This window comes from Paenibacillus doosanensis (genome assembly GCF_025060755.1).
Taxonomy (GTDB): domain Bacteria; phylum Bacillota; class Bacilli; order Paenibacillales; family NBRC-103111; genus Paenibacillus_S; species Paenibacillus_S doosanensis.
In genome coordinates, this window is the sequence record NZ_JANYUY010000039.1 from 1 (window position 1) to 57671 (window position 57671).

Annotated in this window: 61 protein-coding genes, 1 tRNA gene, 1 pseudogene and 1 riboswitch (1 of these 64 running past the window's edge); of the genes and pseudogenes, 15 read left to right on the forward strand and 48 right to left on the reverse strand. The window is 49.7% G+C overall.

From position 1 onward, the window contains the following. Positions 1-376, reverse strand: a 376-nt coding sequence (locus N0M98_RS23155) for a stalk domain-containing protein (protein ID WP_259619317.1), incomplete at its 3' end; no start/stop codon positions are given. A gap of 60 nt (positions 377-436) precedes the next feature. On the opposite strand from N0M98_RS23155, the gene N0M98_RS23160 reads away from it, so the two are divergent. Next, complete coding sequence (locus N0M98_RS23160) at positions 437-991, forward strand: WG repeat-containing protein (protein ID WP_259619318.1); 555 nt, start codon at positions 437-439, stop codon at positions 989-991. A gap of 237 nt (positions 992-1228) precedes the next feature. Here the strand turns inward: N0M98_RS23160 and thiC are convergent, their stop codons facing one another. Then, a complete protein-coding gene (gene thiC, locus N0M98_RS23165) occupies positions 1229-3025 on the reverse strand; it encodes a phosphomethylpyrimidine synthase ThiC (protein ID WP_259619319.1) in 1797 nt (598 codons plus the stop codon). 323 nt (positions 3026-3348) lie between these two features. Then, positions 3349-3462, reverse strand: a riboswitch (TPP riboswitch). Between the two features lie 184 nt (positions 3463-3646). Here thiC and N0M98_RS23170 point away from each other — a divergent pair. Then, a complete protein-coding gene (locus tag N0M98_RS23170; RefSeq protein ID WP_259619320.1) occupies positions 3647-3943 on the forward strand; it encodes a WG repeat-containing protein in 297 nt (98 codons plus the stop codon). Between the two features lie 567 nt (positions 3944-4510). Here N0M98_RS23170 and N0M98_RS23175 read toward each other — a convergent pair. Both N0M98_RS23175 and N0M98_RS23180 read right to left on the reverse strand, forming a co-directional pair. Next, positions 4511-5788 carry an IS110 family RNA-guided transposase gene (locus N0M98_RS23175; RefSeq protein ID WP_259619321.1) on the reverse strand — a complete coding sequence of 426 codons (1278 nt, stop codon included), beginning with the start codon at positions 5786-5788 and terminating at the stop codon, positions 4511-4513. Between the two features lie 497 nt (positions 5789-6285). Further along, positions 6286-6549, reverse strand: coding sequence for a hypothetical protein (locus tag N0M98_RS23180; protein WP_259619322.1), 264 nt, complete (start codon positions 6547-6549; stop codon positions 6286-6288). Position 6550: 1 nt separating this feature from the next. Here N0M98_RS23180 and N0M98_RS23185 point away from each other — a divergent pair, with 1 nt between their 5' ends. From N0M98_RS23185 to N0M98_RS23195, 3 genes are all read left to right on the forward strand, one after another. Beyond that, positions 6551-7744 (forward strand): transposase, encoded by a 1194-nt coding sequence (locus tag N0M98_RS23185; protein ID WP_016311143.1) that lies wholly within the window; start codon positions 6551-6553, stop codon positions 7742-7744. Between the two features lie 250 nt (positions 7745-7994). Continuing rightward, entirely contained in the window at positions 7995-9296 is a 1302-nt protein-coding gene (locus N0M98_RS23190) for an IS1380 family transposase (protein WP_259619323.1), read from the forward strand. A 188-nt stretch (positions 9297-9484) separates the two neighbouring features. Beyond that, positions 9485-11161 (forward strand): M20/M25/M40 family metallo-hydrolase, encoded by a 1677-nt coding sequence (locus N0M98_RS23195; protein ID WP_249860338.1) that lies wholly within the window; start codon positions 9485-9487, stop codon positions 11159-11161. A 505-nt stretch (positions 11162-11666) separates the two neighbouring features. On the opposite strand, the gene N0M98_RS23200 is transcribed toward N0M98_RS23195, so the two are convergent. The 3 genes from N0M98_RS23200 to N0M98_RS23210 form a co-directional block, all read right to left on the reverse strand. Further along, positions 11667-12242 carry a histidine phosphatase family protein gene (locus N0M98_RS23200; protein ID WP_249860337.1) on the reverse strand — a complete coding sequence of 192 codons (576 nt, stop codon included), beginning with the start codon at positions 12240-12242 and terminating at the stop codon, positions 11667-11669. Positions 12243-12650: 408 nt separating this feature from the next. Continuing rightward, positions 12651-13559 (reverse strand): alpha/beta fold hydrolase, encoded by a 909-nt coding sequence (locus tag N0M98_RS23205; protein WP_310944303.1) that lies wholly within the window; start codon positions 13557-13559, stop codon positions 12651-12653. A gap of 150 nt (positions 13560-13709) precedes the next feature. Further along, positions 13710-14321 (reverse strand): DUF2239 family protein, encoded by a 612-nt coding sequence (locus tag N0M98_RS23210; RefSeq protein ID WP_259619325.1) that lies wholly within the window; start codon positions 14319-14321, stop codon positions 13710-13712. A 351-nt stretch (positions 14322-14672) separates the two neighbouring features. On the opposite strand from N0M98_RS23210, the gene N0M98_RS23215 reads away from it, so the two are divergent. Then, the gene (locus tag N0M98_RS23215; protein ID WP_259619326.1) at positions 14673-14975 is read left to right on the forward strand and encodes a hypothetical protein; all 303 of its coding nucleotides are present in this window, start codon (positions 14673-14675) and stop codon (positions 14973-14975) included. A 694-nt stretch (positions 14976-15669) separates the two neighbouring features. Here N0M98_RS23215 and N0M98_RS23220 read toward each other — a convergent pair. From N0M98_RS23220 to N0M98_RS23240, 5 genes are all read right to left on the reverse strand, one after another. Then, positions 15670-16851 carry a NupC/NupG family nucleoside CNT transporter gene (locus N0M98_RS23220; protein WP_249860333.1) on the reverse strand — a complete coding sequence of 394 codons (1182 nt, stop codon included), beginning with the start codon at positions 16849-16851 and terminating at the stop codon, positions 15670-15672. A gap of 2 nt (positions 16852-16853) precedes the next feature. Continuing rightward, positions 16854-17561 carry a purine-nucleoside phosphorylase gene (gene deoD / locus N0M98_RS23225; RefSeq protein ID WP_259619327.1) on the reverse strand — a complete coding sequence of 236 codons (708 nt, stop codon included), beginning with the start codon at positions 17559-17561 and terminating at the stop codon, positions 16854-16856. A gap of 154 nt (positions 17562-17715) precedes the next feature. Continuing rightward, positions 17716-18480 (reverse strand): PTS sugar transporter subunit IIB, encoded by a 765-nt coding sequence (locus N0M98_RS23230; protein ID WP_259619328.1) that lies wholly within the window; start codon positions 18478-18480, stop codon positions 17716-17718. Next, entirely contained in the window at positions 18447-19337 is an 891-nt protein-coding gene (locus tag N0M98_RS23235) for a helix-turn-helix domain-containing protein (protein WP_259619329.1), read from the reverse strand. Before N0M98_RS23235 ends, N0M98_RS23230 begins: the two co-directional genes overlap by 34 nt. A 248-nt stretch (positions 19338-19585) precedes the next feature. Then, positions 19586-19990, reverse strand: coding sequence for a VOC family protein (locus N0M98_RS23240; RefSeq protein ID WP_259619330.1), 405 nt, complete (start codon positions 19988-19990; stop codon positions 19586-19588). A 165-nt stretch (positions 19991-20155) separates the two neighbouring features. Between N0M98_RS23240 and N0M98_RS23245 the strand changes: the two are divergent. Beyond that, positions 20156-20454, forward strand: a pseudogene (locus N0M98_RS23245) (LysR substrate-binding domain-containing protein); the annotation flags it as partial. Positions 20455-20628: 174 nt separating this feature from the next. On the opposite strand, the gene N0M98_RS23250 reads toward N0M98_RS23245, so the two are convergent. Then, positions 20629-21594, reverse strand: coding sequence for a helix-turn-helix transcriptional regulator (locus N0M98_RS23250; RefSeq protein ID WP_259619331.1), 966 nt, complete (start codon positions 21592-21594; stop codon positions 20629-20631). A gap of 168 nt (positions 21595-21762) precedes the next feature. Between N0M98_RS23250 and N0M98_RS23255 the strand changes: the two genes are divergently transcribed. Next, entirely contained in the window at positions 21763-22242 is a 480-nt protein-coding gene (locus tag N0M98_RS23255; protein WP_259619332.1) for a GyrI-like domain-containing protein, read from the forward strand. 21 nt (positions 22243-22263) lie between these two features. Next, positions 22264-22740, forward strand: a complete 477-nt coding sequence (locus N0M98_RS23260; protein ID WP_259619333.1) for a GyrI-like domain-containing protein — start codon at positions 22264-22266, stop codon at positions 22738-22740. Between the two features lie 151 nt (positions 22741-22891). Here the strand turns inward: N0M98_RS23260 and N0M98_RS23265 are convergent, their stop codons facing one another. Next, complete coding sequence (locus tag N0M98_RS23265) at positions 22892-23614, reverse strand: TetR/AcrR family transcriptional regulator C-terminal domain-containing protein (RefSeq protein ID WP_310944288.1); 723 nt, start codon at positions 23612-23614, stop codon at positions 22892-22894. A gap of 45 nt (positions 23615-23659) precedes the next feature. Between N0M98_RS23265 and N0M98_RS23270 the strand changes: the two genes are divergently transcribed. Further along, positions 23660-24031 (forward strand): VOC family protein, encoded by a 372-nt coding sequence (locus N0M98_RS23270; RefSeq protein WP_249860322.1) that lies wholly within the window; start codon positions 23660-23662, stop codon positions 24029-24031. 100 nt (positions 24032-24131) lie between these two features. Here the strand turns inward: N0M98_RS23270 and rlmH are convergent, their stop codons facing one another. The 4 genes from rlmH to N0M98_RS23285 all read right to left on the reverse strand — a co-directional run bounded on the left by rlmH (position 24132) and on the right by N0M98_RS23285 (position 26182). Further along, complete coding sequence (gene rlmH, locus N0M98_RS23275; protein WP_259619335.1) at positions 24132-24611, reverse strand: 23S rRNA (pseudouridine(1915)-N(3))-methyltransferase RlmH; 480 nt, start codon at positions 24609-24611, stop codon at positions 24132-24134. Positions 24612-24758: 147 nt separating this feature from the next. Continuing rightward, positions 24759-24926, reverse strand: a complete 168-nt coding sequence (locus tag N0M98_RS23280) for a CxxH/CxxC protein (RefSeq protein ID WP_249860287.1) — start codon at positions 24924-24926, stop codon at positions 24759-24761. A gap of 36 nt (positions 24927-24962) precedes the next feature. Further along, positions 24963-25238: a PDZ domain-containing protein gene (locus N0M98_RS33775; RefSeq protein ID WP_310944290.1), complete on the reverse strand. Its 276-nt coding sequence runs from the start codon at positions 25236-25238 to the stop codon at positions 24963-24965. Between the two features lie 50 nt (positions 25239-25288). After that, positions 25289-26182 (reverse strand): S1C family serine protease, encoded by an 894-nt coding sequence (locus N0M98_RS23285; RefSeq protein WP_310944291.1) that lies wholly within the window; start codon positions 26180-26182, stop codon positions 25289-25291. A gap of 381 nt (positions 26183-26563) precedes the next feature. Between N0M98_RS23285 and N0M98_RS23290 the strand changes: the two genes are divergently transcribed. Then, positions 26564-26764, forward strand: a complete 201-nt coding sequence (locus N0M98_RS23290; protein WP_259619336.1) for a nitrile hydratase subunit alpha — start codon at positions 26564-26566, stop codon at positions 26762-26764. Here N0M98_RS23290 and N0M98_RS23295 read toward each other — a convergent pair. From N0M98_RS23295 to N0M98_RS23320, 6 genes are all read right to left on the reverse strand, one after another. Next, complete coding sequence (locus N0M98_RS23295) at positions 26761-27564, reverse strand: MBL fold metallo-hydrolase (RefSeq protein WP_259619337.1); 804 nt, start codon at positions 27562-27564, stop codon at positions 26761-26763. The two genes, N0M98_RS23290 and N0M98_RS23295, sit on opposite strands and share 4 nt — an antisense overlap. 40 nt (positions 27565-27604) lie before the next feature. After that, a complete protein-coding gene (gene yycI / locus N0M98_RS23300; RefSeq protein ID WP_249860283.1) occupies positions 27605-28351 on the reverse strand; it encodes a two-component system regulatory protein YycI in 747 nt (248 codons plus the stop codon). A 60-nt stretch (positions 28352-28411) separates the two neighbouring features. Then, complete coding sequence (locus tag N0M98_RS23305; protein ID WP_259619338.1) at positions 28412-29692, reverse strand: YycH family regulatory protein; 1281 nt, start codon at positions 29690-29692, stop codon at positions 28412-28414. After that, entirely contained in the window at positions 29689-31542 is a 1854-nt protein-coding gene (gene walK / locus N0M98_RS23310; RefSeq protein WP_249860281.1) for a cell wall metabolism sensor histidine kinase WalK, read from the reverse strand. The genes N0M98_RS23305 and walK overlap by 4 nt, the downstream gene beginning before the upstream one ends. 3 nt (positions 31543-31545) lie before the next feature. Continuing rightward, positions 31546-32262: a response regulator YycF gene (gene yycF, locus N0M98_RS23315; RefSeq protein ID WP_249860280.1), complete on the reverse strand. Its 717-nt coding sequence runs from the start codon at positions 32260-32262 to the stop codon at positions 31546-31548. Between the two features lie 226 nt (positions 32263-32488). After that, positions 32489-34054, reverse strand: a complete 1566-nt coding sequence (locus N0M98_RS23320; RefSeq protein ID WP_259619339.1) for a peptidoglycan DD-metalloendopeptidase family protein — start codon at positions 34052-34054, stop codon at positions 32489-32491. Positions 34055-34234: 180 nt separating this feature from the next. Between N0M98_RS23320 and N0M98_RS23325 the strand changes: the two genes are divergently transcribed. Beyond that, positions 34235-34498, forward strand: a complete 264-nt coding sequence (locus N0M98_RS23325; RefSeq protein WP_249860278.1) for a hypothetical protein — start codon at positions 34235-34237, stop codon at positions 34496-34498. 236 nt (positions 34499-34734) lie between these two features. Here N0M98_RS23325 and N0M98_RS23330 read toward each other — a convergent pair whose 3' ends face one another. The 11 genes from N0M98_RS23330 to rpsF form a co-directional block, all read right to left on the reverse strand. Then, a complete protein-coding gene (locus tag N0M98_RS23330; RefSeq protein ID WP_259619340.1) occupies positions 34735-35559 on the reverse strand; it encodes a hypothetical protein in 825 nt (274 codons plus the stop codon). 160 nt (positions 35560-35719) lie between these two features. Next, positions 35720-37003, reverse strand: coding sequence for an adenylosuccinate synthase (locus N0M98_RS23335; protein ID WP_249860276.1), 1284 nt, complete (start codon positions 37001-37003; stop codon positions 35720-35722). Between the two features lie 192 nt (positions 37004-37195). Then, entirely contained in the window at positions 37196-38533 is a 1338-nt protein-coding gene (gene dnaB / locus N0M98_RS23340) for a replicative DNA helicase (RefSeq protein ID WP_249866362.1), read from the reverse strand. A gap of 609 nt (positions 38534-39142) precedes the next feature. Beyond that, a complete protein-coding gene (gene rplI / locus N0M98_RS23345) occupies positions 39143-39589 on the reverse strand; it encodes a 50S ribosomal protein L9 (protein ID WP_249860274.1) in 447 nt (148 codons plus the stop codon). Next, complete coding sequence (locus tag N0M98_RS23350) at positions 39586-41547, reverse strand: DHH family phosphoesterase (protein ID WP_249860273.1); 1962 nt, start codon at positions 41545-41547, stop codon at positions 39586-39588. Before N0M98_RS23350 ends, rplI begins: the two co-directional genes overlap by 4 nt. A 22-nt stretch (positions 41548-41569) precedes the next feature. Next, positions 41570-42493 (reverse strand): DUF2232 domain-containing protein, encoded by a 924-nt coding sequence (locus N0M98_RS23355; protein ID WP_259619341.1) that lies wholly within the window; start codon positions 42491-42493, stop codon positions 41570-41572. Positions 42494-42498: 5 nt separating this feature from the next. Further along, on the reverse strand, positions 42499-42801 hold the full coding sequence (locus tag N0M98_RS23360; RefSeq protein WP_249860271.1) for a MazG-like family protein: 303 nt from the start codon (positions 42799-42801) through the stop codon (positions 42499-42501). A gap of 52 nt (positions 42802-42853) precedes the next feature. Continuing rightward, positions 42854-43270: a CBS domain-containing protein gene (locus N0M98_RS23365; protein WP_249860270.1), complete on the reverse strand. Its 417-nt coding sequence runs from the start codon at positions 43268-43270 to the stop codon at positions 42854-42856. Positions 43271-43724: 454 nt separating this feature from the next. Further along, positions 43725-44009, reverse strand: a complete 285-nt coding sequence (rpsR, locus tag N0M98_RS23370; protein ID WP_249860269.1) for a 30S ribosomal protein S18 — start codon at positions 44007-44009, stop codon at positions 43725-43727. Between the two features lie 21 nt (positions 44010-44030). Continuing rightward, positions 44031-44537 carry a single-stranded DNA-binding protein gene (gene ssb, locus N0M98_RS23375; protein WP_249860268.1) on the reverse strand — a complete coding sequence of 169 codons (507 nt, stop codon included), beginning with the start codon at positions 44535-44537 and terminating at the stop codon, positions 44031-44033. Between the two features lie 45 nt (positions 44538-44582). After that, complete coding sequence (gene rpsF, locus N0M98_RS23380; protein ID WP_249860267.1) at positions 44583-44867, reverse strand: 30S ribosomal protein S6; 285 nt, start codon at positions 44865-44867, stop codon at positions 44583-44585. Between the two features lie 252 nt (positions 44868-45119). Here rpsF and N0M98_RS23385 point away from each other — a divergent pair, with 252 nt between their 5' ends. Then, on the forward strand, positions 45120-45299 hold the full coding sequence (locus N0M98_RS23385) for a YjzC family protein (protein WP_259619342.1): 180 nt from the start codon (positions 45120-45122) through the stop codon (positions 45297-45299). A gap of 81 nt (positions 45300-45380) precedes the next feature. Beyond that, positions 45381-45629 carry a hypothetical protein gene (locus N0M98_RS23390; protein ID WP_249860265.1) on the forward strand — a complete coding sequence of 83 codons (249 nt, stop codon included), beginning with the start codon at positions 45381-45383 and terminating at the stop codon, positions 45627-45629. A gap of 266 nt (positions 45630-45895) precedes the next feature. On the opposite strand, the gene N0M98_RS23395 is transcribed toward N0M98_RS23390, so the two are convergent. From N0M98_RS23395 to N0M98_RS23415, 5 genes are all read right to left on the reverse strand, one after another. After that, a complete protein-coding gene (locus N0M98_RS23395; protein WP_259619343.1) occupies positions 45896-46240 on the reverse strand; it encodes a DUF3862 domain-containing protein in 345 nt (114 codons plus the stop codon). Positions 46241-46539: 299 nt separating this feature from the next. Further along, positions 46540-46630 (reverse strand) — tRNA-Ser (locus N0M98_RS23400). A gap of 66 nt (positions 46631-46696) precedes the next feature. Continuing rightward, on the reverse strand, positions 46697-46915 hold the full coding sequence (locus N0M98_RS23405; protein WP_259619344.1) for a DUF951 domain-containing protein: 219 nt from the start codon (positions 46913-46915) through the stop codon (positions 46697-46699). A gap of 3 nt (positions 46916-46918) precedes the next feature. Further along, on the reverse strand, positions 46919-47839 hold the full coding sequence (locus tag N0M98_RS23410; RefSeq protein ID WP_259619345.1) for a mechanosensitive ion channel family protein: 921 nt from the start codon (positions 47837-47839) through the stop codon (positions 46919-46921). A 144-nt stretch (positions 47840-47983) separates the two neighbouring features. After that, entirely contained in the window at positions 47984-48217 is a 234-nt protein-coding gene (locus tag N0M98_RS23415) for a putative Se/S carrier protein (RefSeq protein WP_259619362.1), read from the reverse strand. A 115-nt stretch (positions 48218-48332) separates the two neighbouring features. On the opposite strand from N0M98_RS23415, the gene yyaC reads away from it, so the two are divergent. Further along, the gene (yyaC, locus tag N0M98_RS23420; RefSeq protein WP_259619346.1) at positions 48333-48959 is read left to right on the forward strand and encodes a spore protease YyaC; all 627 of its coding nucleotides are present in this window, start codon (positions 48333-48335) and stop codon (positions 48957-48959) included. On the opposite strand, the gene N0M98_RS23425 is transcribed toward yyaC, so the two are convergent. From N0M98_RS23425 to mnmE, 8 genes are all read right to left on the reverse strand, one after another. Beyond that, the gene (locus N0M98_RS23425; RefSeq protein WP_259619347.1) at positions 48931-49425 is read right to left on the reverse strand and encodes a DUF4446 family protein; all 495 of its coding nucleotides are present in this window, start codon (positions 49423-49425) and stop codon (positions 48931-48933) included. The genes yyaC and N0M98_RS23425 overlap by 29 nt on opposite strands. 51 nt (positions 49426-49476) lie before the next feature. Then, positions 49477-50631 (reverse strand): aminotransferase class V-fold PLP-dependent enzyme, encoded by a 1155-nt coding sequence (locus N0M98_RS23430; protein ID WP_259619348.1) that lies wholly within the window; start codon positions 50629-50631, stop codon positions 49477-49479. 104 nt (positions 50632-50735) lie between these two features. Next, positions 50736-51590 (reverse strand): ParB/RepB/Spo0J family partition protein, encoded by an 855-nt coding sequence (locus N0M98_RS23435; protein ID WP_259619349.1) that lies wholly within the window; start codon positions 51588-51590, stop codon positions 50736-50738. Beyond that, the gene (locus tag N0M98_RS23440; protein WP_259619350.1) at positions 51587-52345 is read right to left on the reverse strand and encodes a ParA family protein; all 759 of its coding nucleotides are present in this window, start codon (positions 52343-52345) and stop codon (positions 51587-51589) included. Before N0M98_RS23440 ends, N0M98_RS23435 begins: the two co-directional genes overlap by 4 nt. Before the next feature lie 531 nt (positions 52346-52876). Further along, positions 52877-53692: a nucleoid occlusion protein gene (gene noc, locus N0M98_RS23445; protein ID WP_249860255.1), complete on the reverse strand. Its 816-nt coding sequence runs from the start codon at positions 53690-53692 to the stop codon at positions 52877-52879. A gap of 536 nt (positions 53693-54228) precedes the next feature. Then, the gene (gene rsmG, locus N0M98_RS23450; RefSeq protein WP_259619351.1) at positions 54229-54957 is read right to left on the reverse strand and encodes a 16S rRNA (guanine(527)-N(7))-methyltransferase RsmG; all 729 of its coding nucleotides are present in this window, start codon (positions 54955-54957) and stop codon (positions 54229-54231) included. 1 nt (position 54958) lies between these two features. Continuing rightward, positions 54959-56845 carry a tRNA uridine-5-carboxymethylaminomethyl(34) synthesis enzyme MnmG gene (gene mnmG, locus N0M98_RS23455; protein ID WP_259619352.1) on the reverse strand — a complete coding sequence of 629 codons (1887 nt, stop codon included), beginning with the start codon at positions 56843-56845 and terminating at the stop codon, positions 54959-54961. 36 nt (positions 56846-56881) lie between these two features. Further along, positions 56882-57671, reverse strand: the 3' portion of a protein-coding gene (mnmE, locus tag N0M98_RS23460; protein ID WP_259619353.1) for a tRNA uridine-5-carboxymethylaminomethyl(34) synthesis GTPase MnmE. It continues 590 nt past the right edge of the window; 790 of the gene's 1380 nt are visible here — the last part of the coding sequence; the start codon falls outside the window, past its right edge; it ends in the stop codon at positions 56882-56884.

Below are 57671 nucleotides of genomic sequence, written 5' to 3' on the forward strand. Positions count from 1 at the left end.
AGGGGGGAGTTATCCCCATGTGGATATTGGTTTCAAAATTTCGCTGGTCCCACTCCCACTTATTCACAGTTGTTGATCCGCTCCTGGATGATCGCCACCGCATTCTTATGCGCTTTCGAAATTCAGGTTTATTTTCTTTTGTAGTTACGGTAACGCTTTTATTTTTTGAGCCCCAAATTAAGCTAAGGTTTAGTTTACTTAAGGATTTCAAGGAAACTAGGGTACTACCATTGATAACTACTGGTGGTGAACCAGGAGTAATTATTTCGCTGTTTACTATTAGTTTAACATTTGATGCTGCATACGTAGGGACAGAAGCAAACATCAATACAAAGCACACTGCTAAGAAAGCACTCATCATTTTTTTGATAGCCATATTGCATAACCTCCATCAAGTAGAATTGGTCGTATCTTATTAATATAGACGAATTTTACGTTGAAAAGTTTAACTAGCGAGCTGTTCGAATACAAGCTGAGAAATGCCGGCATTCTTTATAATGACCGTGCGCTGTATACGACGCAGGTTCAGAATGCTGACGGAACTACGGCGACACGGTACGGTTATATAGACAGCCATGGCAAGGTGAGCATACAGCCCATCTACACCCAGGCGTCTAATTTCTCCGAGGGACTGGCTCGGGTCAATGTGGGCAAAACAGCGGGGTACATCAACACGAAGGGGGAACTGGTCATTCCATACCGGTATAGCTCGACGTCCGATTTCTCCGAAGGTATGGCGGCCGTAATGCTTGCGTTCGGCGGCAAATACGGCTATATTGACACCACCGGCAAGCTCCGGATTACACCCCGGTATGATCACGCCGACCCGTTTTCAAACGGGGCGGCAGTAGTTTACGTGAACGGAAAATACGGTTTCATCGACAAAAACGGCAATTACCTGCTAACACCGCAGTTCAGCATGGCGCAGCCGTTCTCAGAAGGACTGGCTTTTGGCCATGGCTCCGGCGGCAGCACGCATAGCGGCGGTTAGCGGCATAACCGTCCACAGTCCTCTTTCCGTTCTGGCACCGTATTTTGCAAAGGGAATTGAATATGCAGCCCAAGTCTGGCTTGTGAAGCATGACATGCCAAAAAAGCAGTTCATTTCCCAAGGTAGGGAGATGAACTGCTTTTGCTGTTTTGCTTCTCTTTCTGTCCGTTTCCATGCGGACAAGCAGTAATAATGTCAATTTAACGGATCAGCAGACACCAAGCAAAAATGCCAACATTATGAGCGCATCCGGTATTCCTCGGCTTTTTCCTGCATGCCTGCGGCAACTGCCTCTTGTTCCGACAATCCCTTCTCCGCGGCAAATGCGCGGATATCTTGCGTAATGCTCATGCTGCAGAACTTCGGCCCGCACATCGAGCAGAAATGCGCCTGCTTCGCTCCTTCGGCAGGCAGTGTTTCATCGTGGTAGGACATGGCGCGTTCCGGGTCGAGCGAGAGGTTGAACTGGTCGCGCCAGCGGAATTCGAAGCGGGCTTTGGAAAGCGCGTCGTCCCGGCGCTGCGCACGCGGATGGCCTTTCGCCAGATCGGCGGCATGGGCCGCGATTTTGTAGGCGATGACACCTTCGCGCACATCGTCCTTGTTTGGCAAGCCGAGATGTTCCTTCGGCGTAACGTAACAGAGCATCGATGTACCAAACCAGCCGATCATCGCCGCCCCGATGGCCGATGTAATATGATCGTACCCCGGCGCAATGTCCGTGGTCAGTGGGCCGAGCGTGTAGAACGGCGCTTCTTGGCAAATCTCCATTTGCAAGTCCACGTTTTCCTTGATTTTGTGCATCGGCACGTGTCCGGGACCCTCGATCATCACCTGCACGTCATGCTTCCAGGCAATTTGGGTCAGTTCCCCCAGCGTCGCAAGTTCTGCCATCTGCGCTTCATCATTGGCATCATAGATGCTGCCCGGACGAAGGCCGTCTCCCAGCGAAAAGGTGACGTCATACCGCTTCATGATCTCGCAGATTTCTTCGAAATGGGTGTATAGGAAATTTTCCTGGTGATGCGCCAGACACCATGCCGCCATGATCGATCCGCCCCGTGAGACGATGCCCGTCATCCGTTTGGCAGTCATCGGTATATAGCGTAGCAGCACGCCCGCATGGATCGTAAAGTAGTCCACACCCTGCTCGGCCTGCTCGATCAGCGTGTCGCGGTACAGCTCCCACGTCAGCGCCTCCGCCTCCCCTCCGACCTTTTCCAACGCCTGATAGAGCGGCACCGTACCGATCGGTACCGGCGAATTGCGGATGATCCATTCCCGGGTGGTGTGAATGTCTTTGCCCGTGGACAGGTCCATAACCGTATCCGCTCCCCAACGGACGGCCCAGGTCATCTTCTCGACCTCTTCCTCAATGGAAGACGATACGGCCGAATTGCCGATGTTGGCATTGATCTTGACGTGAAAATGGCGTCCGATAATCATCGGTTCGCTCTCCGGATGATTGATATTTGAAGGCAAAATGGCACGGCCGCTGGCCAGCTCCTGCCGTACGAATTCGGGCTCCACGCCTTCGCGGATGGCTGCGAATTCCATCTCGGGTGTAATGATGCCTCTCCGCGCATAATGCATCTGCGTCACGCATCGTCCTTCCCGTGCCCGCAGCGGTTCCCCGGTTACGCCGGGATACGTCTCGGCTCCAGCTCTTTTGCTGCCCGGCTTCAAGCCATTGTCCTCCGGCTTAATCGCCCGGCCTTTGTACGACTCTACGTCTTCGCGCTCCGTAATCCACATCCTGCGCAGCGCAGGCAAGCCCGTCCGGATGTCCACCTCATAATCCGGATCGGTCATCGGACCGCTCGTATCGTACACGCGGAGCGCTTCGTTATGCTCCACCCCTTGGGGAGTGCTTGTGTCATGAAGGGCAATTTCGCGTTCGGGGACCAATAGGTCCGGTCGCGAGCCCTGAATGTATACCTTGCGGCTGCCCGGAAAAGGCCGCAGACGCCCCGTGCTTTCTTTTTCCGTATCCCGATGGTGTTCCTGTCCCCCTGTTTCATGTTCTGTGCTCATCGCTCGTTCTCCTCCTCATGGTATGGTCCGGCCTTGCTCATTCTGCGCACCTGTTCATCAGGCCAAGCATGAGGGAAGTACAGCACGGGCGAATTCAAAAACAGGGATACAGCTCCTCGGCAGGGCGGGAACATGGTAATCATGGCCACGCACCACACATCTCCACCTTGTCGGAACGCCATGGAGATGCGATGATGTCTCGGATACTGCATAAAAAAACCGGTTCCCCCAGGGAACCGGCTCTATCTTTCACCGCCAAACATGCCGCGGTAAGTCTACCCACAGGGGTGGCTTCACTCAAGGCATGTTGACGATGCTCGTCGTTGTTTCGCCGATTACTTCCCTACGCTGGCATGATCCAGATCAGGTGCTAAGGGTCCGGAATCTCATGCGATTCCGTCTCAGTCCGGACAATTCGGACTCCCCCAGTAACGTTTGACGGCTAACGGCAATCTTGCCGCTGCGTCCTATTCAGTTCAGTCAGCCCACGCTTTGGGCTGTCCATTACAGTTTAGCCTAAACATGGCGGAAAAACAACCATATTTTCCAAAATGCCGTTTCGGATCAGGCCAGCATGAGTCCCATCTGTGCGGCAGCTTCTTTTAAGACCGGAACATACTCATGGAGCGTCTCCTGGGAAAGACGGCTGACAGGCCCCGATACGGACAACTCGAGCGTAATGGAGTCACCTTCTATATCAACAAGAAGGGCACCAAAGTCATCCAGGGCATTACAGCCGGGGGTTTGTTCAAGGGCGGCCTGGCTCCGGCCAGCCAGGGGCAGAGGTACGGCTATATCAATACATCCGGCCGCTTTGTGATCGAGTCGAAATTCTATTGGACTGACGATTTTAACGGCGAATTGGCTGTGATCAGTTTGCTCGTTCCGATTTCGAGCGAGAAAACAGAGGGTACGTGAACCGCAGCGGAGCGATCGTCTGGCCGCCGGCTTCCGAACTTCCGAACGGAGTGACAAAACTACAGTAAGGCAGAACAACCGAGCTTCACGGATTGTATCGGAAAAAGAACGCATTACAGCTAACTTATCGAAACTAACTTCCCTTTGGCAACTGCTTCATTTTTCGTTAAGCTCCCTCAGTGAATAAGGATTTTCTCACGAATGCTCGCTCATTCGCAGGATTTCAATTTGCATGAAAATAGGAGTTTAGTTGTTTGGGTCTTGTGGGGCAGGTAGTTCCGTTAGAGCGCATGCGGGAACAGAAGGTGCTGAACATCTTTACAACATCTTCCATAAAAGTGGTATGCTGCACGCTTCTCTCCACAAGGTCCTTGGGGATTCACTCTCCCAAATCTCGACGGGTCTTTGCCCTCACATTCCTTCGTCCTATCTATCCAAGGTGTGGAGTCCGATCAACGTTAACGGAACGGGTCTATGCCCTAAAGCGTAAAAATCTCGGTACTCCGTGCTTTCTTTGTGAGATCCTGCGAATGAGCCAATTCACGTGTCAGGGTTACGATATATTTTTTATGCTGCTAACGGTAGTTGTGCTTTATTAATGGAGAATGGTTGTCCTTCTTTTGCCATGGCTACAAGCATACGGGCCAGTTTCCCAATCAGCTTCATCATGGACTGCATTTTCGTCATTCTTTTCACTTCGGTATTGTGCGCATGTATGGCTTGGAACGCTTCATTGAAAGATAACAGGTGAAACACAGTGAAGTAGAGATGTTTGCGCAGTAGTGAGTTGCCTCGCTTGGTGAGCTTAATTTGCCCCTTATATTTGCCAGAACTTCGTTCTGCTAAGTTCAATCCTGCCTTGCGTAGTAATTGATTTCCGTGAGATAGGTTACGTAAGTCCCCACCAAATGCTAATATGGCAGCCGTTGCTGGAACGGAAGTACCGACAGATCGAACGAGATCAGAACAAGGAATTTCAGGCAGTATCTTTTCAATCATCTCGTCCACTTCGTCAATAATTCGGCAGATCCTATCATACTCTTCGATGAGGTGCCTTAGTTCCCATTTGTCTTCTTCAAGGGCAGTAGTGTCTCCCACGCTATGTCTAGCGAGTGATTGAAGTTCCAATGCCTTGTTCTTACCTCGCACCCCGCCTGGTCTGGCCATATACTCACCCCAGATCTGTACCATTTGCTCCGGAGTTAGCTGCAGTAGGTCAGAAGGGGCTGGAAACCGGCGCAAAGTGGCTAACGAACGATCGCTAAAAATATCATCAAATGCTTGTCTGTATTCTGGAAACCGGATATCAAGCCAACGGTGTATTCTGTTCTTAGCCCTTCCTGATTTAACCACCCAGTGCTCTCTGTTTGTGACCATAACCCGTATGCGACGGAATGCTTCATCCTTTGGAGAGAAGGACGTGTAGAACCCACGACTCACCGCATCGGCGATGACCAGAGCATCTTTTGGGTCGTTCTTGGAAGGTGAGTTATCTCTGTTTTCCTTATTGCGTTTTGTTGTCATTGGATTGACAAGAGCCACATCAATGCCCTGATCCACCAACCAGTTGGCAATATTGAACCAGTAGTGACCGGTGCTCTCCATTCCCACAACGACGTCATTCATGCCGTGCATCTTCTGTAATTTCCGAATACTTTGTTCTAAATGCTCATATCCGGCAAGGTCATTCGAAAATAGAATAGGGCGCTTGGTGAGGACAATACCTCGAAAATTAATGGCTTGTGCTGCGTGTTTCTCCTTGGCAATGTCGATGCCAATGACCAGAGTAGTAGTGGAGATTCGTTCTACACGTTGATTTTGAGACTTAATTGGATTAGACTTCATAATAACGCCTCCTAAGGTGAGTTCTGAGGGCTGCAACCCAGTACATACTCATCCTAGCGAGGCGTTCTTTTTTCTGCAAGTTCCATCTATTAACACCTACAGGAATGTTAACGGGCAGATTAGTGAAACTACACAGTTTTTTAAAGCGTATAATTATTATAAAAAAACCCATATCGCTCATGCGGAGGTGAACTTGACTGGAGCATTTTTATGACTTGGTTCAATTGGCATTCTCGATTGCTCTCATCTCTTCCGTAGTGTTACTTCCATTCACCTATTTTTCTTCACAAAAGATACACTGGGGGCATGAAATTGCTGCAGCCGGTTCAACTTGGTTTGTGGCTGTAAGACTGTCACAACTCAGCAGCATTCAGCGGTGGATAGTACGTATCGCCAGACGAAGAGAAGCACCTGATGAAGACGACAATAGTCCTTTCCCACATTGATATTCCATACTTTCAATTAGGGAGGACAACGATGAAAAAGATTTTGTTGCTTCAAAAATGGGCCAAGCCCATTCTCGTCATGTTGATTAGAGTTATTCCGATCATTGTGCTCAGCGGGTGTTCGACAGCATCCCAATCAAACTCGATTAATGCCGATTCATCAGGGATATTTAACCACTTTTTTATTTGAGCGTTTTGCAGTAATCTGAGGCCTTGAGCCGTAAGGATTTTCGGACATAAAAAAGGGACTTCACCCCAACTTGGAGAAGTTTTCAAGTGACCAAACCCAAAAACCTCAAGGATGGAGGAAGTCACTTTGTATATTCTCCAAGAATGTCTGTTTTCCTTCGAAGAACTTTTAAAAATTCAACCCAAGGAGAGATTGCCGATCTTCTTCAGCTCTCTCGATCTGAGACCGTATGCCAAGGAACTGAGAAGCCGTTCACCCCGAGGCGCTGAGGGATACTGCAGACAAGGTATTCTACGAGCACTCTTGGCTGCGCCGCTTGAAGGAATAAGTACCTTTTCAGGGTTGCATAAGCGTTTGGATACGGATCTCCGGTTTCGTTATCAGTGTGGTCTTCCGCTGGATCGAGAAGCTCCTTCCATATCCACATTAAGCCGAGTTTTCTCAGAACTGACGAGAAAGGACTTGGCAAAACGGCTTTTTGAGGATTTGGTCACACGCTGTCAGCAGGAAGGTATCATAGAAGGCAGTAACGTCGCCATAGACAGCGCCGCTCTCCGCGCTTACGAGAAAAAGCAGCCCAAACGCAAAAGCGAGCAAACGGGTAATGCGAACTGGGGCGCAAAAATTGATTCCTTCGGCAATAAAATCACATGGTTTGGTTACAAAATTCATCTGGCGGTCGATACGAAAAGTGAATTGCCGATCGCCTTGGAAGTAACGCCGGCGCATGTCAATGATGGAGAAATGGCGCCGGGCCTGATCGAGAAAACAGCGTCCAGGACGAGCACACGATTTTTCATACTCGATGCGGGCTACGACCAAATGAAAGTTTATGAGGCCGCCCGCAACGTCAAGGCACAAGCCATCATTCCCCTTAATCTGCGGGGGGAGAAGGAACCGCCTGCTGGCATGACCTCGAACGGAACACCGTGCTGTTCCATGGGTTATGCGATGACATACTGGGGAGTTGACGGCGATATGCATAAATTTCGCTGCCCGCATGCCACGGGTAAAGTCGACTGTCCGCTTGGCATGGCTGCCTGCTCGTCTTCAAACTATGGAATGGTCGTCAAAGTAAATGCGAAGGATGATCTCCGGCGATACAGCATCCCTCATCGGGATACAAAGCGTTGGAAGGAACTTTACAATGAACGAACCAGCGTAGAACGCTGCAACTCCCGATTGAAAACCTATTTGACGGCAGACGCCGCACATGTCCGGGGCATTCAGAAAGTCACAACTCACCAGTATTTGAATGCCATTGTTCTGCTTGCATCTGCGCTCGCCGTTTCTCATCATTCAAAACGGGCTGCCGCTTAAAAAACGAGCTGTTCTAAAATTCTGCAAGTCTGCCCTTTTCTTCATCCATATAATACCATTTTCGAAAATTACCCCTTAACGACAGTGAATATGCTATCGCTTCTTCTCTGAAACGGAATTATGCAAAACACTCATTTATAAACCTGAATTTCGAAAGTATCGCTTCTTGAAAATATGAAAAGGGCTCCGAATCTTTGGTAGAATGGTGTTTACTTGGAACACTACACCCAAAGAGAGGAGCACCTTATAGGTGAAGTCTACCACAACGATCAGCAAAATTAAAACAGAATTTTCACTACAAAACGCAACGAGCTGCGGCGGCATCAAAATCTTCCTGGCCTTTCTCGAAAAAATCAAACTGCCGGAGGCGATGTGCAGCCTCTCCGGCGGCAAAGCGCGCAACTCCCTCTTCCCCGTTTACCGTATTCTGCTCTATCTCATCGTTGGCTGGATGCTTGGCTGCGAACGGATTTTTCATTTCCGTCGTTTGCAAAGCGACGTGCTGCTGAGGCGCTTTCTCGGCGGCCGCTGCCCGCATCACAGTCTGTTGTACAAGGAATTGATCCGGCTTGGTCGTTTCTGTCCCTCTCTGGTTAACGAACTGCGGAGGCTGAATCAAGAGATCATTCGACCCTGCTTGCCACCTGAGCTGATTCTCGATCTGGATTCCACGGTAGAGACCGTGTATGGCGATCAGTCCGGCGCGGCCAAAGGCACAAATCCACACAAGCCCGGGCGTAAGAGCTATCATCCCCTGCTTGCCTTTGAAGGCCAGAGCCGACTAAACTTGAACGCCGTGCTTCGACCGGGCAATACGCACTCTTCCACCGATGCGGCCGACTTCCTGCGGCAAACCTTTAGACTGCTCGACGAACACAAAGTGAAGTACGCAAGGTTCGACAAAGGCTTTGGCGGTGAAGATTTTTACAGCTTGTGGGAGCAGCACCACATCGGCTATGTCGGCAAGCTGAAATGGACCCAGCGGCTGGCCAAGGAAGTTGGGGCTTGTCGTTACTGGACGCGATATGTCGACGAAGAGTGGATCATCGAAGGTATTTGCTTGATCTACCAAGCGACCTCCTGGAGCAAGGCGCGTCGTGTAGCGATCATCCGTAAGGCGCAAGTGTTCGAGGAGGGCCAAGGCCGCATTGTATTCGATTCGGACTGGCAGTACGAAGCCATGGTGACTAATCTGGAATGGGAACCGATCGATTTGTGGCGATTCTACAATCAGCGCTGCTGCATGGAAAATTACATTAAGGAAGCCAAGAACGGGTTTTCCATCGATCGCATTGCGACAGGTGATTTCAAAGCCAATGGTCTGGATCTGCTGATCAAGCTGCTGGCCTACAATTTGTTCGAGCGCTTCAAACGTGACTGCTGTGAGCCAGTCCATCAAGGCTATACGATTGCCCGGTTCCGTCTGGAATTCTTTTATTGCGCCGCAACGCTCATTCGGCATGGTCGCTCTATCCTACTCAAGCTTGCGAGGGACTTTCCCAGCCGTTATGTCTGGAAACGAATCGAGGTTCGAGTGGCGCAGTTAGAATAATCATAAGCAAAATTTTACATGGAAATCAGGACTGCCTCTTCATTGGGGAGGGGGAAAGACCATCTGCCGCAAGCTTCCGTCTCCACTAAAACATGGGAAACTCCCACCTTTTCACTTCTTAAGTCGCCATTGCTTTAGCATCTTGCATTGATCTTATGCACTTTCGAAATTCAGGTTCAATAGTTCTGATGATGATTGTACTTGCGACGGGGATTGGATTGGAGGTGCAGCTTTTGCGGCCGCCGACGCCGCCATCCGAATCCGATGTGAATTATCCGGCATATGAGCGGATGATGGCCAACCTTAAGGCGATGACCGTCGCGGCACATCCGTCCGGCTCGACAGAACTGGAGTCGGTACGCGCTCATCTGTTAGAGCAAATACGAGCAATGGGCTTGGAACCGAAGGTCGAGAAAGTAACTTACACGGTCACGGACGTGATGGCGGACATGTTTGAGCGTAATGGCGTACCGGATTTCGAGAATTTGCCGCCGCTCGCTAACGGACTTTCTCATGAGGATAACTTCAAGAACGGCATCCGCGCACGGGCCCATTTTGACGAGAATGATACATTGATTCTGCAAAATATATTGGTGAAGCTGGACGCCCCCTCAACAGATCGTGGCATCCTGATTTCCGCCCATTACGACACCAAACCGACGACCCCAGGTGCGGCAGACGACATGGTCTCTGTTGCCGCCATTCTGGAAGCCATGCGCGAGCAGGCGATGAACCCGAATTTGCAATCGGACCTTTATTTTCTGTTCACGGACGGTGAGGAACTAGGGACGCTGGGAGCGAAGGAATTTGTTCGATCGCACACGGAGCTTCCCGGTAGTATCGATCTGGTCATTAACTTCGAAGCGCGCGGCAATCGCGGCGGTCTGCTGATGTTCGAGACTTCTGACGACAATCTGGATGCGGTGCGCTACTTTCAATCTGCAAGCTCGCGTCCGCTAGCTTTTTCGTTTACGAACGGGTTGTACCGCCGAATGCCCAATGGGACGGATTTGACCCGTTATTTGAAGGCAGGCTACTCTGGCCTAAATTTCGCAGCAGTTGAGGGGGTCGAGAGCTACCACGAAAAATCGGACAGCTTTGACAATTTGGACCGCGCTACGGCATACCATTTTCTGATAACCACCTTGGAAATGGCAGATCATGCCGCACAGGTTCCATTTAAAGATGGAAGGAAACAGGACAGCCTTTACTTTTCCTTATGGCCCGGCTATTTAGTGATCATGAGCAAAGCCGTTTCTTATGTCCTGTCGGCCGCGGCTGCCGGGTTCGCCCTATGGTATATGATCTTTCAGATTCGAACGGGCGGCTTACGGCTCCGCACAATGATTGCCGAATTGGTCCGGCTGCTCGGATGGATGGCCGGAGCGGCCGTATTGAGCTGGGGAATCGTATCGGGGGTAACACGATTGCTGCATCTGTCCGAATCGACGAATAATGATACCGCGTTCTTGAGTATCTTTTTCGCTGTGGGCGCATGCGTTCTCGCTGTATCGACCATTCGGGATAGCAAGCTGTCTCTGCATGAATCGCTTGCCGGTCTTCTGCCTCTTCTCTTGCTGCTGATTATAGGCAGCTCCGTTCTGTTCCAAGATATTAGCTATCTGTTCTCGCTTGCCGCCATGGGGATTCTCGTTGTGACCCTACTGGATCGGTACCGTATCGGAAGATGGGTTTCGTCAGTCGTGGTCGGCACAGTAATAGTTTTTCTGTATGCGCCTGTATGTTGGCTCATCTATGTACTGTTCATGCTGCCTTTCACCCCGGTAGTAGTTGCGATAAGCGTCATTCCGATTTGGATCGTTTCCGCTTTGTTGGCGACAGTATCGAAAGAGCCCTCCTCGTAACGAAACTGTCCCGGAGTGCAGCAGCCTTACTTACGGGCAGCGATAGCTTAATGCCAATCATCAACTGTACCCTTTAAAGTATTCATTAAATAAGGTCTGATTAGCCTTTTTAGGTTAACCGGACCTTTGCTATATCATTTCAATTTCATCCTAACAGCGACAGTCTGAATAAAAAATTCTCCGCTAATCGGACACAAACATGCAGCCGTCATTTATGAGATACTAGGATTATGATCAAACCTTCATAACACGCAGAACAAATCGCCCAAAAGTGACGTGATGCTCTGAAGCTTATTCCGTCCGCATCCAGCCTAAGCTGGATCGGCGTCTAACCCTTCCTCTGGGATCGTTCTATGGGTAGACTTTACTTTCGGGGGAGCCCACGGATTTCCACAGGATATTGCTGCGCATCATTTCCTTAACAACAAAAAAACGCCGAAGCAATCTGCAGCTTGATTATCGGTGATTTAATTATCGTCTCTGAGGGAACGTAATCAACCCTAAACTAAAGGTGTTTGGTACAGTTATATAATTGACATGTCCAATCGTTGTTAGTATGCGTAAGAATAGTTAAAGAGGTATTATCTATATATGTTTTTGGGAAGCGCAGCGGTAAAAGATGTTGTAATGATAAGCCAATTAACGCTCCGTGACTTACAACTAAAATCCTTTTACCTGCATGTTTCACAATCAGTTCTTCAAGAAAATTTAGACCTCTCTTGGCGACCACTTGGAAATCTTCCATACCAAGGTTTTGCTCACGCCAATTAACTCCCCAATAAGCGATGCGTTCTTCCTCAGTGGTACCCTCAATGATTCCGCAATTAATTTCTCTAATACGTTCATCAGTGAATATTGAAGCTATTCCTAAAGATTGCCGTATAATCTCGGCAGTTTGCCTAGCTCTCATCAGGTTACTAGAGAATATAATGTCCCATTCTTCACTTGAAAGTCTATTAGCCAATGCAATAGCTTGCTCTATTCCTTCTCCGTTTAAAGGGATATCTGATATGCCTTGAGCCTTGCCAAGCGTATTCCACTCAGTAACCCCATGCCTGATTAGCCCTAGTGTGGTTGTCATAAATGCCCCCCCTTGTAAATTGCTCACCCTTTACTCATTTGATATCCACCCCAATAGTACCATATATTGTAACTAAACTATCAGTTAGCTTAACAAAATGAAAAAAGCGCCGTTTCACATAATAGCCTTTTGGAGGTCTGGGTGTATCGGAGAAAAATGCGAGAAGAACTGCCGCGGCGCATAGTTTCGAACCGTTCAATATCCGATTTCTGCATTCTTAAATCTACACAAAAAACCGCCGAAGTAATCGGCGGCCTTATTATTGATGGTTAACTATAGTACCCAATAATAACCGTTCCAAGAGCACTGCCGCTTCCAACCGGGTCGTATGCGCCAAGTGTGCAAATGGATCAGCGCTGCGCCCTTGGCCCACTCGTCCCATTGGGGACCGCGGACTCCGGGTGGATGCTATTCAGGAAGCGCGTGTCCATTGCGACGAGCCGTTCGTTCTATGCCATCAGCGGTTACTTTGTACAATTGGTGCGGCAGGTCGTGTCCCATGCCGTCAACCAACATTAGCTCGGCGCCCGGGATTGCAGAAGCCGTGTCCTCGCCACACGCCGGGACGAACAGGGGATCGTCCACCCCATGAATGACAAGTGCTGGTACTTTGATTGTCGCCAACCGCGGACGACGGTCACCGGAGACAGCGATCGCAGCAATTTGTCGTCCGACACTGCCTGGATCGTAAGCCCTCTGGACTTCCTCCAGAATGAGTGCCCGATAAGCGTCTTCTTCGAATGGATAGCCCGTGCCGGCGATACGTTTGGCAAAAGAGAGGCTGTGCGCCAAAAATCCTGCTTCATCCTCAAAGGGGTTCGGCGCCGGTTTAGTCATCATCGCCATGACATCCGGGGAAGCTTGCGGAAGGGTGGGATTACCGGAGCTAGACATAATGGAGGTGAGTGATAAAACCCGTTCAGGGTAGTCACTCGCTGCAATCTGGGCGATCATTCCGCCCATCGACCTGCCAACGAAATGTGCCCGTTCAATTGAAAGGGCGTCGAGCAGTCCGATAGCGTCGCCTGCCATGTCATCGAGCGTGTAAGGGATGTTCGGTCGCTGTCCTGACATGAGAGCAGTCGCCAGTGCGTCAAAATCCAGCGTGGGATAATGGCTAAAGTGTGTCGAGCATCCTACGTCGCGATTGTCAAAGCGGATGACGCGAAAGCCCCGTGCTGCCAGCATCTCACAAAACGAAGCCGTCCATCGAATCATCTGGGTTCCAAGCCCGGCGATGAGGATAATAGCCTCGTTATTTTCGTGACCGAAACTGTCATAGGCCAAATCAACGCCGTTAACTTTCAAAATATTCATGATCATGTTCTCCTCCAATTCATTCGGTATCGAAAGTTCAGTTAAAGGCAGGAGGCGTGAATCTTCGATTGCTGCAGTCCGATGTCCGATACCGGCCAGGTAGTCTTGATGACTTGAAAAAGCTAGAAATGACTGCGCAAATGCTTTCATTCATAAGTTCTCTTCAGGGAATGCATTGGCGGCTAATCTCTTGACATGGTTTCTGATATCAGGCGCCCAGTCATCGATGTAGTGGTAAAAACGATTCAAATCACCAGCATACAGTGCCCGCAGAGCTTCTTCGTATTGATGGAAGTTCCCGGCCATAGCTGTCATAAAGTTATATGTTGCTTCTTGTGACTCTCGGATTTTGCTCTGTTTTTCTCCAGCGCGGCGAGCCTCATCAATGAGTTTTCGTAATGTCACCGATGCTCCTCCAGGCTGACTCTTGAGCCATTCCCAATGGCGTGGTAATAACGTAACCTCACCGGAAACGACCCCCAGCTTGGGTCGACCGACCCGCCGTGTAGGCTGATGATTCACCTCCGTATCGGGTAAGTCACCAATCGGTTCTCCTAATCGTTTGAGCACATCATCTGTCTTCCCACGAAAATCAACATCTACCGGCTTCCCCGTGGAATCGTCAAACAAAAGCAACTGTGTGAGGTCTCTGTCATCCAGGGCATCCTTCACTGTAGTAACAACGTGCTGTAACGAACCGCTGGCGACGACTTCCTCACCCAAAAATGCCGTGCAGTAAAAGCGCGTTAGGGTATTACTCATGCTGACCTCCTCTCTGATTGTCTCACCAATTATACCCGGGTAAAAATAAACAATCAATATTACCCGGGTAAAATTATTTTATGGAGGGAATAAATGCAAAAGACACAGCCTAGGAGGGGCCGCTGTTGAGGGTTAATGCTGCTTTATGTTGTGTTTTATCGCAGAAAATACAGCCCAAAAATTCTCTGTCAGCCGATTGGCCCAGTACAGACCGTTTAATTGGAGAACATTCGCCAATCAAACTTGAAGGGGGGCTGACAAACGCCCCCGGCATTCTTGTAGAACATTCTGAAGATAAAAGCCGTCGCACGGGGTGCACCGTGGTTCTGTGCCCCGAAGGGGCTGTTCCCGGTGTTGATGACGCTGCCGCTGTTCTCCACCGCGGATAAGAACGGACGGATGACTATGCTCCGGCCGGGGCATCGCGTCGGACGCGCGGCTCTGTTGATGCCGTGGCTGTTTACAGCTGCTGCACTGTGGTCGCTGACAGGCTCCATACCGTTCGGCGCACTGCTCGGCATGGCGCCGACACCGTGTAAAGATGGTGTTACTGCCGACTTTGATATCCCTCAAGTAAAATCTAAAATTTATCCATCTTCATTCTTTCTTCGAGTAATTGAATCTCATTATTTGCCTCTTTTATCAAATACTTAAGTGATACTCCAGCAATTAATGAAGAAATCGAAATCATAATACAAACTAACATCCCGACTGTTCCTCTTAGATCATTGGTGAAGTTATCCGAAAGAACCTCTGTGAATCGGCTACTTGCAAAAAAGACTGCTGTCATAATGAGAAATAGTACAAATATAACAAAAAAGAAATTGGAAAGTTTGTTTGTTTTTTCAAAAAATATCATGATGTCACCCCCTTTTGGAATTAATAATCAATTGCAATAAATTCGCCATGGCTTATGTTGTTCGCGAAGTGATTGAATTTATCCTGCCCGATAGTTGAGCGGAGTGCACAGGGAATAAAACAAGCGATGGATTGGTTCCATCACCGCGCTAACGTATCCGTTAGGTTAACCATGTGGCGAATCTTCTGTGACTTCTTAAGAATGCGTTCACTCCATGCCATCAAACCCTAAATTAATTAATTGGACAAGATTGAATATCGACTATTGATATTTGCAGGAATAGATGCACGAGATAGCATTCGTCAACTTAAAAAAGACTCGGTTTAAAAACCGAGTCCACCTTTGGTAAATTCTTCGATATTGATGGGAATCCTTATACTGAACTACTGGTCGTCGGAGAACAAGTCTCCGCTTTACCACTATTTATGATCCGGATCAGCTTAACCTCATTTTGATTTGAGGCTGCATTTTCAAAGTGAAGTGGTTCAACTAAAATATAATTCCGATAATGACAGCAGATAAAACGCTTACAAGCGTGGCGCCATATAACAGCTTTAATCCGAATCGAGCAACAATATTCCCTTGTTTTTCATTCAACCCTTTCACTGCACCTACGATTGTACCAATGGACCCAAAGTTAGCAAATGAGATTAGAAAAACGGAGACAATCGCTATAGTACGCCCGCTTAAACCGTCTTTGATTTTAACAAAGTCAAGCATAGCAACAAATTCATTCGAAACAAGCTTTGTCGCCATGATACTACCCGCACTAACAGCTTCATGCCATGGCACACCGATCAGAAAGGCAATTGGTGCAAAGACATACCCTAAAACTCCTTGAAACGAGATACCGAATATGCCACTAAAAACTCCGTTAATTAAAGCGATGATCCCAACAAAGCCAACTAACATGACCCCAACTACTATGGCTACTTTAAAGCCATCCATAATATATTCGCCCAGCATTTCAAAAAACGTGTGTTTTTCCTCTTCCTGAACATCAATAATATCTTCTTCCGATTTAACTTCATACGGATTAATAATGGATGAAACGATAAAGCCGCCTAATAGGTTTAATATTAATGCAGCCACTACATACCTAGGTTCTAGCATCGTCATATATGAACCGACAATTGACATGGATACCGTCGACATTGCAGACGCACATAATGTATACAAGCGATGCTTTGGCAATGATCCAAGTTGGTTTTTCACAGAAATAAATACTTCATTTTGTCCTACAATTGCGGCTGCAACCGCATTATATGATTCCAATTTCCCCATACCATTTACTTTACTTAGTATCAAACCAATATACTTTATGATGAACGGCAGTATTTTGTAGTGTTGCAAAATCCCTATTAATGCTGACATAAAAACAATTGGCATCAAAACATAAAGGAAGAATGTGTAGGCTCCTTCATTTGCAACCCCACCAAATACAAAGTTAGTACCTTCATTGGCATATTGCAGTAATTTCGCAAAACTATCAGCAAACCCTTTAATTAAGAATTCGCCTATACTTGTTTTTAGTATAAGCAGTCCAAAAGCAATCTGAATAGCAATCATGACAATGATTGGACGATATTTAATCTTGTTCTTATTGTTACTCGCAAGCCATGCCAGTAATAGAACAATAATCAGACCGGCAACGGAAATTAAATAATGCATCTCTATCCCTCCATGACTGTGTTAAGAGCTATTTCGACCATTTCATAAAAGGATTGTTCGCTTTCTTTATGAGTTAAGTGTTCTTGTGTTAACAATTGACTGCCTACTATCAAAATCGATAGTGCTTTCACAGCATATTTAGCGGCTAAAGTATATAGGGCCGTGCTTTCCATCTCTACCGCTAATACACCGAAATCCATAAACTTGTGAAGTCGATCTAAGTTTTCACGGTAGAATTCATCAGAATTATAAATGTTGCCAACAAGGACATTTACATTTTTACCTTGTGCTTGTTGATAGGCTTTCATTAACAATGAGAAATCGGCCGTAGGTGCATAATTGCAACCATGGAAGATCTTCTCCGTCAAATTACTATCTGAAGACACTGCTTGGGCTAATATAATATCGCGGATATTAATTTCTTCCTGCATCGCGCCACACGTACCGATACGAATCAATTTCTTAACTTCATAATCGACAATCAATTCCGTTGCATAAATACTCATCGATGGATTTCCCATCCCTGTCCCCTGAACCGACACCGGCACACCCTTGTATAATCCCGTATATCCATACATGCCTCTTACTTCGTTATAACAATAGGCTTTATCTAAAAAGTGTTCTGCTACAAATTTTGCCCGCAAAGGATCTCCTGGAAGCAGAACGCGGTCCGCTATTTCTCCTTTTTTCGCGCCTAAATGCCTACTCATATTTTCCTCCACCTCTAATGTTAAAGTCTGGCTGTCGAAATCGCTTCCATTTCCGCCAAGATAATTAGTTCCGGAACTACTTTGAGCATAAGGCTTTTTATCCTAACAAACTAGACCAAAATCTTACGTAGGATACGGAAAATAATTGGTCAAATTATAAGAGCAATTCTTGACGAATATTGTCTAAGTCCCGTTTAGATGGGATTGTAGAGATAATAACAACAGGCACTGTCTTTAATGCAACCGGGATATTACTGATAACAAGATCAATATGATGCTGCTGCATCATTTCGTCGGTTAACCCTTTCATTATGGAAGTATTAATGATCAACTGATCCCCAATTTCCTTCTTTATCAAATCCGCTATGTAATGACGAATTGAAAATTCTTCCCCGATCACTAAGAAGGCCCTCTTTCTTTTATAACGCAAGCCTGAGCGAACAATTAAGGTTAACTTGGTTAAATGAAAATCATTATACAAGATGGAAGGATACGCTTTATTCCACGTTTGCATGCAGGTTTGCAATTCTTGATAAATCTGCTGGCACTCTTCTTGAACATATGTAGTTAAATTACTTTTTGAAATCATCATCCATTCAGGAATGGCATTATCGATTAATAGCTTGTCAAAGAATTCGTATATCTCCAATATAAATCGTTCTTCCTTATCCAAGTTGGGGTATACCTTTGCCAATAGCGTTAGAAGCAGATTACCCATTTGATATTCTTCTTTCTCTTTGTATAATTCTATTTCTTTCATCGGCGTTATTTCTGATCCTTCATAATAATGATATTGGCTGAGACTAGCCAGTGATTGCATAAAAAATATTTCGCTTTTGGGAAATTCAATGGAGAATTTTTCTTCAAGACTCTTCGCAAAGGTTTTTACTGGTAAATAAAAAAAAAAACCTTTCCCCAAGGGTAACTATGTTCGTCGATTTTTACACATTTTCCTCTCGTCACTCTTTCTACAACAATGGCCAACAAAAAGGCTAATCTCCTTTTGGAATTGATAAAATAAACAATGTTTTTCTGTTTCTCCGTATTTGTGATTAGCTCATTGATGTAAGCAAAATCGACATTCTCAAAGGGCCATCCTGTGAACTCATACGCATCACAATATAACTTCCAGTAAAAATATCGAATATTCAACTCATTCCCTTTGATCATAGGTGTAGAATAAGTAATGCGTAACTTATACGCTTTCAGATCATGATTATTTAAGTGCACGATCAGTTTCTTCAAAGACGAGGTACTCATAAACATAGCCCCGGCAAGCTCCTCCACGGACAGTGGACCCACATTCATGAACAACACACTCATCAGCCTATAAAAGGTGGTTTGTCTGAACATGGAAGAAATCGCTTCGCTAATCGTCTTACTTTTCCCATCACGTCGAAGAAATATTCCCTTTCCTCTAGAAACTTCAATGGTCATACTAGGTGGTAATTGCTTGCTGATTTCCTCAACCATCTTACGTATTGTTTTATCTGAAATACCAAAACTTTTTTCAACTTCGGCTAAGGTAAACCATCTTTGTTCCGTATCAAGCAGCGTCAATAGTTGGCTAGCTAATTTAAATCCCTTATCCATATTCCCACCCCATTTTAATTCAATTTGAATGTTTATAGTATCAGCAAGAACGATTCCTTTTACCCCTTTCGACGTTCTTTCTTTTACGATGATTCGAACAAGCCTCGAACGAAAAGTCGATTCCCCCAGAAGGAGGAATCGACGATATCGCGGACAAGCCATGAACGATAACAGCTGAGCCAAGCTCGTCGCCTATAAATTTCGAACGAAGCATCAGATGTTCTTCTTGACCGATTCTCCATTAACCACAAACATCATTCATTAAGCTCACTTATTATTTCAACATAAGCTAAACGCAATGTATAGCTAAAAATCATTATTGTTGAACTATCCTCCTATTAGCTTAATAAAATGAACAAGTCCCATTTCACATCATAGCCCCTTCCCCGATATTCTTCTGGTGCGTTAGAAAGGCCATCCTTTACTGCCCGTCAATGTCTACCTCTAAACCGTTTAATAGCATCCTCGGTCACCGGCTCGAAGAGGTTAAGAAGGTTGCCATCGGGATCGCGGAACAGCATAGAACGGTTTCCCCAAGGCATCATGGTCGGTGCCATTACCCAATTATCGATAAATGGCTTCAAGCGCACATATTCCGCTTCGACATCGTCGACCCGGAACTCAATAATGACAGTGTGATTATTGGCGCCCACTACGGAACCGGTACCGAATAGCTGCGTCGTCTGGGAGTGGCCGATGGCAAGGGTGCATGATGGTACAACGAGTTCGGCAAATACGGGTGCGGGTCGCTCCGCCGAAACCCCCATGACTTTCTCATAGAACTCAACAAGACGATCCACGTCGTCAGTAATGATGCGTACAGAAGCGAAATTCACAAGATATCATCCTTCCTAATATAAGTTTGGCTGTGTTCTACAGCCGTTGTAAAACATACTTTTTACTTATCTATCCTATACGTTTACATGTTCAATTATAAAAAAACGCTACTGACAACATTATGTCAGTAGCATTTTGGCATTTTGGGGGCTTCCGCTGGAAGATTTCCAAGGGAAGTGTTCCTGACGAATGAAAAGGGCTGTCCCTATCGAACCATGTTTGACCGATCATTTGAGAAAGAGGGCATTGATGATATTACGTATTTGGAGTTTTAAAGCGCCGAAGCCATTAAACCATGTGGCAATTTCCCTGAAATAACAGCGGAGGCCGAAGTTGAACGGGGCGAACTTATTGCCCTTCCATGGCAAATTCCGGATTTGCACGTGTTTACACAGATGTTTGGCATAGAGACAAGTGGCTTTCACCAATCATAATATCCTTCATCATCGAAATCGCCATCTGAATTTACGAATACACTTTCATTTCTGTTCAGCTTAGCGATGCTCTAAAGCGAATTATCAGCGCGCCGCGGCGTTCTAATATTTCGCTTGTTATATAGAGTGAGCGCTAAAATTTTTGAGGTTGCTGCAGCACCAAGCCAACTCGGGCTCGCGAACGTTGCAGCCCGGTTATTGGACTAACGTGTTTTTGTTAAAGCGTCAGCACTTCCCCTTAACCGCTCCTCCAAAATCAAGCGCAGCTCATCAGGAATCCGTTCAAACTCGACCCCTTTCCCCAAAAACAAAAGCCAATCCGCATAATACTCTAGCGCCTCAACATCGGTCACATTCAATTGAGCATTGAAAATCCCACTCGACTGGAACATTCCTGTAAAGGACAAAATAATCCCCGGCGGGTGCAATCGCTTAAAGCGCTGAATCCCAGTCGTATCAAGCTTTACAATCAGATTGGACTCACGTGCGCCAAGCCGTTTTTTGCTTAATATCTCTTGCTCAGACCGCCTCATCTTCTGCTCAGAAAAGGCAGAATCCCGCAGCATCTCAACAGGCAAATAACGAAACTCATCGGTATCAAGATCATAAACCTCGACCAGCCAACGAGCGTTTGAGTTAAAAATATGAATCAAAAAAACGTCCATCAACTGCGGCCAGCCAGGACTCGGCTCATACGTCAAGCGCAAATGCTTATCCCGTGCGGCAAGCGAAATCAACTGGTTCAACTCCGCAGGCGCCGCATCATCGAGTTCCAAAAGATTCGGATTAGCAGGATTTGTATTTTCGAAAAGCAAGATATTATTCAGCTCGATCAGCTCGTCGTGCTGGGTTTGCGACGCGATGCCGATGAGTTTTTCAGTGATGGAGCGGCGATTTTGCAAATAAGGCAGCTGCGAATTTTTCGAGGCAATAAAGCTGATAAATATCGCTTTCAGCTCTTCTGGCGTGAAACGGACGGCGGACAGATACTGATTTTGCAGGACATTGTAGCCGCCCCCGCGCCCAAGCTCGGTCGTCAGCGGAAAACCCATCGCCTGAATCTCGTTAATGTCGCGGATCGCCGTCGCGCGGGAAATCTTGAACTCCCGCTGAATCTCTGCAATCGTAAAATGCGCGCGGTTATTGATGAAGCGCATGATCAGGTTCACTCGTTCTGTCTTTTTCATGATTATATTGTATCAGAAATGTAGCACCAGTACCGAGTTTGATTCTGTTTCTGCAATACTTTTTCATATTCGATAAAAGGTATCGCTTTTTGATACATTTAGAGAATAGTATCAATCTTGTAAAAACAAATCCGCTAAGGAGAGATGAAGATGTCTAACTACTCCATCCAAACCATTTCAGAAAACTACAAAATGACTGCTTTCGGTGTTATACTTGAAGACTACAACGACTGGGCGGGCAATGCAGCAAAAACTGCAGCGAAAAAAGCCGAAATCACCGAAAACGGCAAGCTTGCCGAACTTCTTGCGCTCGCTGACGGGCAAGAATATCAAATCAACTACGTCATCGACGGCAAGGCTTGGCGCGGCTTCGGCGTGATGGGTGCATACGACGTGGAAGGCTCGATCGTCCTCGATTTCCTCGCCGGAGACTACCTCGTGGTGGCTAGCACAAGCGCTGACAAAAACCGCCTTGCCGACGAAATAACGGGCAAGGTTTTCGGTGGCCTGCTGCAAGAAATCACAGACTACAAATACGTTGGGCCTGGCAACTCAACATTCGTCAAAGCTGCTGAAGACGGTGCATTCTACGGCGAAATGTGGCTTCGTGCAAAAAAAGTTTCAGGCTAATCTAGTCAAAGGAGCACTCCCATGGCAAATTACACCGTTGAACATAAGAAATCATTCACATTGACCGCTTATGGCTTTTCAATTCAATCCAATTTCCAGGATATGCCAGCTTTGCAAAAGGAAAAAGCAGAGTTTTGGGGAGGGCTCAAGGCTGACGGGCGTTTTAATAAGCTCAAAGCGGCCGCAAAAGATGATCGCGAATGGTCCGTCAACGAGGTTTATCAAGGCAGACCGTGGAATTATTTCGCGGTAGAGGCTAGTAAAACGGTGGCTGACGCAACACGAATCATCGAGTTTCCAGAGAGCGAGTACATCGTGCTCGCAGGAACCGGCGACAAGGAAACTTTGTTTGATCAGTTGACTTATCGTGCTTTTGGCGAAGTCTTGTCACAAATCACTGACTATGCTTACATCGGCGGTCCCAATGCGACTTATCGCAAAGAAAACGGTAACGGCACTTTCTACGGCGAATTTTGGGTTCCTGTGGTTAAAAAATAGCGGGATGTCAAAAACCTGACTATCAACAACATATTTCTCCAAAGATAACTCTTAGCAAGCCAAGAGGACTGCCCATGAAGGAGCAGTCCTTTCTTTTATCTTGCTATCGTTTTCCAATCTAACTTCCGACGCCGGATGATTCCCATCCATTCTACTGAAGCTTAACCGCCAGCCCCTCTGTCAAAACACTAAGTCCGAACTCGAACTCCTTCGCCCAATCGGAATTCGTCGTGTACGAAGCCAGACGGATTACAGTAGGGAACTCCTCTGACGGCAATTGACTATAATATTGGTTATAGCGTTCGCTTAGCTCCGCATTCGAGATGGCACCCTGATCGGCATTTAACCGCAGCCTTACCTCTTCTCCTACAAATCCGAGCACGTAATTTTTCAAGATTGAAGCTACCCATGGCACCTGCTGATCCGGGAAACCGACAGATGACAATAGGGCGTATAGCCTCTCTACCTGCTTAAGACGATCATAACCCGAGGCTATACTAGAATTGAAAAGATCCACCGTATCCCGGTGCGAGAGAAGGACCTTACGGAAAGACTCACCCCAGAGCCCAAGCTGCTCCCTCCAAGAAAGAGACGAATCCGGCCACTCCATGGAACTGCTTATTCGATCGGCCAGCAGTCCCATCAGTTCGTCCTTGTCTTGGATATGATAATAAAGTGACGCGGTTTTCACCTGTAACTTGTTCGCGATTTTGTTCATGCTTAACTCCTTGAGACCGATCTCATCCAGCAATTGCAACGCGGTCTGAATAATCCTTGTCTGGTCCAGCGGAGTATTGGTTGTACGAGTTTTCCTAGCCAACGGACTCACCCTTTCACTTGACAAGTATAGCATAGAAGTATATTCTAATACCATTAGATTAATCTAATGGTATTAGAATAACGGAGGGGTAATAAAAGAATGAAGCTAAACCACCTAAACTTGTGCGTAAACAGTGTGTCGGAGGCAGTTACCTTTTTCGCTGATATATTCGGTTTTGAGCTTGCGGATCGGAAAGGTGACGCGATTGCAGTTATGAAGGATAAAGCGGGGTTTACGCTCGTCTTAAGCCAGTTGGCGGCCTTAGGAGGCGAGAACCCGACTTATCCCGAAGGGTTTCATGTCGGATTCTACGTGGATACGAGGGAAGATGTGGATCATTTTTTTCTTAAGCTTATGTCTGCAGGGCTTGCTAGCAAGGAAAGTAGTCCGAAGTCGATGCGCGGAGGTTACACGCTCTACTTCAAGGCGCTTGACGGCATTCTGTTCGAGGTTACCTCGTTCGCCGTCTAAGCACTTTTAACGAATTCGGACTTTATCAAAGTTATTACTTTCCTTTATATCACACGCGCGCCAATATTCCCTGCCATACCAACAACCCAATTTTTCTCCGTCATTTATGATACGGTTCCCCCCGCATAATCTTAAACGCGCGGTACACCTGCTCCACCAGCACCAGCCGCATAAGCTGATGCGGCAGAGTCATGCGCCCGAACGACAGCTTCAGTTCGGCGCGCGCCAGCACCGCGGGGGCCAGCCCCAGCGAGCCCCCGATGACGAAGGCCACGTGGCTGCGCCCGTACGTGGCCAGGCCCTCCACATGCCGCGCGAGCTCCTCGCTCGAGAGCGGCTTGCCGTCGATAGCGAGCGCCACGACGTAGGCGTCGCTCTTGATCTGCGCGAGGATGCGTTCACCCTCGCGCTGGCGCACGAGCGCCTCCTCCGCGGCGCTCATCGTCTCCGGTGCCCGCTCGTCGGGCACCTCGCTGATCTGCACCTTGGCGTACGGGCCAAGGCGCTTGACGTACTCGGCGATGCCCTGCACGAGGTAAGATTCCTTCAGCTTGCCTACGGCAACAATCTGGATTTGCATAATGCAACAACATCCTTTCATCCTGCTTTTTTCTTTTGCTTTTTCTTCATGCAGCCGCACAGCCGCAGCCTACCTGCGTTTCCCCCATAAAAAAAGAAGGCCCTCGTCCCAACGCGGGCACGAGCGGCCTTCTTCCTTCGCTTCCGGCTATACGACCAGGAATCTCGCCCGTTCCATACAGCGCTCGCAATGAGCCGGCGGCTCCCATGCCGGGAAGCTGGTTTTCTCTAAATCGACAATATCCGGCGCATCCTCGTATTCGTCGACGAATTGATCGATCGCCAGTTCCAGATGTTCTTTGCAGACTACATACATAATGAGACCCCGCTTTTTTCTATTTGCTCTCGCATATTACCGGTCGGGTACCTCTCCCATCGTCAGGGCGACGGTCGCTTTCTTGCCGCCGCGGTAATAGGTGACGTTGATTTTATCTCCGACCTTCTTTTGACTATAAATATATTTGCGCAGCTCCAAGGTGCTGTCGACCGGCTTGCCGTCGAGCTCGACGATGACGTCGTTCGTTTTGAGACCGGCGTCTTTGGACGGCCCTGTCGCGTCTATAACAATAATACCAGTCTTTACACCCGCAGGCAGCTTTAATACTTCCGTTCCTTTAAAAGATTGCAAATTTTGCGTCACCACGCCCATATAAGGGCGCTTGATCTTATGATCCTTGATCAGCGCTTCGATGACGGCTTGGCCGAGTTGATCGGAATGGCGAAGCCGAGCCCTTCGACGCCCATATCGGCGACCTTCAGCGTATTGATGCCGACCACCTTGCCGTCGAGGCTGACGAGGGCGCCTCCGCTGTTGCCCTGGTTAATCGCCGCATCGGTCTGGATGACGTCCATTTCCCAGTCATAGTCGCCCTGCTGGCTTAAGGAGACCGGAATCGTCCGCTTCGGCCAGCTAATAATGCCCTTCGTAATCGTCGGGGCGAAGCCGAGTCCGAGCGGATTGCCTACCGCGATGGCCGCCTCCCCAGGCTTCAATGCGTCCGAATCGCCGAACTCGGCGATCTGCTTGATCCCGCTCCCGTCGATCTCCAGCACCGCCAGATCGGTCATCTGATCGCGGCCGATCAGCTCCGCCTTTTTGTGCTCTCCGGTCGCCGTGACGACCTCCAGCTGGCTGAAGCCCTCCACCACATGGTTGTTCGTGACGATGCGGATCGCACTTCCCGATTTCTGGAACATAATGCCGGAGCCGAGACCTACCGCCCCGCGGACCGCCTCCTTATCGCTGTCCTTGTTGGAGGCGATGATGCTGATAACGGTCGGCCCTACCTTCTCCGCAGCGTAGACGGCCGAATCTCCGGCCAGCCCTTGCGCGTCAACGGCTCCTCCCGCTGCCGCAGCAGCCGCCGTTAGCGAAGCCGGCTGTGCTGAGTGATGTCCCCAACCGCCGAACAGCAGCACGAGTACGAGCATCGCGGCGGCTCCGCCTGCGGCGGGCAGCACCCAAGGAGCGAGCTTCATCCCCTTCATCCGCCGTCCAGCCGCTCCCCGGGCAGACCAGCCTTCCCAACGGGACACCTTCGTGGAATAAAAATCATCGTCGAACAGACTCATCGCTCTCCCGCTCCCTTCTCTGCCAAGCAGAGTCCCCATTGAATTCTGGTCCCGTCGTCAAAGTAACACTTGAGATTCGCATCAGGCTAAACTAGCAATCTCCAAAACTTTTTTTAGAAACAGGAATGTTTTCCCGCTTGAAAGACTAGACTAAGAGTAGAACGAAAAGAAGATCAACCGGCTCCAGCGTCTTGGTTTCATTTGCGATCCGCCCTGACACACGGCTCCTCCGAACGAAGGAGCTTCGCTGCTGCACACGAACGTACAGCCCGCAGCAGGCAGGCTCAAACCAGTCGGCGGTATAGTATAGAAGAGCCCTTGTCTGATACAGACGGCCGGTCACAACCCATTCATTCTCATATGGAAAGGATGCTGCAATCTATGAACCGCATTTCCTCGCATTTGGAGCAAGTAGATTGGATCGGCAAGCTGGCCGATTTGAAACTCGCGCATTACCAGAATTCGCTGATCGTCAGCGCGCTCATCGAAGTGCTTGTAGAGAAAGGCATCATTACCGCGCAGGATATCGCCGCGATGTCGGAGCAATTGGACGCGGCCTTCACTCCGGAATCGGGGCTCTAATCTTCATCCAGCCGATCCCAATCCGTGGCCCGGTCGTAATATGTATCCATAAGCCGGGCGCGGTGATCGTCGGGCGCCAGCCTCTCCTCTACCATATTATTCACGGTCAGCCTGGCCAAATCCATGATGTTATGATCCCGGCTCAAATGCGCCAAGTACACCCGCTTCGTCTTTTCCGTCATTACATCGACAAGGCCGATGCCCGCGGCTTCATTCGACAAATGGCCGAGATCGCTGAGGATGCGCCGCTTAATGTTCCACGGATATTTCCCCATCCGCAGCATCTCGATGTCATGATTCGATTCCAGCACCAGCACGTCGCTGTTCTGGATTTTCTCCTTGACTTTAGCGCTCATATAGCCCAGATCGGTAGCCAGCGCCAGCTTCTCATCCCCATGATAGAAGCAGTAGCCGACCGGCTCGGCCGCATCGTGGGAAATGCCGTACGACTCCACCTGCAGCGAGCCGAAATTGCGAACCTCGCCGGTTTCCATAATACATCGCTTATCTTCGGCGATTTCCCCGATATGCCGGTTCAGCTCTTCCCACGTTTTTTCGTTGGCATAGACCGGCAGATCGTATTTGCGGGCGACCGCTCCCAGCCCTTTAATATGATCCGCATGCTCGTGTGTAACCAGAATCGCGTCGAGCTCCCGCGGGTCCATCTCTTTTTCCTTTAACAGCTGATCGATCTTTTTGGCGCTGAGTCCGGCGTCGATAAGCACCTTGCCTTCATCCGTCGCCACCACCATCGCATTCCCCGTCGATCCGCTGGCCAATACGGTAAATCGAATTCCCATACCATTAAACTCCCATCCTGTAAACCTGACAACCGCGCCGCTACCGCTTGTTGCGCTGCGGCGGGTCCACCGCTCCGTTCAAAGCGTGCACATAATAAATATCGTCTTCCCCGTTGCCTATCGTGACGCGCCAATAAGGCACCATAAACATCGTCTGTGAATTAAATACTTGACCGTGATAACCAAGCTTGATGCTGGTGACGACCGTCCCGCTCGGGAAATAATTCTCGATCAGACTGCGCAGCACCATATAGGGAGAAATGACCTTCTGCTCCTTCTGGTCGCTCTCCGGCTTCACCTCGGCATACCCCTGCCTATACCCTACGATCATCCCGTCCTGCTCCTTCAGCTCCAGCCTGACCTCGAACATCGGCAGCGAGCCATACAGCTGGTGGAAGACATAGGTGCCGTTCGTGCTCAGAATCGGATCATACTGATACTTATCCATATTCGGAATGCCTGTCTTAGGAGCGGTTTCCCTTGCCCCGCTCCGGCTTAGCAGCGGGCTGTACTTAAACGGCGTCTCCAGCGGAATCAGCTGGTTCGATGTATATTTATCGTCGAAATTAACGACGATTTCCTTCAGCTTCGGGACATCCTTCGGAATCTCCGTGGAAATCTGAATGTTCTTGCTCTTGATCAGCTTCTGAATCTCTTCGGCCGCACTTGCCGTATTGGCGTCGAACTCCAGCAGATCCGACCGGGTCGTCCACAGCTGGTAGCCGAGCACCATATTCAGCAGAAAAAACGAAAGAATCAGAATCGTCTTCGCCCGGCCCCAGTCCATGGGCATCCTCCTTCACACCGTTGTCCGCGCCTGAGTCCGTTTGCCTTACTCCGCCCGCAGCTATTCCAAAAACTCATACGTACCGTCCCTCAGTTCCACCGTCCATACCGGCACCAGCTCCATCGTCTTATCGAATATCGTCGGCCGATAGCCGGGGAACACCGAGATGACGGCGTTTTTCTTCGCATATTGAGCAAGCTTCGCATCGAGCTCTTCGCCGGTGATCAGCGTCGCGTCTCTGCTCCTTACCCCCGCCGGATCGGGAATGATCATGGACCGCTCATAGCGGGAGACGACGCCTTTTTGCAGCGACATCTTAATAAATCCGATATTGTCGTTATGCTGATTCATCACCGGCAGCGAACCGTAATATTGGCGGAAAATAAACGACTGGCTGACCGGCAGCATCCGCTGAGGCACCTTCTGCACCGCATACTGTCCGTTCCAGCCGCCGTGCTGATTGACGAACTGCACCGCAGAGAGCAGATTATCCTGTACGTCGATTTTGCTGTCTACAGGAGCCACAGGGTCGGAATAGGTTAGCCAGCGCTCGTCGTTCTTCAGCTGCAGCCCCCGCTTGGCGTCGGTATAAATCTCCGTGCCGTCGCGCTCCGACAAGTTCCGTGTGATCGCCGGATCGACGAAGAAGCTTCGCTTCAGCTGATCGACCGTAAACTGCGTGAAATCGAGCGTATAAGCGGGAAAAGAAATCGGCTTTGTCGGCAAATAGTAGCCGTCCGCCGTCTCTTTATACGGAACCGTTCCTTCCAGCGTGATAATCCGTTCGATATCTTTGGCCGAAATATCCGCCTTCTGCACTTCATACACCGTACTGGCCGTATCCGTGAACAGAATCGTTCGCACCTCGTCCTTCGCTTCTCTGGCAACGATCCAAATCCGGGTAATGACATCGTTATCTGCGGGCACTTCGCCCTTCAGCTGCATGACGCGCTGCAGGACGTTGAGCGGAATCCCGTCGCGGAACACGACCTCAAGACCCTGCTGCTTGCCCCGTACTTCCTCCACATTCATGTTGAGGGAGGACACCGTCGTCTTGCGGAAGCCGGACAGCGTTCTCTGCTTCACGCTATCGAGGATTTGATTATAGCCTGCGGTATTCGGATACAGCACGGTATGCACCTGATTGCCCATATGCAAAACGACATGATCCGCGAACAGCAGATCCTCCAGCGAAGCTTGGGAACCCATCGGGTCGGTCTTGACATAATCCTGCTGGACGAGCGGATCGAACTTCGGAGAGCTGTAAGAGAGAAGGTAGCTTTGCAGCAAGCTTAGCGCCACCAACAGCACCAATACGCCGGATTTCAGCTTCTCGATCATAGCGCAACCTCCTCTAGAGTGTACGGAAGCGTGAAGGTAACCTTCGTCCCTTGCCCCCATTCCGACTCCAGCGCAATCGTTCCGCCGTGCGCCCTTACTATTTCCCGGGCAATCGATAGCCCGAGCCCCGTGCCTCCCATACTGCGGGATCGCGCCTTGTCAACGCGGTAAAACCGTTCAAAAATCCGGTTCAAATCTTTCTTCGGAATGCCGATTCCGTTATCTTGAACCGACACCTCAAGCCACTTCGGCTCCGGGCAGCGGGCGCGAATCGCGATGCTTCCGCCGTCCGGCGTATATTTGATCGCATTGGACACGAGATTGTCCAGTACCTGATCGATCCGGTCGCGGTCCAGCATAATCTCTTCCATATCCGGCTCCACCTCGATCGCGATCGCGATTTGGCGGTGCTCCAGCTGGAACGAGAACCGGTCGGCCACCTCATCGAGCATTTCAGCGACATCCGTCACCTCGCGGCTAATAATCGCCTGATTCGAATCGAGGCGGGACAGCTGCAGCAGATCGGTAACGAGCCGGATCATCCGCTCCGTCTCATTGCGCGTTACGTTGACGAATTTGCCGGCCAGCTGAGGCTCCTCCAACGCTCCGTCCTCCAGCGCCTCCAGATAGCTTTTAATCGTCGTCAGCGGGGTTCTCAGCTCGTGTGAGACGTTCGCTACGAACTCCTTGCGCGATTCCTCCAGCTTCTCCTGGTTCGTCACGTCCTGCAGCACGACAATCGTGCTTGCCGAGCCCTTCTCCTTGCTGTACACCGTCGTGAAGGAGACCCGTACGGAGAGCTGCTCCTCATCCGCATCGTGATAAAATTGCAGCATCATTGAAGGGGAAGAGGACTCCCCCGCCTGCAGCTCATTCATCGTCTCCTTCGAGATGCCAAGCACCTCGGGAAGCGGCTTGCCGAGCGTCGTATCCTCATTCACCTGCAGGATCTGCTTCGCCCGCCGGTTAATGACGATCACCTTGCCGTCGTCGTCGGTCGCGATCAATCCGTCGTTCATATTGGTCAGAATCGAAGCCAGCTTCTCCTTCTCTTCCTCATTGAGCGACAAAGCCTCTTTCAATCGCTCCATCATGAAGTTGAACGTCTGCCCCAGCTGTCCGATCTCATCCTTGCCGAGCACGGGCACCTTGTCGTTAAACCGCCCTTCGGCGACGGCCGTCGCCTGGCGGGTAATCGCCTTGATCGGCCCGGTGATCGTCGCCGACAGCACGACCCCCAAGACCATCGTAAGCCCCAGCGCGATGAGCGTCCCGGTAATCAGAAACTGATTGATCCGGTTCATCGTGTTGTACAGCTCTTCCATGGAAGCGATGATGTACACCGCCCCGTTCACCTTAACCCCCGAAGCCACCGGCTTCACGATGATCATCTTGCGGATGCCGTCCAGGTCGGTGAACATTCGCTGATTGTCCTTAATCCCCTGCAGGGCGCGGTTCACTTCCGTCTGCGTGTTCTTCTGCCCGACAATCGACTGGTGGCTCGCCATCGACGTGCTGAGCACGAACCCGTTGGCGTCGATCACCTGAATCTCCGCGCTGCTGTTGGCGAACAGCTTGTTCACCACATCGTTCAAATCGGCGAACGTTTTGCGCGTATCCCCCTGCTTCGATTCCTCGCTGCTCACCGACAAATAAGGCTCGACGAATTGGGTAAGCAGCTGCGCCTGGCTGTTATGAGACTCTATGAAATCGTTCTTGAAATAGCTCTCCAGCGTTCGGACGAAGTACACTCCGATCAGCTGCATCGCAATCAGAATCAGCAGTACGTAAATAATAATGATCTTCGCTTGAATCGATTGAAAAAATTGAAAGAAACGAAGTCCTTTCATCTCTTAGAAGCCTCCGCTTTTCGGATTGCGCATCATATAGCCCAACCCTCTGCGGGTCAAGATATACTCCGGACGGCTCGGGTCATCCTCGATCTTTTCGCGCAGCCGGCGGATCGTCACATCCACGGTCCGCACGTCGCCGAAATATTCGAAGCCCCAGACCGCTTGCAACAGATGCTCGCGGGTCATCACTTTGCCGCTGTTTTTGGCCATATACTGAATAAGCTCGAATTCGCGATGCGTTAGATCGAGAGCGACGTCATCCTTGTAGACCAGATACATATCGCTATCGATAAACAGGCTTTGAATCCGGATACCCTGCCTCGCTTCCGGCTCCGTCGGCAGCGGCGTCTGAACCTTCGTATGCCGCCGCAAATGCGCTTTCACGCGGGCGAGCAGCTCCCTGGTGCCGAACGGCTTGGTCACATAATCATCGGCCCCAAGCTCAAGCCCTAGCACCTTGTCGATCTCGTTATCCTTGGCCGTCAGCATAATGATCGGCGTGTTGAGCTTACTCCGCACTTCCCTGCATACATCCATTCCGTCCTTCACGGGAAGCATCAAATCGAGCAGGATCAGATCGGGGTCTTCCTTGAAAGCCAGATCGACCGCCGCGCCTCCGTCATACGCGCAGATGACTTCATGGCCTTCCTTTTCCAAATTGAATTTCAATATATCCGCAATCGGTTGTTCATCATCGACAACGAGTATTTTCGCCATCCTGTTCGATCACCGCCTTAGAAAAAAACTGAATCGCTCGGGTTTATCCACTTTCTCACAATACTTACATCTATCTTACCACACCTCGATGCAAAAAGAGACATGGACCAGCAGCTTTCCTGCTTCTTCCATGCCTCTTTATATGCTGTTCCGCGATCTTACCCGGACGAAGCAACCTTTTCCCCTCGGGCTGCGTCTATGCTAGTAAGAAAGATATGAATAAGTGCTATTTATTCAAATATTTCAGAGGATTTTGCGGCGAATCGTTTTGCTGCACCTCGAAATGCAGATGGATGCCCGTTGAGTCGCCTGTGCTGCCCATATAACCGATTTTTTCGCCCTTCTCGACGATTTTCCCGACGCTCGTATAGATTTGGCTTAAATGGCCGTACAGCGTCTTATATCCGTTCATATGGTCGATGATGATGCAGTTGCCGTAGCCGCTCTTGACGCCAGCAAAAATAACCTTGCCGTTATCCGACGCCATAATGTTTTTGTTCGAAGATGTCAGGTCGACACCTTTATGGAATACGCCCCAGCGGGTGCCGAACGTGCTCGTAATAGTTGACGATGCCACCGGCCATGCGAATTTGCCTGTTCCTTCTCCCTTGATGACCTTGGTTCCCTTGCGGACGATCGCTTTGACCGGCTCTTGAACGACTTCCTCGCTCAATACCGTTTCGTCGGTCATCAGCCCGTTGACCTTCGTCACTTGAATCATCACTTTCTTCAAGCCGTTCTTGCCTTCTTTAATGACTTCATTCGTACCTGCCCGCATCGTATCATCGGTCTGGTATTCAGTCTCATATTGAATTTCCTGGGATTCGGCCACCTTCTCGACCGTGCGGACGGCCAGCTTCGGCTGCAGCACCGTTAAATCGAGCTCTTGGCCGACCTTGATCATGTCGTCGCTGATCGTCGGATTGTTTTGATAAATGACCTGCTTCGGAATGTCCAGCTTCTGGGCGATGCAGGATACGCAATCGCCTTTCTCCACCGTATATTTGGTCGGCGTCACGTCGCCGGTCTCCAATTTCTGCTTCAGCTCGTCGGGACTCATCACATCTTGCGGCTGAATCTCGATTTCTTTCAACTCTACCTTTTGCACGAACTCTACCTTCTGCAATTCTACTTCCGAAGGCGCGCTAGCCGGAGAGGCCGATAGAATACGCACCTTGCCCGCATCCTTCTTCTTCTCCAGCACCGAATTCTTAATATCCTCGAGCAGCTTGTCCGCTGTTTGTTCGTCCCTCAGCACGCCCATCGGCTTGCCGTCAACGAGCAGCTCCGTGCCTACTGGCGTAGCTGTTATAGCACCGGCTACGCGGTCTAGCACCTGCTGATCGTTCGTCTTCTCCATGAAAACCCTTTCAACCTGATATGTGACCTCAGGCTCCAGAACCTTCATCCGCACCGCCGTATTGGAAGACGCCAGCTCTTTGGATTTCGTCTGCTTCAATTCTTCCACTTCGGAGGTATCCTCAACCGTGCCTACCTCTTGCCCGTTGATTGCTACATGATATATGTTTTTCATACCCGCATGAACAAGGCTATTCCCGCCCCACACAACGGCGGATACGACGCCCAATACGGATACGGCTTTGATCACGGTCCATTTATGTAAACGAAGATCACTGTAAAATTTTCCGGTTAAAGGCTGCTGCTTCTGTTCGCTCTTAGCTTCTTCGACTGCCGGCTTGGCGGCCACGTTTCTCCATTGGAATTGGGACAGCTTCAGCTTGGATTGCTCCAGCTTCTCTTTCATCCAATTCCTTCCTTTGAAAACTGTCATGTTCTACTCCTTTTAAGTCGTTTTCTACGAAAAATACATAAAAACACCTAAAATAGGGACACTAACCATGTAAGTCGACTCCATTTATCAATTTACCACAACTAGACTTCTTCTTTCAACATAATTCACTGTCTTGGAGTCGGAATCAATGGTTTGGTGTCGGGGGTGTGAAGTTAAACTATGGAAAACATAACGGCATTTTTCAAAAATCGGTCGAATCTGGACGAGGCAGCCCATACGTTGCGCGAGCAGGGGGCGATCGATATCCGGATTCATCCGGACAGCGAAGCCGGGTCTTCGGCTTATTTGACGCCGCTGACCCAATCCGCCCTGACGGAGGATGAGAGCGCGAACGGCCACGGATATGTCCTGCAAGTCGTCGTCGAGTCTTCCCGCTCCAGGCAAGCGGAGGATACATTGGCCAAGTTCGGAGGACAGCTCTAAAAGCCCGGTGAAAAAGCGAGCTTCGCTAAGCGATAGCAATCTGGAGAAAAACAGGCAGCCTGCGGTCGATCGGGGGCTACCGCTCGCTATTGCGGCCGGATGTTGACGATTTGGAGCTCCTCAAGCGACGAATATCCGCCTCTTGCTGCCTTGCCCTATTCATGAATTGAACGGCAAAAAAGCTCCGGACACTGTATCGTGCCCGGAGCTTTCTTCTTGCCGCAGAACCGAAGCCTTTAGTTCGCTTTAATCATCGCGATAAGCTGGGCATATTCATCCGGCTTCAAATACTTCTGCAATATTTCTTCGATCTCTTTCAGCTCGGATGCCGTAATCCCGTCCTCCATAAGCCCGGAAATCGTCTGCATGTCCGCCTGCGGCACCCGGGATACCAGCAGGTTGAAAATCTTGTTCTTATCCGCGCTCGACAGCTGATCTTTCTTCTTCGTGAACTCCTCGCCGGAGACGACGATTCTCTTGCTGTCCTCGGCTGCCGAGGAACCCGCTCCGCTGCCGGCCCCTGCTACCGCTCCGGGACTGATTCCCCCTCCCGTTCCTGCGCCGGCCTCCGGGGTGGACGAATCGACCCCGCTCTGGTGGCCGAAAACGGCGACAGCATCCTCAGGCGGTTTTTTCGTCGTCGACGAACCGCCGTTGCTGCCGCTGCCGCCTCCCGGCGCAGCTCCGCCCGTGCCCGCTCCGGTTTCTGCGCCGGCAGACGGATCACCCTCTCCCGCTTGATTGCCTGCTCCTGCCACGCTGGAGCTATCCGCGACGCTGCCCGATACCGGACGGTCCGGCTGCGGCTGGTTTCCTTGCTTGTCGCCCAGCGCCGTCCTTCCCTGACCCGACGGCGAACCGCCGCCGAAGCCAAGCTGCTTGCCAAGCTGCCCGACGAACTGCGGCCAAGTCGGCATGGCGCTTGTCGACGATTTCAAATTATATTGTTCCATGATCATATCCGCGTAGGTGCTTACCGCCCAGAAGGTGGACGCGATGCAAACGACGGACGTAATCCATGCGCTTAACAGTAATTTGGCCATCCATTGCAAACTTTTCATTGTCGCTCTCATCTCCCGCCTGTCGAAACGTTATCATCTCCTTCCAGTATTGACGTTTTGTTGCCAAACCAACCGTTCGTAATGCAAAAAAAGAACCTCTCGGCCCAAAACTAAAGGCACTAAGAGGTTCTTCTATAAACATTCCGTTAATCTATCACGATTAATAGATCGGTCTTACCAGATTCGTCTGCTCGCGGTTGCGGCCGACCGAGAAGATGGCGATCGGAATACCGGTCAGCTCGGATACGCGCTCTACATAACGTCTGGCATTGGCCGGCAAATCCTCCAGCTTGCGAACGCCGGTAATATCCTCGCTCCAGCCCGGAAGCTCTTCATAGACCGCTTCGCATTCGGACAGCAGATTCAAGCTTGCAGGATAATGCTCGATAATTTCTCCGCGGCATTTGTAAGCCGTACAGATTTTGACCGTTTCCAGACCAGCCAGAACGTCTAGCGAGTTCAGAGACAAGCCGGTAATACCGCTGACGCGGCGGGCATGGCGAACGACGACGCTGTCGAACCAGCCGACGCGGCGCGGTCTGCCTGTCACCGTTCCGTACTCATGGCCTTTTTCACGAATCCAGTTGCCTGTCTCGTTGTGAAGCTCGGTCGGGAAAGGACCGTCGCCCACACGGGTCGTATACGACTTGGCGACGCCGATGATTTGCTTGATCTTCGTCGGGCCGACGCCGGAACCGATACATACGCCGCCTGCGGAAGGATTGGAAGACGTAACGTAAGGGTACGTTCCTTGGTCGATGTCAAGCATAACGCCTTGTGCGCCCTCGAACAGTACTTTTTTCCCGTCATCGATCAAATCGTTCAGCACGACCGAAGTATCGCATACGTAAGGACGAATGCGCTCCGCATATCCGAGGTACTCCTCGATAATAGCATCGGCGTTCAGCCCCTCGCCATTGTACACCTGCTCGATCAGCACGTTTTTCTCGGCCACCATATGGCGAACTTTGCGCTCGAATTCGGCCGCGTCCATGAGGTCGGCGATCCGAATGCCGTTTCTTGCCGCTTTGTCCATATAGCAAGGGCCAATCCCTTTGCGGGTCGTCCCGATCTTGTTGTCGCCTTTGCGTTCTTCTTCCAGGCCGTCAAGGATCAGATGATATGGCATAATGACATGTGCGCGGTCGCTGATCTTCAAGTTGTCTGTGGTAAAGCCATTTTCATGAATATATTCAATTTCTTGCAGCAACGCGCCTGGGTTAATTACCATCCCGTTACCGATTACACATACTTTATCTTTGTAGAAAATGCCCGATGGAATCATCGTCAATTTATATTTCTTCTCATCAATTAAAATCGTATGGCCTGCATTGTTACCGCCTTGATAACGTGCCACTACTTCAGCAGATTCAGCAAGGAAATCCGTAATCTTTCCTTTTCCTTCATCGCCCCATTGGGTTCCGACAACCACTACCGTTGACATGCACATAACCCCCATCAGGTGAGTCTCACCTATAATTAGCCAAAAGGCCTAAAGCACCATGAATATTTTATCAGTCTCATCTGCCAAAGTCAATAAAAACGAACAATAGTACAGCCCTCTGTACCATTGTTCGGATATTGTTCATATATGCAATTGAGAAAATGTTCCCCGTGCAACAATCATGTGCACCCGTTATCCCGCATCCTGATGCGAGCGGTCGAGGCTGACGAATTTGTTGAAGTTTTTCAGGAATGCCAGCTCTACGGTTCCGACCGGACCGTTCCGCTGTTTGGCGATAATGATTTCGATGATATTCTTTTTCTCGGATTCCTTATCATAGTAGTCATCGCGGTACAGGAAGGCAACGATATCAGCATCCTGCTCGATCGAACCGGATTCGCGCAAGTCCGACATCATCGGGCGCTTATCCTGCCGCTGCTCCACGCCCCGGCTGAGCTGAGACAGCGCGATGACCGGCACGTCCAGCTCACGCGCGATCTGTTTGAGCGTACGCGAAATTTCGGATACTTCCTGCTGGCGGTTATCGCCCTTGCCGCGGCCGTGAATGAGCTGCAGGTAATCGATCAGGATCATGCCGAGCCCCTTCTCCTGCTTCAGCCTGCGGCATTTGGCACGGATATCCGCTACCGTTACGGAAGGCGAATCGTCGATATAAATATTGGCTTCGGACAGCGCGCCGATCGCCATCGTCAGCTTCTCCCAGTCGTCCGGCTCCAGGAAGCCGGTCCGCATCCGTCCGGCGTCGACGTTCGCCTCCGCGCAGATCATCCGGTTGACGAGCTGAGCCGCGCCCATCTCCAAACTGAAGATCGCCACGGTCTCCTTCTCGCGCACACCGACGTTTTGCGCGATATTCAAGGCAAACGCCGTCTTCCCTACGGAAGGACGAGCCGCCACAATAATTAAGTCCGAACGTTGAAATCCGGACGTCATTTTGTCCAAGTCGTGGAAACCGGATTTGATCCCGGTTGTTCCTCCTTTATTGTTATAGAGGAATTCCACCTTATCGAACACTTCCATCAGTACGTCCCGAATGTAGACGAATCCGGTGCTGGAGCGGCGCTGCGAAATTTCCAGAATGCGCTTCTCCGCATCGCTGAGCAAATCGCCGACGTCATCGGAGCTCGCATAGCCGTCGGTCACGATGTTCGTCGCGGCGCGGATCAGCCTTCGCAGCATCGATTTCTCTTCGACGATCTGCGAGTAATAGTCGATATTCGCCGCGGTCGGTACGGCATTGGCCAGCTCCGACAAATATTTGATCCCACCGATCTCCTCCAGCTGCTGCTTATTCTGCAGCTTGGCCGTCAGCGTGACCAAGTCGATCGGCTCATTCTCCTCCGCCAGCTCGATCATCGACTCGAAGATGCGCTGGTGCGAGGTCCGATAGAAATCCTCGCTGGTGATACGTTCCATCGCAGTGACGAGCGAATCGCTGTCAAGCAAAATCGCGCCGAGCACCGCCTGCTCGGCTTCCAAATTTTGCGGAGGGATCCGGTCCATAAACATGCCTTCGTTGTTCAAGTTCGTTTCCTCCCAGAAGTTCTTCTCCCAGCAGTCCTAAGAGTCTGTCCGACGGAGTTACATTTGAGCATATGGCCTCCGGCCGCTTTTTCCCCGCGCTTCTAAAAGTGTGGTGAAAAAGTCCGCTGCGGTGCCCATTTGATCCTCCAATCGCTGTTGAAACCGGATTTTTTGGATGGTTATTTCCTTTTTTCTATGGAGAAATCCGTTTTCAAAGGCGAACGCTAACGCTTTTCCAGATTCAAATGGCCCCTCCGCTCTTTGTTCACCGGCCTTCTAAAAGCGTGGTGATTTCGTCGCGTCCTGCGGTCGATAGAAGTTTCCACTCACTGTTATAGCCGGATTTTTTTCATTTTGAACCGCTACAGCGGTGAAAATCCGTCTACAAAGGCGCCCGCTTACGCTGCTCCAACATTCTATCGACTCTTCGGCCACTTTTTCACCACACTTCTAACGGTCCGTTCCATAAGCCAAGGCTTTCCGTGAGGAAAGCCTTGGGCTTGTCGAACCCGCCGATCTTGCGTAAATCCTTCAGTCAGACGGCAGAATTCCTATTCTATGTCATTTCTCCCTTAAGGAGCTGTCGATCATAAATCACTCTTCCGTAGCGTGCACCTTCAGCTTGGAGGTCACTTCCGGATGAAGCTTTACCCCTACCTCGGTAACGCCTAAAGTGCGGATGGAATCCTCCATCAAAATTTTCCGTTTATCCACTTTAATTTTGAACTGCTTCTCCAGCTCTTCCGCTACTTGCTTGCTTGTAATCGCTCCGAACAGCCGTCCGTCCTTACCGGACTTCGCTTTCAACTGCACGGTCAGCGTCTCCAGCTTCTTGCCGAGCTCAACCGCTTCGGCCTTCTCTTCGTCCTTCTTGCGCTGCTCGGCCTTCTTCTGGTTCTCCAACACCTTCATCGACGACTCATTCGCAGGCGCAGCCAACTGCTGCGGAAACAAAAAGTTATTGGCATATCCTTCGGATACGCTTTTAATTTCCCCTTTTTTTCCTTGGCCTTTAACGTCTTTCAGCAATATAACCTTCATTCGAAAAGCCCCTCCTCTGAGTCCATCTCACTTAATATTTCTTTCAATCTTTGCGTCGCTTCGGCAATCGTGCCTTCCAACTGGGTCGCCGCGTTAGTCAAATGGCCGCCGCCGCCCAGCCGTTCCATAACGACCTGCACGTTCATCTGCCCGAGCGAACGGGCGCTGATGCCGATTAAGCCGTCCGGGCGTTCGCTAATGACAAAAGACGCCATCACGCCCGTCATAGTTAACAATGTATCAGCTGCTTGCGCAATGAGCAACTGAGAATATTTGCGATTCGGCTCCGTTACGGCCAGCGCGATATGATCGAAGAGGATCTCCGCATTCTTGATCACCTCGGAACGCTGGATGTAAGCGTCCAAATCCTCCTTCAGCAGCCGCTGGATCAGCGAGGAATCCGCACCGTTGCGGCGAAGGAACGAAGCCGCCTCGAACGTTCTGGCGCCGGTGCGCAAGCTGAAGCTCTTCGTATCGACGACGATGCCGGCCAGCAGCGCCGTCGCTTCGAGCACACCCATCGTCAGACGGTCGTTAAAGTACTGCAGCAGCTCCGTCACCAATTCACAGGTGGAGGAAGCGTACGGCTCCATATAGACGAGCGTAGCGTCCTGTATGAACTCCTCGCCGCGGCGGTGATGGTCTACGACGAACTTGCGCTGCGTCAGCTGCAGCAGCTTCGGCTCCGCCACCATGGACGCCTTATGCGTATCGACGACGACCGCCAGCGACTTCTGGTTCGTGATCTGCATCGCCTGCTCGGGCGTTATAAACCAGCGGTTCAGCTTCTCGTCCTCGTAGATCGTATCCATCAGCTTCTGAATCGACGGATTGATGCCTTCCAGCACGATATAGCCTTCTTTATTGCTCACGTGAACCGCCTTCAGCACGCCGATGGCCGCTCCGATCGAGTCCATATCCGGGTAGCGGTGTCCCATGATGATCACTTTGTCGCACTCCTTGATCAAATCGCGCAGCGCATGAGAGATAACCCGCGCTCTGACCCGCGTTCGCTTCTCAATCGCGTTGGAGCGCCCGCCGTAGAAGGACAGCCGCTCGCCGACCTTGACGGCGACCTGATCACCGCCGCGGCCCAGAGCCATGTCCAAGCTCGTCTGGGCCAGCTGGCCGAGCTCCGTAAGCGAATCGATGCCGGAAGCGATTCCGACGCTGAGCGTCAGCGGCAGCTTGTTTTCAATCGTCAAATCCCGAACCTCGTCCAAGATTTCAAACCGCGACTGCTCCAGCGATTTGAGCCCCTTTTGATTCATCAGAATCAGATAGCGGTCCGAGGCGGTGCGTCTTAAATAGACGTTGTTTTTTTGCGCCCATTCGGTAATTTCCCCGGTGACCCGGGCCAGCATAATGCTGCGGGTTTGATCGTCCATTCCCTGCGTCGCTTCCTCGAGGTTGTCCATCATGACGATCCCTATCGCAAGCCGTTCTTCCTCATAGCGGGCCGACAACGTTTTGAAGGCGGTAATATCGGTAAAGTACAGCAGCCTTTCGTCGGGCTTCACCTGTACGAGATAGATGCTTTTTCCAACCGTAATCTCCAGTCTTACATCTTTCTCCTTGCGCGCCTTCAAAGCCGGAAACACCTCAATCAACGGTTCGCCGATCAACGTTTCTTTGGACACCATTTTCGCCACGAACGGATTATGCCACTCTATCATTTTCTCTTCGTTATAAAGTAAAATGCCGATGGGCAGCTCATGAATGACTTCATTGCCCGCCCGTTTAATCCGGTGGGACAGCGTCCCTACATAATGATTCAGGTCTTTACGAAAGGCCTGCTCCGCCTGAAGCGTGAAGTAGGCCAGTATCCCGCATAGAAACAAGGCGATCACGCCGATCACCCATTGATACCACATCAAAATAAAAATCAAAATCGTCATTAAGGCGAAAATCCACACGATATGCAAGCCGTGCCATCGCTTTAGCAGGAACTTCGGCATTCCACTCGCTCCTAATCCATCATTATTTTCGCGTCATACGTTCACGGATCGGAAAAGCTACGTCAAATACCCCAAGCATACTAAAAATGAAATACGCCGGCGGAAAGATGAGCAGCAGCACGATACCTCCGATAGGCAACACTTTATTCCAACGATTGGTATGGACCACGAAAAACAAAAACGCAAGCGCTTGTATTGCAAAAGCGGCTGTCAGCAAAGGCAGCAGGTTAATCAGCAAAGTAAACAAAATCGAGTTGGCGTCTTTAACGAAAAACTCCATAAACAAAGCGATCATGTAATACCATACGAAGGACCGCGGCAGCATCCACTCTCTCATCGGCTTGAAGGCCGGAATGGACTCGCCCGCACGATTGAGCACTTTCCTCGACAGCCAATGCGTAATGACTACGACAATCAACGAAAAACCGATCATATACAGCGGCAGCATCTGGCTCATCAATTGAACCAGCACATCCTGGTCCAGCGCCACCATACCCTTCAGCTGGTCCGGCAGCGAATTGATGCTTTCCGTCATGAACTGCTTCATCTTGTCGATCAGATTGAAGCCGAACAAATAGCTGACGACGAGGCTTAGCAGCAGCTCCGCGAGCAGCGTTACGGTACCTACCGTAAGCACCGTGCGCGCAGGAGACCGCTTTTTGTACAGATTGCCCATTTGAATGACGGGAGGCAAAAAGAAAAGCGACATCGAAACCAGCAGCACGCCGGCCCAGCCGACCAGAAATACCGAAGTGAGAATGTACACGATGGCCAAGCTTGCGCCATAATACATTAGAAACCGTTTCGTATCGAGCTTAACGAATTGCACGACGACCGGAATCATTAACAGAAAAAACGTAATGATACTAAGCGGTGTAATCACCGAAAGAAGCAAAATGATTGTAGCTATGCTCCAGCCGAGCATTCGTACGGAACCCTTCCCCAACACCTTCACCTCTTACGCAAATGTTCTTCCAAAGCGGATATGTCTCCGTACCATTCTTCCAATTGATGTCCATCCTGCCTATGCTTCTTCATTTTCTCCAAAACCGCTTCGTCTAAACTGCGCAGCGGGATACCGAGTCGTCTCCCGAGAATGTAACAGCAGGCGATAAGGCTTGATAAGCCGTCTACAATCTTATGATGGCTTCCTTCCCAAATTCCTTTTAACAGTTGTGCCATTTGATCGACGATTTCCGTTTTGAGCCATTCAATGATCTTGGCGCGTCGAGCCAAATCCATATCCCGATCCATAGGGCAAGCCGCCTTTCCTTAAGCAGACACTTAGGCTAATTATACCACAATTTTAAATGTTTTGTTCGGCTTGCCACAGCTTGAAGCAGTAATCGATAATCTCTCTTCTTCGAATGATGCCGATGAAAACCTCGTTATCGTCGATAACCGGAACATAGTTTTGATTGGTGGCGAGCGTGATCAAGTCCTGCATCTGCTGATCGATCCGCACCGGCTTAATCGCCATATGCTGGGGCACATCCTTAAGATAAACTTTATGCGCATTTTCAAATCCGATGTCAGGAGAATGCTTAAGCTTCCAGAGCAAGTCCCCCTCCGTTATCGTGCCCGCGTATTTGCCGTGCTCGTCGATCAAAGGCACCGCCGAATAGCGGTGGTATTCCATTCGTTCCAAAGCTTGTCGCATCGTCGAATGAGGGGATAAATAAATGACGTCATCTTTGGGCACAAGAAAAAATGCGATATTCACCAAAAGCCACCCTTTCCAAACTGGACTTCCGCTATATGCAGGGTCCTCTTCATAATACACTATGACGCGAAAGGAAGATATACGCCTTCATCCGCCCCCGCCCTTCTATTTTACCAAAATGAAGGGCCGGCTTCACTATGCCCCATTTTGTACCATAATAGAACAAATCCCCCAAAAGCCATCCATGCCGCCGACGCGGCACCACAGACAATGGAAATGGGGTACCAAGAGTAATTTCCAGGGTAGTGACGTGATGCTCTGAAGCTTATTCCGTCCGCATCCAGCCTAGGCTGGATCGGCGTCTAACCCTTCCTCTGGGATCGTTCTATGGGTAATGGGTAGACATTACTTTCGGGGGAGCCCACGGATATCCACAGGATTTTGCTGCGCATCATTTCCTAAACAATAAAAAAGACAGCCGGTTTCCCGAGCTGTCTTTTATCGGTTCATGCAACTATTCCGTTGTGTATGGCAGCAACGCCACTTGACGAGAACGCTTGATAGCGATCGTCAGCATACGTTGGTACTTAGCGGAAGTTCCTGTTACACGGCGTGGAAGAATCTTGCCGCGCTCGGAGATAAACTTCTTCAGCGTATCGATGTCTTTATAATCAATGTGAGTAATTTTGTTCACAGTGAAGTAACACACTTTACGGCGTTTGCCGCCTTTTTTACCACGACCGCCGAATTTACGCTCGCCGCGCTCTTCGCCGCCGTTGTCTCTTTTTTGGAAACTCATCGATTTTCAGTCCTTTCTACGTTAGAATGGCAAATCATCATCGGAAATATCAATCGGTTTTCCGTCATCCTGGAACGGATCTTGATTGTCGCGCTGTCCACCGTAACGCTGTTGACCTTGGCTTGTTGACGCGTATCCTTGCCCTTGCGGGCTTTGTCCATAGCCGCCGCCGCTCATTCCTTCTTCGCGTTGACCGCCGCCGCCGCTGTTAGCAGATTCCAAAAACCGCACGTTATCGGCAATAATCTCGGTGACGTATACACGCCGGCCTTCATTATTATCGTAGTTGCGAATTTGAATTCTGCCTTCCACTGCCGCAAGCCGGCCTTTACGCAAATAATTGGCACATGTTTCAGCAAGCTGACGCCATGTCACAATATTAAGAAAGTCCGCTTCACGCTCGCGCTGCTGGTTCGTAAAAGGACGATCCACAGCCAGCGTAAATGTCGTCACGGCAACGCCCGACGGGGTATAGCGTAATTCAGGGTCACGAGTCAGCCTTCCGATTAGAATCACACGATTTAGCAACCTAAAACCCTCCCAGCATGTCAATTACGGCACGTATGCCTTGTCTTACGCTACGTCTTTAGTGATCAGGTAACGAATGACTTCATCGGAAATCTTCATCACACGGTCAAGCTCTGTGATAACTTCGTTGTTAGCGTTAAAATTAACCAACACGTAGTGACCATCGCGGAACTTGTTGATCTCATACGCAAGACGGCGTTTACCCATTACATCGTGCTTCGTAATTTCGCCACCGTTGTTGATGATGTTTTGGAACTTCTCAATCGTAGATTGAACAACCTCTTGCTCGATGTCCGGACGAATGATGTACATCACTTCATATTTGCGCATGGTTTCACCTCCTTTTGGACTAACGGCCCCTCATGTGAGGAGCAAGGAGCGAGATTATCAATTGCTATCAAAACTCGCACCATAATACTATAGCAAAATTGCAGCCCAAATACAAGTTCTTTTCCTCCCTCCCCAGCGTCTGGTCCTGACCCGGCTCCTCCCGCTTATGCCCCTTGGTAAATTTTACGGCTCATGCATTTTATAAAGGAAGGAAAAGCTAACATTACACTTTCGTACAGGAGGTGACCAGCTATGGGCGAATGGAGCCAGTTCAGTCCTGGAGATTCAGCTCCCAATGACGGCGAGTATATGGAGATCGGGGAAAACGCCTTTCATATGGGGATTAACAACCCCAAAATCATCACGTTGAAAAAAGGCGACAAATTCCCTGACACCTCCAATCACAACCGGAAGTGGAAGCGTAAATACTAGCCCGCTCCTCCCTCCCTTAGGCTGGCCTCGGCTGCCCGTGCGGAGGGAGCTTTTCCAACTATAATTAAAGGAGCATCCCGTATGCGATATCCCGTTACGATAATATTGGCCGTCGTCGGCGCCGTTCTCAGTCTAGTTCATTACTTCGGTCACGAATCGGAGCCGATCTATATTTTATTTTACTGCCTCAGCGTGCCTGCCTGGTTCTATCCGATCGTCGGCTACGAGAACGTCAATCCCGTCACTCTGTACACGCTGACGATTTTATCCTGGGCGGTGATCGGCTATGTCGTCGATCTGTTCTCTGTTCGCAAAAAAAGCCGTTACTGACAGCCGAACAAAGCCTTCCCTCGGGTTATTCAGGGAAGGCTCGTTTCTGTCGTTGACAAGCGTCCGTTTACTCACATGTTGATAACTCCTCACAGCAGACTATCCACATCTTCGTCGGTCAGGTTATACACATTTACACAGTGCCCTTTAAGGCAGCCTTTCTATCCACAGCGCATCCGTGCTCGCCTTTTCGCCGCTTACGATCTTCAGAAATACAAAACGCCCTGCTGCCGAAAACCCATGTCGTCAGCCTGGCATTGATACGGTTATTGCAGACCCGCTTGCGCCTTAGCCGCCAGTTTGCCGCCTTGAAACGTGAATATGGCATTGGCTCCTGCCGAGCCTTCACCCTTGTAGCTGTACACAACCGTGTGCATCGCATCGCCTTTCTTGCCTGCCTCGGACATCAGTTCACCCGGCCCGCCAACGACCTGAACTACTTTCTCATAGGTCATTCCGTTCTCGACCGCTTCGAACTTATCCTTCGTAATCGTCACGGCTTCCCCCGACTTCGTCACTGCAGCCGGTTCGCTGGTTGCCGCCGGTTTGTCGCCGCATCCCGTCAAGGAGACTGCGATTGCGCATGCCATAATCGCAAACTGAAATTTCATCATTTCCCTCCATCAGTTCCTATATTATTCCATTTCCTTGTTAGCATACTATAAGAAACCCACGGCACCCGTCAATCCGTCTAGAGTCCTTGATCGGGTACAGGCTCCATCAAGCAGCAGATTCGCAATCGCCCACGGGAATCCCCATTATCGGCAGTAAATAACGGCTGCATCACCTTCACTGGAACAACAAAAAGACCCTTTCGCGTTCTCTTCAACGCAAAAGGGTCTTATCTTATGAAGCGCAGATCGCCGATCTCGCTTCCATATAACAATCTTATGTAATTCAATAGTATAAGTGGCGGAAAGAGTGGGATTCGAACCCACGCACGGCTTGCGCCGCCTAGCTGATTTCGAGTCAGCCCCCTTGGGCCTCTTGGGTACCTTTCCGCATTCCAAAAGGGACAAGAGTTATAATAGCATAACTCCCCTTGCGAATGCAAGCCTTTTTCTTAATTATTTTTGCGCATCGGAAGACGGTTCCTCGCTCGATCGCAGCACCTTCTTCAGCTTGCTTTCGAACTTCGCTCTGGGCACCAATACGCTATGTTTGCATCCTACGCATTTAATCCGGATATCCATACCGAGACGAATAATTTCCATTTCATTGGTACCGCAGGGGTGAGGCTTCTTCATTTGTACGATATCGCCCAATTGATACTGCTTTCTTTCCATGGCTCACTCTCCCCTTTCGTTTTTATGAAAATTGACCACTCGTTGATAAGGAACTTCAATGCCGTGCGAATCGAAAGCTTTTTTAATTTCCGCATACAGCTCTCTGGCGACGGCGAATTGCATATTCGGCTTGCACTCCACGGTAACGCGCAGCGTGATGTTCACTCCCGCCAACGACTGGACGCCGAGCACTTCCGGCGCTTTGACCATATTGACATTGGTTTCGTAGTTTTGCAGCACGGTTTCCCGCATAACGGCCAGTGCTTTGTCCACGTCTTCTTCATAGGCAACGGACACGTCCACCACAGCCACGGAATTATTGACCGAGAAATTAGTCACCTGGGTTATCGTCCCGTTAGGGATAATATGCACTTCCCCTGTCCAGCTCTTGATCCGGGTGACGCGCAGACCGATTTCCTCCACCGTTCCTTTGAAATTCCCCGTTTGAATAACGTCCCCTACGGCAAACTGATCTTCGAATATGATGAAAAATCCGGTAATGACGTCCTTAACCAGACTTTGCGCGCCGAATCCTACCGCCAGACCGACGACTCCGGCCCCGGCCAGCAGCGGCTCCAGCCGAATTCCAAACTGATTCAAAATCATCAGGATCATGATGAAATTAACTACATACGTAGTTATATTGCCGATCAGCTTGCCGATCGTCTTCGTTCTTCGCGTATCAAACTTCAATGGGCTTTTCTCACGCCCTGCCAGCATATGCTGCAGCGTTTTATCGGCGAATTTGGTCACCAGTCTTGCGGCAGTGTAGATAACGATGACCTTTATGACGATGAACAAATAGTTCATCCAAACATCAGGATTGGATACGTAATTCACGATTTGCTCTTTAAATTGCAGCCAAGTTGCCGCATCCGCTCCTGCCTTATCTTCAGCAAGGAACAGACGAACCCACTGATCCATGCTTTACACCACCTCATAAGAGTCTGTCCAACGGAGTTACCTTTGTGCATAGCGAATGAAAATAATGACTGCTTATTTTGCCGTAACGCTACTTAATCACTGTCATTTTGCATATATACCTTCTACATGGTTCATTGGACAGACTCATAGCTCCATGTTAACATATCGGTCGCCCACTTTGGAATAGATTCCTCGGATCTCCACCCTCTCTTCTCTTATAATCGCCTTCACTTCCTCCAGCGAATCCTCGGGAAATTCAAGGGACAGTGCGCAGCCCGCGGTTATTTGTTTGGGTGTAGGGCACATATCGTTTTCAATATCCGCATATTCGAGCAGCATCTCCGCTCTTAAAGCCTGCTGCGTCGAATCAAACGCCATAAGAAGCAAACCGAACGCCTCCCTTTTTTTATTTCCAAGGTTACGTATAATTCACATTCTCTTTCCGTATACTAGTAAAAATGCTTTTATCTCCTAGCAAATGGAGGGTCATTATATGAAATTGCCTTTTCATAGAGACGCCGTCAACGCCCCTGCTCCTCAGGAAACCGCTCCGGCCTTGAAAGTTCCGCATACCGAGAGCAACATCATCGAGATTTTGTCCGGGAAGCTTTCTACCATTCTCGATCAAGTCCCTTCCCACCAACCTATTATTATTATTTGCGTCGGCACGGACCGCTCCACCGGAGATTCCTTGGGACCACTTGTCGGCACTCAGCTGAGAAAATTCCGTTTGGACGGCATTCATCTCTACGGCACACTGGAACAACCCGTACATGCGATGAATTTGAAAGATACGCTTCAAACGATTCAAGAGCAATTCAGCGATCCGTTCATTATCGCAATCGATGCCTGCCTCGGGCAGCTGACCAGCGTCGGCTGTATTCAGATCGGCAGCGGCCCCGTCAAGCCGGGAGCCGGCGTGAACAAAGAACTCCCTCCGGTGGGCGACATGCACATTACCGGAATCGTCAATGTCGGCGGCTTTATGGAATATTTCGTCCTGCAAAATACAAGATTAAGCCTGGTCATGAGTATGGCAGACGTCATCGCCAAGTCATTCGAAGCGGCGGTAACCCACAGCATGACGGCTTCTACTTCTTTTGCCCGACTCGATGGATAGCTTCCTTCTCCTCCGGAGAGAGCACATATTCGGACTGGCCCTGCGAAACCGGCTTCGCATACACGTAGGTCTCCTCGCGGTTATGAATACCGGTCAACACAACCCCGTCCAGCTCATCGTCGAGCACCGCGACGGAAAAGCTTAAATCGCTGCCGTTTTGGGCAAAGGCATTATAACGGTAAACGCCGACATTGGATTTCATTTTTTTCATACGAGACATAATCCCCGCGATTTGCTGCTGGGATTTTTCGTATTCGGCTTCCAGCACCGTCGCCTGCTCCTGGATTCGGATCAACGCTTCTTCGATATTCAAGTCGCTGCCGCCATTTAACATATTCATATATTGTTTACGCAGCTTGTTCAGCTTGCTCCATAACACGATCACCAGTATTAAAAACAAAAGCAAAACAGCAGTCATGAAGATGACAAGCACCTTCATATCCAGCAGTTCCAGCAGCTCCCCCATACTTTCTGTCCCCCTATGCCGTTGTGTTTCTTATCTCTTCTCCTGATTTTTTCACTTTACATGCTTGGCGATTTCTTTGACCGCAGCAATGAGCCGGTCGACTTCTTCCTCGGATGTAAAATAGCCGACGCTGGCACGGACCGCGCCGCGCTCCATGGTCCCGGCGCTTTCATGAGCGAGCGGGGAGCAGTGATAGCCTGAACGCACGGCAATTTGGAATGAGTGATCGAGGATGAAGGCGATCTCCGATGAGTCGGCTTCATGTACGGTAAAAGTGACGATACCGGTCTTATTTTGCCCCAAATCCGGTCCCAGCACCTTCACTCCTTCAATTTCCATCAGCCCCGCCATAATCCGCTGCGTCTGCTCCCATTCTTTTTTATGTATTTTCTCCGTTGTCTCCCTCAATACGAACTTCACGCCTTCATTCAAGCCCGCAATACCGACCGTATTTTGCGTTCCCGATTCATAGCGGTCAGGCCGCACCGTCGGCTGGTCGATCGCCTCGGATTGGCTTCCCGTCCCCCCATGCATCAGCGGAACGAGTTCGAGCTCGGGATCGATATAGAGCCCCCCGGTTCCCTGCGGTCCCAACAAGCCTTTATGCCCCGGGAATGCGAGCAGATGGATACCCATACGACCGACATCGATAGGCAAGGTACCGGCCGACTGCGCGGCATCGACGAGAAATGCAACGCCTTTTTGCCGGCATAGTTCGCCCATTTGTTCTACGGGTAAGATACTGCCTAGCAGATTGGAGCTATGGCTGCATACAAGAAGCTTCGTATTCGTCGTGATCGCTGCGGCCACATCGTCGATATTCAACTCGCCCTTTTCGTTTGTGGCGACATAAGTGACGGAGATTCCTTTCGTTTTTTTCAAAAATTCAAGCGGTCTGCGCACAGAATTATGTTCCACCGATGTACAGACGACATGATCTCCATCTTTCACAAAGCCCAGAATCGCCTGGTTTAAAGCCATCGTTGTATTTTGAGCAAATGATATATCATTCGGATTTTTCACGGCGAACAGCTTGGCAAGACTTTTTCTCGTTTCGAACAGCGTACGGCTTGCCCTTACCGCCATTTGGTGGCTTCCTCTACCGGGATTAGCGGCATATTCCAGCATGCATTGCTGCATAGCCTCCAGCACCTCCGGAGGTTTGGGCCACGAAGATGCGGCATGATCAAAATAAGCTACTTGCACGTTTTCCACCTTCCTTCACAAAAAGTAGCATATCTAGTCTGCCCTAAAACAAAGGCAATAACAAGATATGCTACCGGTTTATCCATCTACTCGCCTTAAGGTATTTACGATATTTTCCCTTGCAGCAGCTCCAACAATCGGTCCAAATCGTCTTTGGAATAGTACATCAGCTCGATCTTCCCTTTATTGTTGTTATGTTTAATTTTCACCGTAGTCCGATATACTTCGCGAAGCGTTTCTTCCAATTCATTAATGTACGGGTCCTTCTTTTTCGCCTTGGCGGAAGATTTCTTCGTATCGGCCTTTTCTTCCAGTCTTTTCACTTCTTCTTCGAGTTCCCGAACGCTCCATTGCTCCTTGATCGCCAGCTCAGCCAGCGCTTTAATCAGCTTGGCATCCTTCAGCCCGACGATAGCCTTCGCATGGCCCATCGACAATGTTCCACGTGAAACATATTGTTTGACTTCCTCCGGCAAATGAATCAACCGTAAAAAGTTGGCAATATGGGAACGGCTCTTCCCTACTTTTACCGACAGCTCTTCCTGCGTCAGCGAAAATTGATCGATTAGCGCCTGATAAGCGACGGCAATTTCCATTGCATTAAGGTCTTCTCTCTGCACGTTCTCGATCAGCGCAATTTCCATTACCTGCTGGTCGCTAAATTTCTTCACTACGGCCGGGATCGTTGCCATTCCGCATACTTGCGATGCCCGGAACCGGCGTTCTCCGGCGATAATCTCATAGCCCTTCAGTACGGTGCGAACGATGATTGGCTGAATGACCCCATGCTCTTTAATGGAAGCTGCCAATTCATTGATCGATTCGTCATGGAACGTTCTTCTAGGTTGGTACGGATTGGCCCGAAGCTGAGACAATGGAATTTCTACGACTTTATCGTCGTCGTTGATGCTTAAGGCCGGCAGCAATGCGTCCAAGCCTTTTCCTAGTCGCTTACTCATAGTGCGATCACTTCCTTTGCGAGCTCCATGTAGACTTCGGCTCCCTTTGATCGCGGATCATAAGTTACAATCGATTGACCATGGCTAGGCGCCTCACTCAATCTAACATTTCGCGGGATTATCGTTTGATATACCTTTTGCTGGAAGTACTTTTTCACTTCCTCAATGACTTGCATCCCCAAGTTCGTTCTGGCATCGAACATCGTCAGCAGCACGCCTTCGATTTGCAAAGACGTGTTCAAATGCTTCTGAACGAGCCGAACGGTATTCAACAGCTGGCTTAACCCTTCCAGCGCATAGTACTCGCATTGAATCGGTATGATGACGGAATCGGCGGCCGTTAGCGAATTGACCGTAAGAATACCCAAAGAAGGCGGACAATCGATCAGCACATAGTCGAACAAATGCTTGACCAGATGCAGCGATTTTTTCAACCGTACCTCGCGCGAAATGGTGGGTACCAGCTCGATCTCCGCTCCGGCCAGCTGAATCGTCGCAGGAATAATCTTTAAATTCGGTATCGCCGTATCCACCATCGCTTCTTTGGGATGAATATCGTTAATGATCACGTCATAAATGCAATAAACAACGTCCGCCTTATTGATTCCGATTCCGCTCGTCGTATTTCCCTGGGGGTCAATATCTACTAATAGCACTTTTTTACCTAAAGACGCTAGAGACGCTCCCAAATTCACGGATGTTGTCGTTTTGCCTACCCCACCCTTTTGATTCGTTATTGCGATAATCTTAGACAAAATCATTTCACCTCAATAAAATACTAAGTACGAGCAAGATCAGGTCATCATACTCGCTCATGCGCACGAAACATTCAGAGCTGCGGGGACAATAAAGGCTATTTCATGACATTGAATAAAAACGAAACCATGGAGAAAGCCTCTACCTTAGTCTTTCGAAGAGAAAGAGCTTCGTTAGCGGCCGGTTTTAACGCCACAGGCATTTTCCCTGAACTGCCCGATTGCAAGCAGAAGGAATGCATACTCCTATGTGGCGAGAAAACCTCTATCATGGCCTTCTCATCGCTGAAAGACCGTATGTAGAGGTTGATTGGATCGCAGATACGCGAAAAAAATGTTTGATTTTCGAAAACGATAGCCGCTTGGCTTGCAGCACAAAAAATGAAGAATAGCCTTGTCGAAAATCCCCAAAAAATCTACTCTTCTATCATACTATATTTTTTACCGTATAGGAATGTTTAAGTTTGCTAAAGCGTCGATGCAAAAAAGCACCATTCCTATCGGCGCTAAAACAACCTTTAACCAAGGGGCTTATCGCTTCGGTATCTTGATTACGATCTCATAGTGATCCTCGTAATCCTGTTCCGTCGTGTTAATCTGCAGGCCGGACGAGGTAACCATGTCGACGGATTGACGAATCGTATTCAGCGCAAGGCGCACATCCTTGGAGAACGAAATCCGTTTCGCTTTCTTTTGCTTGACGGCCTCCTTCAGCAGTTGAATTCTCGCCTCCGTCTGCTTTACGTTAAGCTCTTTGGATAAAATATCCTCCAACACCTTAACCTGCAGCTCTTCCTGATCCAGAGACAGCAGCGCACGGGCATGCCTCTCCGTAATCTTCCGTTCCATCAAGGCAAGCTTCACTGGCTCGCTCAAATTCAGCAGGCGAATTTTATTGGCGATCGTAGACTGGCTCTTGCCCAAGCGCTGTGCAAGACTCTCTTGTGTAAGCGAATGCAAATCGATCAGCTGCTGGTAAGCCAAAGCCTCTTCAATTGCGGTAAGCCCCTCACGCTGCAAGTTCTCGATAAGCGCAATGGAAGCCGCCTGCGAATCGTTGAAGTCGCGAATAATAGCGGGAACCGTCGCCATTCCGAGCTTTTTCACCGCTCTCCATCTGCGCTCGCCCGCAATTAATTCATATATATTATCTCGAATACGCACAACGATCGGCTGAATGACGCCATGAGTCTTAATGGTTTGACACAGTTCATCAATTCGTTCATCGTCAAAAATCGTTCTAGGCTGATACGGACTCGGAATAATGTCATGCACAGAAATATTCTTGATTTCATCCGCCGAAGTTTTTTCCGTAAATCCAAACAACTTTGAGATCTGTTCTTTCATTAATTTACCACCCGATCTTTTGCCGTAAATATGAACCGAAACTTTTACTCTACAATGTATATAATTCTCCAAGAATACGGAATTTCCTGCATGTGGAATTAGAGAAGTCCATGAAAAATAAGTGAACAAATAAGTACTGTCCATAATGATGCAGATTCAACCCGATAACTTGCTTTCCATGAGCACGCATGAAGCTCTTTTCAGAAACCCGCCGGCGTTCATTGCCAACGGTGCTTACAATATTAATCCCCCTTTTTCCGTAGTAAGATGACTGCCGCGCTGTACCCCGATTTTGCTCATGCAGTGATAAGGCATTGGGCTTGTTCAAAAATCCCCGGCCCGCTTTGGCGCAGCAGTTGGTGCAACATTTTAAATCAAAACGGGCTGCTGTCATTCATAAAAAGCTTAGTCTCTTATGTAGAAAAAAGGCTTCGTAAAAGAAGCCTTAAAAAATAACTTTTCTCGTATGATAGATAACGGATGCTCATCGCACATTGTTTTACGGTAAAGTGTTCCACGTGAAACAGCATTCGATTTTAACGAACCAACGGGGACTTGAGCGGCGTTCCCGCTTTGCGGGGATACTTGGCAGGCGTGGCTGCCGTCTTCCGGATAATAACGAGATGCCGCTTGGATACCTCTTGGTCCGGCAGCTCAAAGGAATGGGTTTGCACCAGCGTTCCTTTGAGTTCCTTCAAGCTAAATGCCGCCTCTTGCACCTCTTCCCCCACTTCGCTGCCTTTCATGGCAATGAAATGCCCGTTGGCCTTGACGAATGGGAGGCAAAACTCGTTCAATACGGCCAATCTCGCAACGGCTCTCGCCGTAACGATATCATAATGATCTCGATGCTCCGGCGTCCGCGCAATGTCTTCCGCACGGCCATGAATACACTGCACATCGGATAAATTCAGCCGCTCTGTCAAATGGTTCAAAAATTGAATCCGTTTATTCAGCGAATCCACTATCGTCACCTGGAGATGAGGGAATACAATTTTTAGCGGAATGCTGGGAAATCCGGCGCCGGAGCCGATATCGGCCAGGCACCGCTGTTCTTCCATCGGAACGAAGAAGGCGACCGAGAGAGAATCGTAGAAATGCTTCACATAGACTTGCTCTCTCTCGGTAATGCCGGTCAAATTCATTTTCTCGTTCCATTCCACCAGCTCTTTATAGTACGTTTCGAACTGCGACAGCTGGTCGTCGGATAACATGATATTTTTTTGCTTCAATCTATCTGTAAACTGCGTTTGTATAAAGTCCATATTAACCTCTAGCCGCTACCACTTGATTGTAATGCTCCAGATACACCAGCAGAATCGAAATGTCCGCAGGAGTTACCCCGGAAATACGAGACGCCTGGCCGATGGAAATCGGGCGGATCTTCGTCAGCTTTTGTTTCGCTTCCGTTGCGATACCGTGAATGTCTTCATAGCGGATATCGTCGGGAATTTTCTTTTTCTCCATTTTGCGCAAACGATCCACCTGAGCGAGCTGCTTCTCGATATAGCCGGTATACTTCACTTGGATTTCCACCTGCTCCATCTCTTCTTCCGTCAGCTCCACCGGTGCCGGCGACAACGCATGGATATGCGCGTAAGTGACTTCCGGACGGCGAAGCAGCGTGAGCAGATCGACCGAATTGCTCAGCTCCGCGCTGCCGAGCGAAGCCAGCATCTCCTGCGCCTCGACCGGTTTGATCTTGGTCGTCTTCAGGCGTTCGAGCTCCTCGGCAATATGCTGCTGCTTCAGCAGGAAGCGTTGGTAACGTTCTTCCTTGATCAGGCCGATCTCATGGCCGACCGGAGTCAAACGCTGATCCGCATTGTCATGTCTCAGCAGCAGACGGTATTCGGCGCGCGACGTGAGCAGACGGTACGGTTCATTCGTTCCTTTCGTCACCAGGTCGTCGATCAATACGCCGATGTATCCTTGCGAACGGTCCAGAATGACCGGCTCTTCTCCCTTCACTTTGCGCGCGGCGTTAATCCCGGCCATTACACCCTGGCCGGCCGCTTCTTCGTATCCGGAGGTGCCGTTGATTTGACCGGCCGTGAACAGCCGCTCTACCGCTTTTGTCTCCAGCGACGGCTTCAGCTGGGTAGGGATGACGGCATCGTATTCGATTGCATAGCCGGTGCGCATCATTTCGACCTTTTCCAGACCGGGAATGGAGCGCAGAATGCTCAGCTGCACATCTTCCGGCATACTGGTGGATAGACCTTGCACATAATATTCCGATGTGTTGCGGCCTTCCGGCTCCAGGAAAATTTGATGCTTCGGCTTGTCGCTGAACCGCACGATCTTATCTTCAATCGACGGGCAGTAACGCGGCCCCGTTCCTTCGATCGCCCCCGAGAACATCGGAGCGCGATGCAAGTTATCGTTAATGATGCGGTGCGTATCCTCCGAAGTGTACGTCAGCCAGCACGGAAGCTGATTCGGCACTTCCTCCGTCGTTTCGAAGGAGAAAAATTTTGGCTTTTCGTCCCCGGGCTGAATCACCGTTTTGCTGAAGTCGATCGTATCTTTGTGCACGCGCGGCGGCGTCCCCGTTTTGAATCGCACGAGCTCGAGTCCGTGCTCCTTCAGCGATTGCGACAATCTCACCGCCGGCTGCTGGTTGTTCGGTCCGCTCTCGTACATCAGCTCGCCCATAATGATTTTGCCGCGCAAATACGTTCCGGTCGTAATGACGACGGCATCGGCCATATAGCGCGCGCCGGTTTTCGTAATGACGCCTTTGCAGACGCCGTCCTCGACGATCAGCTCTTCGACCATGCCTTGGCGAAGTGTCAGCTTCTCTTCTTTTTCCATCGTTTCCTTCATCATATGCTGATACAGAAATTTATCCGCTTGCGCGCGCAGCGCATGAACGGCAGGGCCTTTGCCCGTATTCAGCATCCGCATTTGAATATACGTTTTATCGATATTGCGTCCCATTTCTCCGCCGAGCGCATCGATTTCCCGTACGACATGCCCTTTCGCCGGGCCGCCGATCGAAGGATTGCACGGCATGAACGCCACCATATCCAGATTAATAGTGATCATTAGCGTTTCGCAGCCCATCCGGGCCGCGGCAAGCGCCGCTTCGCAGCCGGCATGGCCGGCGCCGACGACGATCACGTCGTATGTTCCTCCAACATAACTCATCGTTACAACTACCTCCTCGCTTATATCAAGCTTCTATTATTTACCCAAACAAAATTGGGAGAAAATTTGATCGATCAACGAATCTCCGACCGAATCGCCGATAATTTCGCCGAGATGCTCCCAAGCGTTGCGAATATCGATTTGGATCATATCGATAGGAACGAATGCTTCAGCTGCCTGCAGCGCTTCGTCAAGAGAACTTTTGGCCTTTTTGAACAACGAAATATGACGCGCATTGCTCACATAAGTCAGATCACTTGATTCTACCTGACCGCTGAAAAAAATACTAGCAATAGCTTTTTCCAAGTCGGCAATGCCCTGCTGTTCCAATAGCGACATCTTCACGACCCGCTCCGGACCGAACTCGCGAAGCAATACGTCCGTTTCGATCTGCTGAGGCAAATCCAGTTTATTCACGATCACGATCGTCTGCTTCTCCTTCAGCTGGGCGATCAGCTCCATCTCATCCTCCTGCAGCCGTTCCGCCCCGTTGAAAACAAGCAGAATTAAGTCGGCATCGGCCAAGGCGCTGCGCGATTTCTCCACGCCGATCTGTTCGACAACATCCGCCGTTTCGCGGATGCCCGCCGTATCCAGCAGCTTGAGCGGAATCCCGTTGACGTTGACGAATTCCTCGATGACATCGCGCGTCGTTCCGGGAATATCGGTAACAATGGCGCGATTGTCCTGCGCCAGCGTATTGAGCAGCGAAGACTTGCCTACGTTGGGTTTGCCGACGATCGCCGTCACGATCCCCTCGCGAAGAATCTTCCCCTGCTGGGCCGTAGCAAGCAGCCTTTCGATTTGCTCCATCGCCTTCACGCAC

What these genes read in the sequence shown, in the direction of transcription:
- thiC (WP_259619319.1), bottom strand. Translation starts at nt 3,025, where the DNA reads ATGAGCACAGAACATGAAACAGGGGGACAGGAACACCATCGGGATACG.
- N0M98_RS23170 (WP_259619320.1), top strand. Translation starts at nt 3,647, where the DNA reads ATGGAGCGTCTCCTGGGAAAGACGGCTGACAGGCCCCGATACGGACAA.
- N0M98_RS23175 (WP_259619321.1), bottom strand. Translation starts at nt 5,788, where the DNA reads ATGAAGTCTAATCCAATTAAGTCTCAAAATCAACGTGTAGAACGAATC.
- N0M98_RS23195 (WP_249860338.1), top strand. Translation starts at nt 9,485, where the DNA reads ATGATGATTGTACTTGCGACGGGGATTGGATTGGAGGTGCAGCTTTTG.
- N0M98_RS23200 (WP_249860337.1), bottom strand. Translation starts at nt 12,242, where the DNA reads ATGACAACCACACTAGGGCTAATCAGGCATGGGGTTACTGAGTGGAAT.
- N0M98_RS23205 (WP_310944303.1), bottom strand. Translation starts at nt 13,559, where the DNA reads ATGAATATTTTGAAAGTTAACGGCGTTGATTTGGCCTATGACAGTTTC.
- N0M98_RS23210 (WP_259619325.1), bottom strand. Translation starts at nt 14,321, where the DNA reads ATGAGTAATACCCTAACGCGCTTTTACTGCACGGCATTTTTGGGTGAG.
- N0M98_RS23220 (WP_249860333.1), bottom strand. Translation starts at nt 16,851, where the DNA reads ATGCATTATTTAATTTCCGTTGCCGGTCTGATTATTGTTCTATTACTG.
- deoD (WP_259619327.1), bottom strand. Translation starts at nt 17,561, where the DNA reads ATGAGTAGGCATTTAGGCGCGAAAAAAGGAGAAATAGCGGACCGCGTT.
- N0M98_RS23255 (WP_259619332.1), top strand. Translation starts at nt 21,763, where the DNA reads ATGTCTAACTACTCCATCCAAACCATTTCAGAAAACTACAAAATGACT.
- N0M98_RS23260 (WP_259619333.1), top strand. Translation starts at nt 22,264, where the DNA reads ATGGCAAATTACACCGTTGAACATAAGAAATCATTCACATTGACCGCT.
- N0M98_RS23265 (WP_310944288.1), bottom strand. Translation starts at nt 23,614, where the DNA reads ATGGTATTAGAATATACTTCTATGCTATACTTGTCAAGTGAAAGGGTG.
- N0M98_RS23270 (WP_249860322.1), top strand. Translation starts at nt 23,660, where the DNA reads ATGAAGCTAAACCACCTAAACTTGTGCGTAAACAGTGTGTCGGAGGCA.
- rlmH (WP_259619335.1), bottom strand. Translation starts at nt 24,611, where the DNA reads ATGCAAATCCAGATTGTTGCCGTAGGCAAGCTGAAGGAATCTTACCTC.
- N0M98_RS23280 (WP_249860287.1), bottom strand. Translation starts at nt 24,926, where the DNA reads ATGTATGTAGTCTGCAAAGAACATCTGGAACTGGCGATCGATCAATTC.
- N0M98_RS23285 (WP_310944291.1), bottom strand. Translation starts at nt 26,182, where the DNA reads ATGAGTCTGTTCGACGATGATTTTTATTCCACGAAGGTGTCCCGTTGG.
- N0M98_RS23290 (WP_259619336.1), top strand. Translation starts at nt 26,564, where the DNA reads ATGAACCGCATTTCCTCGCATTTGGAGCAAGTAGATTGGATCGGCAAG.
- N0M98_RS23295 (WP_259619337.1), bottom strand. Translation starts at nt 27,564, where the DNA reads ATGGGAATTCGATTTACCGTATTGGCCAGCGGATCGACGGGGAATGCG.
- yycI (WP_249860283.1), bottom strand. Translation starts at nt 28,351, where the DNA reads ATGGACTGGGGCCGGGCGAAGACGATTCTGATTCTTTCGTTTTTTCTG.
- N0M98_RS23305 (WP_259619338.1), bottom strand. Translation starts at nt 29,692, where the DNA reads ATGATCGAGAAGCTGAAATCCGGCGTATTGGTGCTGTTGGTGGCGCTA.
- walK (WP_249860281.1), bottom strand. Translation starts at nt 31,542, where the DNA reads ATGAAAGGACTTCGTTTCTTTCAATTTTTTCAATCGATTCAAGCGAAG.
- yycF (WP_249860280.1), bottom strand. Translation starts at nt 32,262, where the DNA reads ATGGCGAAAATACTCGTTGTCGATGATGAACAACCGATTGCGGATATA.
- N0M98_RS23320 (WP_259619339.1), bottom strand. Translation starts at nt 34,054, where the DNA reads ATGACAGTTTTCAAAGGAAGGAATTGGATGAAAGAGAAGCTGGAGCAA.
- N0M98_RS23325 (WP_249860278.1), top strand. Translation starts at nt 34,235, where the DNA reads ATGGAAAACATAACGGCATTTTTCAAAAATCGGTCGAATCTGGACGAG.
- N0M98_RS23330 (WP_259619340.1), bottom strand. Translation starts at nt 35,559, where the DNA reads ATGAAAAGTTTGCAATGGATGGCCAAATTACTGTTAAGCGCATGGATT.
- N0M98_RS23335 (WP_249860276.1), bottom strand. Translation starts at nt 37,003, where the DNA reads ATGTCAACGGTAGTGGTTGTCGGAACCCAATGGGGCGATGAAGGAAAA.
- dnaB (WP_249866362.1), bottom strand. Translation starts at nt 38,533, where the DNA reads ATGTTTATGGACCGGATCCCTCCGCAAAATTTGGAAGCCGAGCAGGCG.
- rplI (WP_249860274.1), bottom strand. Translation starts at nt 39,589, where the DNA reads ATGAAGGTTATATTGCTGAAAGACGTTAAAGGCCAAGGAAAAAAAGGG.
- N0M98_RS23350 (WP_249860273.1), bottom strand. Translation starts at nt 41,547, where the DNA reads ATGCCGAAGTTCCTGCTAAAGCGATGGCACGGCTTGCATATCGTGTGG.
- N0M98_RS23360 (WP_249860271.1), bottom strand. Translation starts at nt 42,801, where the DNA reads ATGGATCGGGATATGGATTTGGCTCGACGCGCCAAGATCATTGAATGG.
- rpsR (WP_249860269.1), bottom strand. Translation starts at nt 44,009, where the DNA reads ATGAGTTTCCAAAAAAGAGACAACGGCGGCGAAGAGCGCGGCGAGCGT.
- rpsF (WP_249860267.1), bottom strand. Translation starts at nt 44,867, where the DNA reads ATGCGCAAATATGAAGTGATGTACATCATTCGTCCGGACATCGAGCAA.
- N0M98_RS23385 (WP_259619342.1), top strand. Translation starts at nt 45,120, where the DNA reads ATGGGCGAATGGAGCCAGTTCAGTCCTGGAGATTCAGCTCCCAATGAC.
- N0M98_RS23390 (WP_249860265.1), top strand. Translation starts at nt 45,381, where the DNA reads ATGCGATATCCCGTTACGATAATATTGGCCGTCGTCGGCGCCGTTCTC.
- N0M98_RS23395 (WP_259619343.1), bottom strand. Translation starts at nt 46,240, where the DNA reads ATGAAATTTCAGTTTGCGATTATGGCATGCGCAATCGCAGTCTCCTTG.
- N0M98_RS23405 (WP_259619344.1), bottom strand. Translation starts at nt 46,915, where the DNA reads ATGGAAAGAAAGCAGTATCAATTGGGCGATATCGTACAAATGAAGAAG.
- N0M98_RS23410 (WP_259619345.1), bottom strand. Translation starts at nt 47,839, where the DNA reads ATGGATCAGTGGGTTCGTCTGTTCCTTGCTGAAGATAAGGCAGGAGCG.
- N0M98_RS23415 (WP_259619362.1), bottom strand. Translation starts at nt 48,217, where the DNA reads ATGGCGTTTGATTCGACGCAGCAGGCTTTAAGAGCGGAGATGCTGCTC.
- yyaC (WP_259619346.1), top strand. Translation starts at nt 48,333, where the DNA reads ATGAAATTGCCTTTTCATAGAGACGCCGTCAACGCCCCTGCTCCTCAG.
- N0M98_RS23425 (WP_259619347.1), bottom strand. Translation starts at nt 49,425, where the DNA reads ATGGGGGAGCTGCTGGAACTGCTGGATATGAAGGTGCTTGTCATCTTC.
- N0M98_RS23435 (WP_259619349.1), bottom strand. Translation starts at nt 51,590, where the DNA reads ATGAGTAAGCGACTAGGAAAAGGCTTGGACGCATTGCTGCCGGCCTTA.
- noc (WP_249860255.1), bottom strand. Translation starts at nt 53,692, where the DNA reads ATGAAAGAACAGATCTCAAAGTTGTTTGGATTTACGGAAAAAACTTCG.
- rsmG (WP_259619351.1), bottom strand. Translation starts at nt 54,957, where the DNA reads ATGGACTTTATACAAACGCAGTTTACAGATAGATTGAAGCAAAAAAAT.
- mnmG (WP_259619352.1), bottom strand. Translation starts at nt 56,845, where the DNA reads ATGAGTTATGTTGGAGGAACATACGACGTGATCGTCGTCGGCGCCGGC.